We start from the raw sequence: 57089 nt of genomic DNA, 5'->3' as shown, positions 1-57089 counted from the left end.
CTCATTGGCCTGAGTAGGGTGCTGGCTGATCCAATTGGCGAGGGTGGCCAATTCCGCGTCGCTGATCTCGCTTTCGCTGAATGCCGGCATCTGCCGCACACCATAGCGAGCAAAGGCCTGGATCATCGCTGGCGGCAGTTGGCGGCCGCGCAGTTCCGGGCCGATGCCGGTGGTGTGGCAGTAGGTGCAGGTATCGGACCAGACCTCCTCCGCGCTGCGCTGGGCCTGGGCGGGCAGGGCTATGACCGCAAGAGTGAGTAGGCAGGGGAGCAGCAACGGTCTGGGCCGTGAAGCGGTCCGGCAGACACGGATAACTGCTGTTGCCGTAGAGGAAGCGCTCATGTCTTTGTTCCTCACAGGCGAATGCCGGACTTGCCGGGGGCGATGATGCCGTTGGGATCGAGCGCCCGCTTGATCGCACGGTTGACCTCTTGCTTTACCGGTCCATAGCTGTCTGCCAGTTTGTCCATGTAGCCGATACCGGTGCGGTACACGGCGTGACCGCGTTTGGCGAACTCGTCCATCAGCTTCTCGAAGCAGAGATGTGCGCTGCGGGTTTCCTCGGTGTCGGTACGGTTGTACTCCAGCGGCATCACATGGTGCAGGGCGCGTCCGCTGAGGGCCGGGGCGGACATGTAGTCGAAGCCGAACTCCTCGTAGATCGAGCGGGCCAGGCGCGTCTGCTCGACGAAGTCGCGGCCGCGCGCCGGACAGATCGGTGAAAACCACATCGAACCGCCACCGCCGCGCCAGTTGTACAGGCGGAAGGCGTCGAGCGAGAGTTCGTTGACCTGCATCGGGTCATGGATGTCGGGGATCACCCGCGCACCGGAACGCTCGAAGGCCTGGCTGACCAGTTTGTAGTCGGCGGCGATGCGCTCTTCGCTGCCGTACAGGGTGAAAATGATGTTCCAGTCGGCCAGGCCGATCTTTTTCGCCTCGGCACGAATAATGTCCTGCGGTACGGCGCCGGAACCCTGGTAGATTTCGTGGCGGCTTCTGGCCGAGGTCAGCGCGAGGGTCGCGTTGGCCATCACACCCACATTGGGAATGTGCCCGGCGATGCGCAACGGCGCCAGTGTGTCGATGGCGGTTTCCAACTGCTCCTCGTCGTACTGCACCAGCACCGTGCGGTGGCCGGCCGGTGCTGGCATCAGCCATAGGCCGAGCTTGGTCACCACGCCGAAGTTGGACTGGGTGAAGAGACCGTCCAGATACGGGCCGAAGCCGTACTTGAACACTTGCCAGGAGTTGGAGTTGACCAGCCCGCCAGTGCCGGTACGCAGCACCTCGCCGTTGGCCAGCACCACCTCCATGCCGCAGGCATTGTTGAAATGATCGCCGTAGGGCGTGTTGCCCTCGCCGCGCTCCAGGGTGTTGCCAACAGGGCCGGCGATCGGGCCGGGAGCGGGGAAGGACAGCCACAACGGGATATCGCGTTCCTTCAGGTAGTCCTGCAACTGTTTGTAGGTGACGCCCGGTTCGACCAGCGCCGTGCACAGCTGCGCATCGACCTCGAGGATGCGGTTCATGCGCTTGAGATCAAGCACCACCTGGCCACGCTCGCCGGGAGCCGCCGAGCCATAACCGAAATTGCGCCCGGTGGAGATCGGCCACACCGGCACCTTGAAGCGATTGCAGATTTTCAGGATGCCCTGGACCTGCTCGACCGAGTTGGGCAGCACCACCGCAGAGGCGGCATGGTCGTTTTCGTCGTGGGGCAACATGATCTTGCGATAGGGCGCCAGGCGCTGCTGATCGCTGATCACCTGGCTGTCGCCGAGCAAGTGACGAAAGGCGTCGATGGCTTGGCCAAAGGTTTCCTGCGTCAGGCCGGCAGGTAGCACGGAATAGCTGGTCATGCGGGACTCCGCTTGTTGTTCTGGTGGAGCCTTGCACCTGTTGGGGCAAGCGTTGGCGGAATCATAGGAGGATGGACGTATAGAGATAAGCCAGGTAAAAGCTATTTCAAGTATTCAGAATCTCTATATATGCCGACACCTTCTCTCGATCAGTTACGGGTTCTTGCCGAAGTGGTGGACTGCGGATCGTTCTCGGCGGCAGCTCGACGACTTGGGCGGACGCAGCCGGTTATCAGCTACAGCATTGCCAACCTCGAAGCCCTGCTCGGACTGACGCTCTTCGAACGCGGCAAGCGGCGGCCGATTCTCACCGATAGTGGGGCGGCGGTTTTGGCCTACGCGCGGCGTATGTGTCTGCTGAGTGATGAGTTGCAGGCGGGGGTGGATAACCTCGTCAAAGGCCTGGAAGGGGAGATTGCTCTGGCGGTTGACGTGCTCTACCCGGCAGAGCGACTGGCGGAACTGCTGGGACGCTTCGCCGCTGAATTTCCCGGTGTCGCTCTGCGCATTGAAAGCGTGCCGCTGGGAAGGGTGCTGCAACTGGTCGAGTTGAGTACCTGTGTGCTGGGCATCAGTGGCTTGTTCCACGATTGGCCGGACGATATCGAGCCGCGAGATTTCGGCTATCTGCAGATGGTGCCAGTGGCGTCGCCGGATCATCCGTTGGCAGCCTATGCCAAGGCGCCGCCAATGGCGGTGCTGCGCGAGCACTTGCAACTGATCCTGGATGATGCCAGCGGGCTGACTCACGGACGCTCGCTGGCAGTCAGCGGCGTGCGGACGTGGAGGGTCACCGATTTCGATACCAAGCTGGCGCTGCTGCGCGCCGGTATTGGCTGGGGTCACATGCCGCTGCACCGTGTCGATGATGACCTGCGACAGGATCGCCTGGTGCGCCTGGCGGTGCCGATCCGTCAACACGGTGAGCAGTCATTCACCCTGATCCACCGCGTCGACACGCCGCCAGGGCGTGCCGGAAGCTGGCTTGCCCGCCTGTTGGTCGAACACGGCTAAGCGGTAGCGCCGGCGTCGGCTCGCCGCCAACTATCTTCGTTCTATCTTTCGATAGGAGAACCCTGGCAGAGATTGCGGGAATGTGAGGTCGTGCTTTTACTCGGCTGTTTCGTCGAGCAAAAGCATCGCCAGACCCAGCGTGGGGATTGTCCAGAAACTACAAGGAAAACAGGACATGAATGCGTATCTGCCGGCGCCTGCCGCCATCCAGCCTGATAGTCGCGGGAGGGCTTTCTCGCGCCCCGTGTGTTGTTCATCACCCGGAAATCTCCAGCCTTTCGTGATGCTTGTTAGCAGCCGCGCGAGCCAGGCGTTCGAAATGTCCAGTTCGATCTAGTCAATCGCTCCTTTTCGTTTCAGTGCATCCACGAGCCCCTTTTGCGACTCGTGCGGGATTTTCATGCGCCTGGAAAACAACCTCATCGCCTTCGCTATCCGAGGGGTAGAAACACAAATGACAAAACAACAACAAAGATTCTGCCGAACCAGCCTTGCAACGACTATCACTGCGCTGGCCGCGAGCGGCTTTGGACTGGCCCAGGCCGCAGAACTGGTCAACAACGAAAACTTCCAGATACGTTGGGACAATACCGTCAAGTATCAGATAGGCCAACGCACCGAGGCGCCCTCGAACTTCAACAGCAGCAATATCAATGTCAACGATGGTACCCAGGCATTCAACAAGCATGACCTGATCACCAATCGTTTCGACATCCTGTCCGAATTCGACTTCAACTTGAAGGATGCGGCTAACAGCGGCTTTCGCATCAGTGCGGCCGCTTGGTACGACAACGCCTACAATCGTGACCACCGTAGCATTCCTGCGGCCAGCTACAACATGACGTCGGTCGACAACGACCAATTTACCGCGCAGGCCAAGGATCAGGCAGGACGCTACATCGAGCTGCTCGACGCCTTCATCCACAGTGGTATCGACTTGAATGGTCATTACCTGTCATGGCGTCTCGGCCAGCACACGTTGATGTGGGGTGAAAGCCTATTCCTGGCCACCAATGGTATCGCTCATGGTCAGGCACCGAACGATGCCTATAAAGCCTTATCGGTACCGAGCACCTTGGCCAAAGAGGTATTCCTGCCGGTCAATCAACTGTCCATGGCGCTATCGCTGACCGACAAGCTGTCGTTCGAGGGTTATTACCAGTTCGAATACCAACAGACCCGCGTCGCCGCGCCGGGCACCTACTGGAGTGTTGGCGACATGGTGTTCAAGGGCGGTGAGAACCTCCTGCTTGCTCCTGGTTTCGGTGTGCCCCGTGGGCGCGATATCGAGCCACGCGAACACAGCGGGCAATGGGGCGTGGCTCTGAAATACCGCGACTTTGATAGTGACTGGGACTATGGTGCCTACTTCCTGCGCTATCACGCCAAGACCCCTCAGGTCTTTCTGCACATGGCCTCGGTTGCCCCGGGCGTTGCCGTACCTGACGAGTACCTTTTCGTCTACCCGGAAGACATCAAACTGTTCGGTCTCAGCGCTTCTACCAAGGTCGGCGATGCCAACGTCGCCGGCGAGATTTCCTTCCGTGACAATGTACCGCTGGTTAGCGAGAGCAGTGGGCTCGTACTCATCGACGACCAGCGTGTAGATGGCCGCCATAATCCGGGCTATGCGGTGGGGCAGACTATCCATGCGCAGATTTCGACTATCTGGGTTCTGCCGCGCATGTCGCTGTGGGATACCTCGCAACTGACTGCCGAGTTGGGGGTCAACCACCTCCATAAAGTGACTAAGAACGACGAACGCCGCGACAAGGACAACACCGTACGCACCGCTGGCGGTTTGCGCGCAATCTTCGAGCCCACCTGGTACCAGGCGCTCCCTTCCGTCGATCTCAGCAGCCCGATCACCCTGGGTTACAACTTCACTGGCAGGTCGCCGGTCGACTCCGGCTTTAACAACACTGGCGCGGCGCACGGCGGCGATGTGACCGCCGCTCTCAACTTCAAGTATGCCGGCAACCTACGTGGCGGCCTCAGCTACACCAAGTACCTCGGCTCTGACGACAACAATGCGTATCACGACCGTGACTTCGTGCTGTTGAACGTTGCCTACTCGTTCTGATTGGAGACTCCCATGAAACCTAACAACAAGATCTCCTTGCTCGCACTGTGGGCAGCTTCGATCCTTCCCCTCCAAGCGATGGCGGCGGTCAACGCGACCGAAGCCGAGCGGTTGGGCAATGACCTGACACCTTTCGGTGCGATAAAGGCGGGCAATGCCGATGGCTCGATCCCGGCCTGGACCGGTGGTTTGACCAAGGCCGTTGCGGGGGACAACCCGAAGCTGCCGCCTAAGCTGTTTACCGACGAGAAACCGCTGTTCAGCATCACCGCCTCCAACGTCGACCAATACACCGACAAGCTGTTTCTCGGTGCCCAGCACATGGTGAAAAACTATCCGGGGTACCGGATCGACGTGTACCCCAGCCACCGCACCGCGGCGGCACCCCAGTACATCTATGACCGTACCAAGCAGAACGCGACCCGAACCACACTGACCAACCAGATCATGGACATGAACACCTATGTTGGTGGTGTGCCTTTCCCTATCCCGCAGAATGGCGAGGAGGCGGTCTTCAACGTGCAATGGAACTGGCGCGCCACGGACAGCACCGTGAACGCCAACACCTGGTTCGTTTCCTCTAGCGGTAAGCGAGCGCTGACTGCAGGCAACATTCTGCAGGTGACCACGCCTTTCCATTACCCTAGCGACCGTCCGGACCCATGGGGCGGCAAGCTCTGGGGACCGACCCTGGTGACTGCCACCGCGCCAGCTTACTCAGCGGGCGAGAAGCAACTGGTGCATGCCAATCCCGACCAGGGGCTGATCACACCGGTCAATGCCTGGGCTTATCTGACTGGGCAGCGGCGGCTGCGCAAGGCGCCGAATGTGCAGTACGACGTGCCGAACAACTTCAGCTCGGGGCTAACCAACTTCGACGATAGCTGGGGCTTCAACGGTGCCATCGATCGCTACACCTGGAAGCTCGTGGGTAAGCAGGAGTTCTACGTTCCCTACAACGGCAACAACATGGTGTATGCCAAAGCGGCTGACCTAGTCGGCGAGAAGTTTGCCAATCCGGACCTGATGCGCTGGGAGCTGCATCGCACTTGGGTGGTGGAGGCCAATCTGAAGCCGGGTGCACGGCATGTGGTGCCCAAGCGTCGCATCTACATCGACGAGGACAGCTGGACGATTGTCGGCAGTGACCTCTGGGACGCCAAAGGCCAGCTGTGGAAGACCTTCCAGCTGCCGCCGCTAACCTTCCCGGAGGCGCCGGTGAGCCTGACAGTCCCGATGATCGTCTACAACCTGCAAGCGGGCGATTACACCTTTATGAATGCCCTGAACGATAACGGTGAAGTGAATTTCAACCCGCTTCCCGCGGCGATGTTCACCCCCCAGTCGCTTGAACGTTCGGGTGTTCGCTAAGCCCACTCAGTACAGGTAATCCACATGAAACGCCTCGATCTGCAGTGGTTTGTGGTCGGCGCGGTCATCACCGGGGCCGCGTTCGCGGTTCCCGGCATGGCTGCAGACTCTTCCTCTGTACAAACTGCCACACTCCTCGCAGCTCCCTTGGAGCGCCCGGCCCCGAGCGTCGTTCAGCCGCAGCGCTCCATGTTGTTCGCCATCACTAGGGCAGGCAAGCGCCTGGTCGCCGTTGGCGAGCATGGTGTCATCGCGCTCTCCGACGATGACGGGCAGCACTGGCGCAATGCCAGGGTACCGGTGGACGTCAATCTCACCGCCGTAGCCTTCGCCAATGAGCGGCAGGGCTGGGCCATCGGCCATATGGGCGTGATCTTGCACAGTGCCGATGCGGGCGAGAGCTGGCAGAAGCAACTGGATGGCATAAGTGCTGCCGAAATCTTGCTGGCTCAGGCGCGGCAACAGGCGACGACCCTCGACGAAAGCGCCCGTGAGGACCTGCTGCTCCGCGCTGAGGGCTTGATGGCCGACGGTCCGGACAAGCCGTTATTGGACCTGCTGGTCGAAGATCCGAATACAGTGTCTGTGGTCGGCGCCTTCAATCTGGCCCTGCGCAGTACGGATGGCGGTGCGACCTGGCAAGGGTTCTCCCAGACACTCGACAACCCGAACGGCATGCATGTCTATGCCTTGGAAAAAATCGACGGCAGCTTGCTGGCGGTTGGCGAGCAGGGGCTTGTGCTCAAGTCGGCAGGCGCGGAGGCGACCCTGGTGACGCAGCAATCGCCCTATGAGGGTAGTTTTTTCGGTTTGTTAGCGATGGGTCGGCAGCAGGTGCTCGCCTATGGCCTGCGCGGCAATGCCTTCGTTTCCGACGATGCGGGTGCCAGTTGGCACAAGACACAGGTGCCTGGGAGCAACAACGCGACCTTTAACGCAGCCCTGCGCCGTAGTAACGGCGACGTGCTGCTGCTCGACCAGTCCGGCCGGATTCATGTCAGCCGTGACCGAGGCCGGAATTTCCGCACCCTGGCATTCGAGTGGGGCGCCCCATTGACCGGCGCCGTTGAAACCGCCAGCGGCAGCATCCTGCTGTCCAGCCTGGCCGGTGTCGTCCAGGTTCCCACGGCTGCCTTGGCCGATAACGCTTCCGAGGAGTAAGACCCCCCATGCATTCTGTTCACGAAGAAGCGCCTGTCATTGCCGACCTCAAGGACTTCGATCAGCGCTCCGGCTCCACTCTGGAGCGACTGCTGTTCAACCATCGGCTGTGGATATTGCTGTTCTGCCTGTTTCTGACGGCGTTCTTCGTCGCTCAATTTAATGGCCTGAAGCTCAACGCTAATTTTCTGCGGATGATTCCCAACGACCATCCCTACATCCAGAACTACACAGCCCGCCAAGACGACCTGGCCGGACAGGGTAACGTCGTGCGTATCGTCGTCGAGAATCGAAAGGGCAGCATTCTCGACGCCGAGTACATGGCAACGCTGCAGAAGATCAGCGATGAGGTCTACCTGCTTGCCGGGGTCAACCGGCCTTACATGAAGTCGCTGTGGACACCGACCATGCGCTGGCGGGGTATTACCGAAGTGGGCATTGAGGCCGGTCAGGTAATCGACTCCAACTACGACGGCTCACCCGCGGCCCTCGCCCGTTTGCGTTTGAATATCGAGCGTTCCGGCGAAATCGGTAGCATTGTGGCGCCTGACTTTAAGTCGAGCATGCTGTTGGTGCCACTGCTCGACATCGATACCGAGACTGGCAAACCACTCGACTATGGCGAGTTCAGCCGCAAACTCGAGCACATTCGTGGCAAGTACCAGAGCGACTCGACAGGTATCTATATAGTCGGCTTCGCCAAGGTAGTTGGCGACCTGATCGACGGCCTCGGCCAGGTGCTGGTGTTCTTTGCCGTCGCTATCCTGATCGCCGGGGTGCTGGTCTACAACTACACCCGCTGCGTGCGCAGCACCCTGGTCGTGCTGCTCTGTTCCATGGTGGCGGTGAGCTGGCTACTGGGGATGTTGCCGCTACTCGGCTACGACTTGGATCCCTATACCATCCTGGTGCCCTTCCTGGTGTTCGCCATCGGCATGAGCCACGGCGCGCAGAAAATGAACGGCATCATGCAGGACATTGGTCGCGGCACTCACAGGCTGATTGCCGCGCGCTATACCTTCCGCCGCCTGTTCATGGCCGGGCTGGTGGCGCTGGCGTGCGATGCGGTTGGTTTCGCCGTCCTGCTGCTGATTAACATCGAGGTGATCCGCCAGTTGGCAACGACCGCCAGCATTGGCGTGGCCTTCCTGATTTTCACCAATCTGATCCTGCTGCCCATCGTGCTCAGCTATGTCGGGGTAGGGCACAAGGCCGCAGTGCGCAGCCTGCGTAACGAGCAGGCCGACATGAGCAGTGGCATCCGCCATCCGCTGTGGCGTTTTCTCGACCAGTTCACCAAGCGCAAGGTCGCCGCTCCCACCATCATTGCAGCGCTGGCTTTGGGCATCTTCGGTTTCATGGTCAGCCTGGACCTGAAGATCGGCGACCTCGATCCGGGGGCACCGGAGCTGCGCACCGACTCACGCTACAACCAGGACAATGCCTACATCACCTCGCATTTCGGCAATGCCAGCGATGTGTTCATCGTCATGGTCACTTCGCCGGAAGGGCAGTGCATGAACTACGACCTGCTGGAGAAGATCGATCGTCTCGAATGGCAACTGCGTCAGCAACCCGGCGTGGCGGCGACCGACTCGTTCGCCTCGTTCATCAAGATCATGACCGGTCAGCTCACCGAGGGGAATCCCAAGTGGATCGGCCTGCTGCCCAACCAGGCGGTGATCAACAACCTGGTCAAGTACGCGCCGCTGACGCTGGTCAGCCAGGTGTGCGACATGTCCATGCTGAGGGTGTTCCTGACCGACCACAAGGCGCAGACCCTGGGTGGCGTAGTCAAGGTGGTTGAGGACTTTGCCGCGCAAAACAATAGCGCCGAGCAGCAATTCCAGATGGCTGCCGGTACGGCGGGCATCGAGGCGGCCACCAACATCGTGGTCAAGAAAGCCAATCGCGAGATGCTGTTCTGGGTCTATGGCGCCGTGGTCCTGCTGTGCTTCATGGTGTTCCGTTCCTGGCGCGCGGTGACTTGCGCCATTCTGCCGCTGGTGCTGACCTCGATCCTCGCCGAGGCGCTGATGGTCTGGCTAGACATTGGTGTCAAAGTCGCGACCCTGCCAGTGATCGCCCTCGGCGTTGGCATCGGTATCGATTATGCGCTCTACGTGCTAAGTATTCTGTTGGTGCACCTGCGCAATGGCGAGTCGTTATCGCTGGCCTTCTACCGTTCGCTGCTGTTCACCGGGCGCGTGGTTTTGCTGACCGGCGCGACCCTGGCCATAGGCGTGGCCACCTGGGTATTTTCGCCGATCAAATTCCAGGCCGACATGGGGATTCTGCTGGCTTTCATGTTCCTCTGGAACATGCTCGGCGCGCTGATTCTGTTGCCGAGTCTGGCGGCTTTCCTGCTCAAGCCGAAGCCGGCCCCGGCCGACGGTACCGCGCCGAGCACAACAAACGTTCAGGCATCCAGAATCCAACCCATGCAAACCGAACACGTGCACTGAGCTGTCGCTCTCGCGGCCCTGTGCGCAAACGCCGGGACCAAGTCAGAAGGAAGATCCGATGCCCCGCAACCCGATGGTGCGCAAGCTGTCATTCACCGGTTCGACCGAAATCGGCCGCCAGCTGATGGCCGAATGCGCCACAACGTATTCACCGATGAGGACAGCATGAGCCAACAGGAACTGCGGGCCATAGTCGCGCAGATGGAACAGATGCCGCCGCTGGGCAGCTTACCCATCGCTCAACAACGGGAAATAACAGAGCAGATGCTCGCCGCCAGCTCGATCGCGCCGGTTACCGGCTTCGACGAGGCGATGATCGGCGGCGTGCCGGGGCTCTGGACCATACCGGAAAAGCACGAGGGGAATCGGGTCATGCTGTATTTGCATGGCGGCGCCTACGTGGTGGGCAGCGCCTGGGGCTACCGCTCAATGGCCAGCCAGTTGGCGGCGGTCACCCGTGCGAAAGTGTTCATCGTCGATTACCGGCTGGCGCCGGAACATCCGTTTCCAGCCGCCGTCGACGATGCCTTGATTGTCTATCGTGGCCTGCTCGACAGTGGTGTCACTGCGGAGCGCATCGTCGTGGCAGGCGACAGTGCCGGTGGCGGGCTGAGCATGGCTCTGCTGCTGGCGGCCCGCGAAGCCGGCCTGCCACAGCCAGCGGCCGCGGCATTGATGTCGCCCTGGGTAGACATGACACAAAGCGGTGCATCCTGGAGTACCAAGAAGCTGGTGGACCCATTACTGGGGCGTCTCGACGAAGGGGTGTCCATGGCGCAGGCGTATTTGAACGGCGCTGACCCGCGTCACCCGCTGGCCTCGCCGTTGCTGGCCGACCTGCACGACCTGGCCCCGGTGCTGATCCAGGTGGGCAGCAGCGAGTGCCTGCTGGACGACTCCACTGCCTTGGCTGCGCGTCTGGCTGCTGCAGATGTGAAGATGGTATTGGATGTCTGGCCGCTGATGATCCATGTTTTTCAGGGGATGAGCGATCACCTGACCGAGGGGCGCGAAGCGATCACCGCGATCGCTGATTTCCTCGATTCGTACTGGCCCGCAGGCATGCCTATCTCAAGATAGGTCGATTCTGTTGCCACGCTGCGTATGTTGCAAAGCTGGTCTCTTTCTGGAGTGATCAAGCGTTGAAAATAAAAACAATTATCGTTGTTCTCGTCATGACCGCTATCTGGGTATTGTCATTGCTGGGAAGCGATGCTTCCCGGTCCATCGCCAATACACCGGCGGTTTGTGAACAAGCTGGATCAGATTGTTTCATGCCTCCACGCTTCGAGGGCTGGCCGCCATCTCACTAAATGTCGCAGCCTGTGAAATGACCATGACCGCTATGGGCCAGCGCCTGCGTTGGCCCATCCGGACCATTGCGATCGCCAGCAGCATCGTCTCGGGTGCTTCAAGGAGGGCCGCAGAATGGTGATGGGTACCAATACAAGAAGAGAAACAACAATGACCATGCTTGCAATCGCTAGGCTCACCATGTTCGGCGCTGGGCTTTCCTGTGGCCTCGCGTTTGCCACCGAGGGCGGCCAGTTCGCCGGCCCGGTGGGGGGGGCCGACATTCGCTCCGCTTACCTGCCGCCTTTCGAGGGCTGGTATGCCGCGACCTTCATCGGCATGTCGCGCGGCGAAAAATACGCCGGCAGTGATGGCCAGAGCTCACCGTCGGCGCCCAAAGGCCGTATCTCGCTGAACTATGCCGGGGCGGCGTTGATGTACCGTTATCCTGGCACCTATTGGGGCGGCAGCCTGGCCAGCACCGTGTCGCTGTACCAGTCCTGGAACGTCTACATGCGTATCGGCGAGACTACCGACCATGCCGAATCGCAGATGGGCGACATGTATACCGACCTGCTGGCGTGGAGTCGCCACCTGGGTACTTTCGGGGCGAAGCCCGGCGCGGAAGGTTCGACCCCCTATCCCTTGCCTTATGGGCTAACCGTGATGCCGGCACTCTCGCTGGTGGCGCCGATCGGCTCCTACGATGTCGATCGCTTCGCTAACGTCGGACGCAATACCTGGGTCTATGCGCCGAACATCAGTCTCACTTACCTGACCGGTCCCGACCTGTCCTTCGGCGACGGAACCGAGCTGAGCGCGCGCTTGTACTACCAGGTCAGTCGCGAGAACAGCGATAGCGGATACCGCAACGGTGACGTGGCGGTGATGGACTGGGCCGTTTCCCAGCGCTGGGATCACTGGCAGCTGGGCCTGACCGGGACCATCGCCAAGCAGTACAGCGACGACCAGCTGCATGGCAAAGACGTGCCGGGCGACAACCGCATGTTCGTCTCCAGCATAGGTCCGGTAGTCAACTACGAGATTCCGGGAACCCGTGCGTTCGTCAAGTTCAAGGCGGTATATCCAATCCACGAAGTGAATCGAATGAGCTATCGCTTCGCTCTGCTTCAGTTGGGCTTCAAGCTATGAGGGGCATGACATGTCGAGACTGAGCGATCTATCCATCGGCAGCAAGCTCCGGCTGGGCTTCGGACTGTTGACTGCACTGGCCCTAGGCGTGGCGGCGGTGGGCTTCTACAGTATCTTCACCTTGTTCGAACGGGGCGACTTCATCACCGGCGTCGCCGAAATAAATGCCCGTCAGTTGCAGGCTCAGGTGGCACAGAAGGACTATCTTCTGAGCGGTTCGGCCGAGGCGGCGAGTCGGATCGACGAAGCGCTGGGTAGGCTGAACGAAAGGCTTGAGCTGCTGCTGGCGTCTCACCCGGACCACCCTTCGGTGTCGCGTCTGCAGGACATACGCCGCGCTGCGGCCGAATATCGGCAGGCCTTCGACCGGCTTGTCGCGGGCGACGGCGCGGCCCCGACGCTCGCCGTGGAGCTCGATCGACATTCCTCGCGAGTGCTGGAGCTGGGCCAGGAGGCCTATGATGCCCAAGGGCAGACAATGGTTGCGGTCAGCGAGCGGATCCTGCAATTGCTCGGCGGCAGCACGTTGTTGCTGCTGCTCGTGGCCTCCAGCGCCGCGCTGGTACTGCGAGCGCAGATCGTCGAGCCCATGCGCAATGCAGTGGAAGTGGTACAACGTATCGCCGGCGGCGATCTTTCGGTGCGCATCGACAGCCGCCGTGGCGACGAAGCCGGTCAGTTGCTTGGCTCGATGCAGCAGATGACCCAAGGCCTGCGTGGTCTTATCGAAGGGGTCGGCAGCGGAGTCGGGCGGCTGGTGTCGGTCGCGGACGGCTTCGCCGCGCTTGCCACTGGCAGCCGCGAGGCGGCTCGAATGCAGAGCCAGGAGACTGAGCAGACCGCCTCGGCGATGATCGAGATGGTAGCCAGCGTGCAAGAAGTGGCCGGCAACACCCAGCAGGCCCGCGAGGCCGCGGGGCAGGCGCAGCGTCAGGCACAGGCGGGGAGTGAAGTCGTCGCCGAGACCGTCCAGCAGATCGATCGGTTGGCCGATGAGATGGAGCGCTCCAGCGAAACTATCGTCCGGCTGGCGAACGAGAGTGCACGAATCGGGAGCGTGCTCGATGTCATTCGTTCGGTCGCTGAGCAGACCAATCTGCTGGCGCTCAACGCGGCCATTGAGGCGGCGCGGGCGGGCGAGCAGGGCCGGGGCTTCGCGGTGGTGGCCGACGAGGTTCGCGCACTGGCGCGGCGGACGCAGGAATCCACCGCCGAGATCGATACGCTGATTCAAACGTTACAGGGCATCGCCAATCAAGCGGTCGCGCAGAGCGGCGCCAGCCTGGTGCTGACTCGCCAGACCGTCGAGCTGGCCGGTCGTGCAACCCTGGCGCTGGACGAGATCACCGGCGCGGTCGCACTGATCGAGCAGATGAACGTTCAAATCGCCACCGCCGCCATCGAGCAGCATACCGTTGCCGAGCAAGTCGGCCTAAGCGTGACACGCGTGCGCGATCTGGCCGAGTCGAACAGTGCCATGGCCGCGGATGGCACCCACTATGGAGATGATCTGGTTCACCTCAGTCGCGATCTGCAAAAGCGGCTTGGTCATTTCCGCCTGGATTGATGAGCTGGGGCAAAGGTACTTGACCGCGGATGATCCACCAGTTGGAGCAGGCTTGCGAAGCCATCGCCGGTATCGCTCGCTTCTTCGCCCAGCATTGAGGCGAGTAGCTGACGGGCCGTAGCTGGCCGCTTTCTAAAGATAGGTTTCTTGTGCTCTTGAGCGTGTGGAAATTGCACTTCAAATCCCTGCGTGAGCACAGTGATGAAAATAAAAAAAACGCTCTTCATGATGGCAACCTTCGGACTGTTCGCCTTGGCTGCTGATATGATGGTCAATCAGCCTACGAGGGTCACGTACCATGTTTATTCACCCGGCTGTCAGGCACAGGGTTGTGGTAGTCCGGTGAGCTTCAAAGGTTGGCCTCAGCTCTGAATGAATATGGCTTTAGAGGTCTCGCTCAGGTAGTGCACTTCGTAAGCGGACGCTGGCTGCAGGTGGACTCCAATCGGGGTGGGCAGTGCCGTCAATGCCTGGGCAAACGAATGCAGTCACCGCCTGCTGGATTAATCCGGCAACCGACGACACGGGAGGGGCCTGGTTGATGAGCAAGTGCGGCGGCGGCTCGATCCCCAAGTGACAGTACGGGGCGAGATCCTCCATCAGTTGCATCGTGCCGTGTCGCAGCTAGCGCGCGGCCAATCTGGTGCGCCTGACACGTTCTCATATCGAAGTCCATAGGGACTTTCATCGAAAGAACATTCTGTCCAACCTCGTATAAATCCTTGCTGATATATATGTTCACCCTGTTCTTGGCCGAACTCCGTGCCGCTAGAGCCCTGATGTCACCAGTGGTGTTTTTCAGTCAACCAAGGTTCTGAGCGCTACAAGATACCAGGGTTGTCGCTGGCGGAATCATGGATGCTAACAGCATGGTCAGCATCCATGATCTGTTAGTTACTTTTCGATCGTTATTTTACCTTTCATCATCGCGTAATGGCCGGGGAACGAGCAAAAGTATAGGTATTCTTCTTCGCTGTTGAGTTTGGTTACGTCAATCGTGGTTTGGGCTTTCTCGCCACCTCCGATCATCGGCGTGTGTGCAATTACTCGAGCATCGTCAGGTTTCAAATATCCATTGCTGGGCCCTGCCGCTAGCGCCTCTGTAGCAACAGACTCTAAATCGGATTGTCTGACGATCACCAAGTTATGTCCCATCGCTACTTTTGGAAGATTTCCGGTGTGTTGTAACGTTACTTGAAAATTCTTGCACTGTTTTGGAATGGTAAAGTTTTTTTGATCGTATTGCATTTGGTCATTGCTGGAAATTACAATTTGGCAATCGTCGGCAAACGCAAATGATGAAAGCCACATACTGAAAAATAACGCTTTGCGCATGGAGGGATCTCTTTTTGTGATGGGTGTAGAGTACCGTAGCTGGGGGTTATCAGGAGCGCACCTTTCTAAAGATAGTTGAGAATGTTCTGCGCGTTGAGTTGTATGAATAAGAGCAAGGTGGCCTGGCAGGCATTTGAATCGTTTCGCAGTATCCCATTAAACACGGGTCATGACATGTGCCAGTTCATGACGAAGGCTGGCACTCGCCCTCGGGTCGGGGGATGATTTTTCGGTTGTATTTAGCGCTGTTAAGTGTTGGTTGGTTTCTGTTACGGCGTTGTTGGGCGTAGTCTTCGATTTTTTGGTTTGGCTTGTGGCATTTCATGTTCGGATTTATGTGCATGGTACATTTCTGGGCGAACTCGGCGCCTGGAGGGTCGTGCTTTCGGCACAATCGCAGCTCGTTCCAACGCGGGTAGTCCAGTGACTGCGACAGACTCCTCGGTGTCGAGATCGAGTTTAGGTTCACCTGTTCGTATCGGCGAAATCCGGCCCAGCGAATGGAGGCTTCTATCGGATGATAGAATGCCTTCGAGGTCGATGCATTCTTGTGCATGCTTTACCGCCTACTAGGAGAACTACATGACTCGCTTTTCGGGCCATACCCGATTGATTGGTTGTTCTTGCTCAAAGTGAGGTTTAGACGTCCCGTATCGTCGTCTCTACTCTTGGCCTTATCTGCAAGCTCCATCACTCACCAAGCGGTGGAATAATGGGAGCGAAGGCTCGTTGGTCGCGTTCACACTATGAGCGTCAAGGATTGTGGCTACCTCAGCACCCAGCAGTTCGACGAAGCGCCGCCCGCTGACGGCCGCTGGCGCTCAGCTGGTAGACCTGCTCGCGCTGGCTCTTGCTGATGATTTTCAGGCTGTAGACGTTTTCGATCCAGCCCGTGGCGTTTTCGCGGTACAGCATGCGGTCGCGGCTGACGTCCAGGCCGGCCAGCAAGCGCATGCAGAACGCCGCCGTCAGCAGCGCGAGCATCAACAGCAGCATGACGGCGTAGGCCAGCAGCAGTTCGCGGATCGGCGTGAAGTAGCCGACGAAGCTCAGGCCGGTGGTCAGCAACAGCCACAGGCCATGCTTGGCCGACTTGCACAGCAGCTTGCCCGGGCTGCGCGGCGCCTGGTCGAGCTTGATGCACTGGTTGCGGTCGCCTTCGGTGATTTTTCGCACCATATGAACATCCAGGTCCAGACGCTTTGCGGGCTCGGGGTGATCATGCCGAGTTTGGCTCACTCCTTCGCCTTGTCGTCCCGGTCGCCCAGCGACAGGCTGTAGACATAAGCCGCCAGCAGGTGAACCCGGTCGTTGCCCTGCAGCAGTTGCTGGGCCGGCATCTGGCCCTGGCGCCCATAGCGGATAGTCTGTTGCAGCTGGGTGAAACGTGAGCCGTAAATGAAGCCCTGCGGCTGGGTCAGGTCGGGCCCGCCCATGATCGGCACGCCCTTGCCTTGCGGACCGTGGCAGGCCATGCAGGTGGTGGCGAAGATCTTCGCGCCGTTGGCCGGGTCGGCCTGAGTGCCTTCGGGCAGCGTGCGACCGTTGAGCTGGGTAACGATGTAGGCACTGACATCCGCCACGCCCTGTTCCTGGATCACCGGCAACCAGCCCGGCATCATCGCCTGGCGGCCGCCCAGAATACTTGCCTTGATGCTTTGCGGATCACCGCCCCAGCGCCAGATGCTGTCGGTCAGGTTGGGAAAGCCGAAGGCGCCCTTGGCGTCCGAGCCGTGGCAGGTCGAGCAGTTGGAGGCAAATAGCCGGGCACCGGTTTTAAGCGCCTGCGGGTCTTTGGCCAGTTCCTCGATGGGCGTGGCGGCGTAGCGGGCGAACAGCGGGCCGTATTGCGCCTGGGCGCCGGCTATTTCCTTCTCCCACTCGTGCGCGCCGGTCCAGCCCTGCTTGCCGTTGGCGAATTCGACCGGCTTGCCGTCTTTCTGCTCCAGGTATTCGTAGCCTGGCAGCAGGCCGACCCAGTTGCCCAGGCCGGGGTACAGCACGAGGTAGATCAGGGCGAACACGATGGTGGCGATGAACAGCCCGAACCACCACTGGGGCAGCGGGTTGTCGTATTCCTCGATGCCGTCGAAGGAATGCCCGACGGTTTGCTCGGTGGTTTCGCTGCGCTGGCCCTTGCGGGTCGAAAACAGTAGCCAGGCCAGGGCCACCAGGGTGCCCAGGGTCAGTACGCTGACGTAAAAGCTCCAGAAGCCGCTCATGGTTGGTTCCTGCGCGAGTTTTTTTCTTGTTGTTGGCGTTCCACGCGGGCGATCGCCTCGGGGTCGTCGGCGAACGGCAGCAAAGTGGCTTCATCGAAGTCCGGCTTGCGCCGACTGTTGAATACCCACAGCGCCAGTCCGATGAAGGCCACCATCACCACGACGGTGCCCAGGCCACGAATCGTCTGGATATCCATCAGCTCACCGTTTGCTCTTGATCAGGGTGCCGAGGCCCTGCAGGTAGGCGACCAGCGCGTCCATCTCGGTCTTGCCCTTGACCGCCGCCGCAGCACCGGCGATGTCCTGGTCGGTATAGGGCACGCCGAGGTTGTGCAGCACTTGCATCTTTTTCGCGGTCTGCTCGCCGTCCAGGGGGGTATGCTCGAGGAACGGGTAGCCTGGCATCACCGACTCGGGCACCACACTGCGCGGGTTGATCAGGTGCATGCGGTGCCAGTCGTTGGAATACAGCCCGCCGACCCGAGCGAGGTCTGGCCCGGTGCGTTTCGAACCCCACAGGAAAGGATGGTCCCACACGCTTTCACCGGCCACCGAATAATGCCCGTAGCGTTCGGTTTCCGCGCGAAACGGGCGGATCATCTGCGAATGGCAACCCACGCAGCCGTTGGCGATATATACATCGCGGCCTTCAAGCTCCAGTGCGCTGCGCGGTTTCATGCCTTCGATGGGCTTGGTGGTGACGTCCTGGAAAAACAGCGGGACGATTTGCGTCAGGCCACCCACGCTGACTGCCAGCACCATGAACAACGCCAGCAGGCCGATATTCTTTTCAAGGATTTCATGTTTCATCATTGCGCCCCCACCACAGCGATACGTGCCGCGGCGTGCGCCCCTTGCCGGTCAGCGGCGCGGATGGTGCGCCACACGTTCCAGGCCATCAACGGCATGCCGCTGGCGAAGATCGCCCCGCCGATCATCCGCACTACATAACCCGGATGGCTGGCCTGCAGCGCTTCGACGAATGAATAGGTGAGGGTGCCGTCCTCGTTGATCGCGCGCCACATCAGCCCCTGGGTAATGCCGTTGATCCACATCGCGACGATGTACAGCACAGTGCCGCTGGTGGCCAGCCAGAAGTGCGCGTTGATCAGCGCCACGCTGTGCATCTGCGGCCGGCCGTACAGGCGCGGGATCATGTGGTAGGTGGCGCCGATGGTGATCATCGCCACCCAGCCGAGCGCGCCGGCATGTACGTGGCCGATGGTCCAGTCGGTGTAGTGCGACAGTGAGTTGACGGTCTTGATCGCCATCATCGGGCCTTCGAAGGTGGACATGCCGTAGAACGCCAGGGACACCACCAGAAAGCGCAGGATCGGGTCGGTGCGCAGCTTATGCCAGGCGCCCGAGAGGGTCATCATGCCGTTGATCATGCCGCCCCAGCTCGGCGCCAGCAGGATGATCGACATCACCATGCCCAGGCTTTGCGCCCAGTCGGGCAGGGCGGTGTAGTGCAGGTGATGAGGACCGGCCCAGATGTACAGGGTGATCAGCGCCCAGAAGTGCACGATGGACAGCCGATACGAATAGATCGGCCGTTCGGCCTGCTTGGGCACGAAGTAGTACATCATGCCGAGGAAACCGGTGGTCAGGAAAAAGCCCACGGCGTTGTGCCCGTACCACCATTGGATCATCGCGTCGGTGGCGCCGGAGTAGGCCGAGTAGCTCTTGAAAAGGCTGACCGGCAGCGAGATATGGTTGACCACGTGCAACATCAGGGTGACCACGATGAAGGCGCCGTAGAACCAGTTGCCGACGTAGATGTGTTTGGTGTTGCGCTTGACGATGGTGCCGAAAAACACCACCGCGTAGGCGACCCACACCGCCGCCAGCAGAATTGCGATGGGCCATTCCAGCTCGGCGTATTCCTTGGTGGTGGTGTAGCCTAGCGGCAGGCTGACGATGGCGCCGATGATCATCGCCTGCCAGCCCCAGAAGGTGAACGCCGCCAGGCCGTCGGACACCAGCCGTACCTGGCAGGTGCGCTGCACCACGTAGTAGGACGTGCCGAACAGCGCGCAGCCGCCGAAGGCGAATATCACCAGGTTGGTATGCAGCGGGCGCAGGCGGCCGAACGAAGTCCACGGCAGGTCGAAATTCAATTCGGGCCATACCAACTGTGAGGCGATGAACACGCCCAGGCCCATGCCGACGATGCCCCATACCACGGTCATGATGGCGAACTGGCGGACCACGGTGTAGTTGTAGACGTTCGGTGACAGGGCTCTTTGCATATAGACTCTTGGTGATGGTCGACGAGACCAGCAGCATCCATAGAGAAGAGCAGCTATCGCACCTTTCCAAAGATAGAATTTTTCCATAACGTTCAGCTTTGCAATTCACTTATATTCGGGACGAATGCGCATCCCGCTTAGGTAAGCTGACCGTGGTGCTGATATGGCTGAGGCTCGAGTCCTGGTCCAAAGCCGCGTCGTTTTGGCGCTTCATGTGAATGACACCGGAGCAACTGCGTATCTTAAAAGGCCACCGCGCTCTTGATGGCCGAGGAGCACGAGCGTTCGCGTTAATTGATCAACTGCGCGCTCAAGAGCCCCGTTGATCTGTTGTGCTCGGTATTTGAAGTCACCCGATCTCGCTACTACGCGCACTGCCGTAAACGTCGATTTCCGGATGCCGAGCTGCGCAGCAATAGGGTCGAGCCGATTCTGAGGAGTGGGACTTTTTTCGCTTACAACCTCAGTTGTCGGGAGGCCAGCCAGGCTGCCCTGGCCCTTGGCCGCGCGCCATCGGATATACGGTTCAAGCCCACCTGTCATTACATCGCGGTGCAATTGATCGTCATGGAAGCAGCTCAACTGGTGTCGGCATGGGACGCGGGCTTGCTGAACTGAGAAGAGGTGTAGGAGGGATGTTTCTGATCACCGCCCAAGGCTGGGAAGACCTAGGGCGGTGAAGATTTCAAGAACCCGGCATCCGGTGGAACGTAAGCCTGCTCCGCTTAAGTGAAAAGCAGTACGCTCAGTGGCGGGCTTGATTACGAAAAGGGCTTAGCTTGCGGCGGCCTTTTCCAGCGCCTTGGCCTTTGCCGCATCAACATACTTTTTCAATTTTTCAGCGCGGCCCTGGGTTAGGCCTTTGTCGGCGCCGAATGCTGATTTCACAGCGTCGTCTGCCGCTATCAGCTTTTTCACCTTGCTCACGCTTTCATCAATGTTGCTGATTTTTTTGCTAAGAATATCAACTAGCTCATCACTGGCGCGCTGAAGCCTCTCAAGGGCCCATTCATTGGCTATGGAAGACTTTGCGTCGTCAAGTTCTTTCTTGGCGTCCTCGTATGCCGTGGTCTGCCCTGTTGCATCAGGAGTCGGGTGGCGGCTTGATCAGAGCGTACGATAATCTTGCATTGCTCGATGAATGCTATGGCAATGTCACGGTCAGAAATCTTGTGTTTCCATGGAAGGGACTCAAGAGCAGAGATTTGCTTATCTGGGCTCTCAACCACCTTTATGCTGTGCTTGAAGTACTCCGCAAAGATAATGCCATCTTCGCTGCGGGCGCTCATCTGACACTCTGCCTGGGCAGCTGAAATCTGGACAGCTTGAGCCGCTGCTTGCGTTTCCTTGATGCTCTCGAATTTATTCCAGCCCAATCACCCACTGCCAGCGATAACCAAAGCGACCATGCTCGCTACTACTACTTTCATCCCTCAAACCCCTGATGTCGATCAAGGCTGCATTTTATCATTCAGACCATTCGCATCACGCAGGTAGCAAAAAGCCCACACATAGAGGGGGATATGGTGGGCCTTTGCGTCAAGCTATTGACCGATCCTTCGGCGCGGCGATTCTAACGCAATAGGTGGTGTCAAGATAGTGGCATTTAAACTGCGCTGACGATTGGCTCGCTGAGCCGACCCGCATGGCGGGTTAGAAGGCCGGGCGACGAAATGGACCTGCGACATGCGCCCAACCTGCCGGAAGTTGAAACACCCGGAAATCAAGCCCGTCGCGAACTTCAGAGCTCGCAATACTCCCGCCAGGCAATCTGGACGGCTCCCCCCTCGACCTCATCGACGCGGATACCGGCCGTTTCCGTCAGTTCATCCAGGATGCGGCGCCAGTCGGCAGGGTCTTCATTGGGAAGCCTGGACACTGTGATCGTCTGGATTCTCTGGACGCGAGGGTCGGCGATGAGGCGCTGCACGCGGTGGCCGATCTGCTCATAGGTGCGTGGGTTGGTCTGGGTGAAGTCGGGCTGGTGAAGCATTTTGTGAACCTCCATTTCTACTGCTGTATATGTATACAGTAGTGAAGGTGTAGGAAATTGGCAATGTGTCTTGTGAGCAAGGGTGGAAGGTAAGTGGGACGGAGATAGTGGGTAAAAGCGTTTCGTTGTCACATGCGGACGCTGCTGAGTCGTAGAGGCCAGATAGGCCTTTTTGCCACTTATGATCAGTTGAGGACCATTGGCGTAGAGACTGGCCAATTCGGGCAAGCCCGCTCCCACAGAGTATGCGCCGCGCTTGCGGGCTTCGTGCTTTACGCGGCAGCGCAGCCCGGCGGGCTGGGTGATCTGCTAGAGGGTCTTGCACGCTGGCCAGTTCCGCTAGGAACCTTAAGGAAGCTGCGGTTCGTCGTCTCGACTTGCTCGTGTATGGACAAGACCGAATAACGTGTCGCTTGCGGACTGGCCTCGAAGGTCTGCGCTTGTGCGATCGTAGACATCGGGACGTCGGTAGCTGCTCGATCGAGCCGCCCCGATACGCCGCATCACAGCTTCATCAACGCCCGAACCACCACGCCTATGATCCGGCAGTCCCCAGCGCACATCTGCGTCGGATACGCAGGATTCAAGGGTTTCAGGAAACGACGACCGCCGTCTTCGACCAGCTTCTTGAACGTCGCTTCGTTACTGTCCGCCAGCTTCGCGATCACCAGCTTCCCATGCTGTGCGTCAGCTTCGGTATCGACCAGGATCAGTGTCCCCTCGGCGATGCTCTGGCCTACGGGGGAGGTCATGGAATCGCCTTTGACCTCCAACCAGAAGGCGGGCCCCTTGGCGTCATATTCGGACATTTCGTACCGGTCGGAAAACCCGGGCGGGAAGGGCTCGACAGCTTCCGCCCAGGCGCCCGCAGCCACCCAGCTGATGACGGGGTAGCGGAAGGTCATGTCGGGTTGCGCGGTGTTCGTCACGTTGGCATTAGCGGCCGGTAGCGAGCCGCCAGGCAACATTGGTCCTATCGCGTCCGAGAGCCAGATCGCGCTCACGCCGCAGACATGGGCGATCTTGGGCAGGTGAGCGCTCTGCAGGTTTTTCCCTGTTTCCAGCTGCGAGATGACCGGTTGCTCCACGCCCACCTGGTGGGCCAGGGCCTTCTGTGTCAGCTGCGCATGCTGGCGAGCGACTTTTATGCGTTCGGCGAGTGTCTTCATGGGGGTCATTTTATAAGTTTACTTATCTTCTTGCCAATAAGCATACTTCTTCCTAGCATATAAGCATGCTTATCGACAGGGATCTGTGGCGAACGTGGATTCGCGCTCATACGGACATAAGCCCTGCATTCCGATGAAACATACGGACCCCCAAGACATACACAAGCCGACAGGCAAGGTCGGCTGACTCGTTGAAACGATGGAGACCTGACCATGCTGCATGCCCCCAACACAGATCACCGCGGCGCCATGCACACCACGGCAAAACGACCGCCATGCGCCTCTGGCGCGCATGATGTTGCGCCAGGAGACCGTGATTTCCTCCGAACGCTGGCTCGCTCACGCCACTTCGACCAAGGGAATCGTGTAATGGCACGTTCCCGGAAAGGCACGCGCGCGCTGATCGGCGACGCGCGGGATCGATCGCAGCTGAGTGCAAGGCTGAGTCGCATCGCAGCGCCGGCCCCGATCACGGCCCGGGCGTTGCCGCCGGGCACTGTCGATGTCGTTAACGTGCTGTTCAAAGAGCTGCAGGCCATCTTTCCTGCCTGGAAGCAGGCTTGGCCCGATGAGCAGGCGCTGGCCGGCGCCAAGCGCAGCTGGGTCAAGGCGTTCGTCGCCGCCGGGATCGACACGCTTGAGCAGATCCGCCATGGCCTATTGAACTGCCGCCAGTTCGGCGGGAACTTCGCTCCCAGCGTGGGCAGGTTCATCACTTGGTGCCAGCCGACGCCTGAGTCGCTGGGCTTACCGTCGTACGACAAGGCATTTGGCGAAGTACTGGAAAATGCTCATCCAAGCCGGTTCGGTGGGCACACGTGGTCCCATTCCGCGGTGCGTCATGCTGCGCTGCAAGGCGAGATGCGCAACTTTGGCGAGCTGATGCCGGAGCAGGCGAGGGCGATCTTCGGCCGGGCCTACGCCATCACCCTGCGCTTGCTCATCGAGCGCCGGCCACTCGGAGACATCGCCATCGGCATCGGCCACGGCAGCCAGAAGACCGAGGCCGAACGGGCCGAGGCGTTCGCTGCTCGCCAGCAAGCGGCGCTGTTGGAAATCCAGGGCATACCTAGCGACGGCGTCGCGGCTCGCACGCAGCTCATGGCGCGATTCAAAGGCCATGGCGGGTCCGGGCTGTCACACGCTTTCGAGCGCCAACGTAGCCTGGCACGTGATGGGCAAGGGGAGGGTGGGTCATGCAATTGAACGGCGCGCGTCAAGCCTGGCACGATTGCCATCATGTCCCATCGGATCGGCAGGGCGTTTTTCTTGAACAAATGGGACTGCTGGGCACCAAGATCCAGATCACAGAGAAGCAGCGTGGCGCTGGCCGTGCCGCCCACCAGGCGCTGGCGGGCCGGGTTCAATCGGCGATCGACAAGCTGCGCGCCCCGCTAAGGGCGTTTGGCGACTTCATGTACTGCCCACGACTCGACGCCGATACCCAGGAGCTCGCCGAAGAAGTCATCTTCATCCTGGTGCAGCGACGTTCGCCACGGATGACGGCCGCCAAGCGCGAAAGGCTCGAGTACGTGGTCAAGGGCGCCATGGCGCGGTACCGCTACATGCATCAAGGTGGCCAGTCGGCAAACGCCGATCCGCTGACTTCGCCGGAAGGGTTTCGTGCCTGGCTGGATGCCCACTACGGGGTGCAGCTGGAGTCGACGAACTGGGAGCGCAACTGGGGTGGGGTCATTCGCCTGATCTTCGAGTGCTGCGAGGACGTCGACAACCTGGCACTGGCGCCGATCGCAGACGCGATAAAAGAAATGCGAAAGATTGCGTGAAGCCCTATTGCATTCCCGTGCGGCTGGTGGCAAGATTTCCCCACTGCTAGAGCTTCGCACTACAAGAGCTCAACTTAAAAGCCGGCCAACCAGCCGGCTTTTTTGTGCCCGTAAGAATCCTGAAGCCCCAACTCGTTCGGGGCTTCGTCATTCATACGCTCGAGAAAAGCGAGCGACTCCGGGGCAACAGGAGCGAAACTTCGCAACCCTCACGGCGCTCGCCTCTTATTAATGGACTCATCCATGGATCCGACCGATTTCGGCCCAGGCACGGCCACCTGGCTGGGTGGTACCGGCACCCTGTTGCTAGGCGGCTTTCTTTGGCTACGCAAGTTTCTTTCCAAGGATGCCGCCGACAGAGCCATGGACTCTGCAGACATCGGCGTGGTCCGGCGCTTGAACGAACTGCTGGACTCCGAGCGTGAGGCTCGCACGCTGGCCGAGGCACGCGCCGATCAATTCGCCAAGGAACGCAACGAACTCGCCGCCGCAGTGGGCCGGATGGAAGGCAAGATCGAGGCCCTTACCGGTCAGGTGGAGCGATTGACCGAAAAGGTGACCAGCCAGAGCGAAGAGATCGCTCGCCTTCGCCCCCGGATCGGAGACGCCAGATGATGGACAGATGCGCATTGGAATTCATTGCCCGCCGTTGGTGGCGCAGGATCGAAGTCTGGGCCATCGCGGCGCTGCTGCTCGCCAGTGGCGCGGCGCTGGGTTACCAGGCCGCTTGCTGGACCCTGGTCGACGCTCAGTCCCGCCAAGTCATCGAGGTTCGTCGAGCCTATGACGCCGCCATGCAAGAGCGAGACAAGCGTCTGGATGACCTCACCCGCCGGACCGGCACCGCCGTGGCGCAGGCCTCCCGAGCCGCCACGGCCGCTACCCAGGCCGCCGACAAGGCTGACGAGGCCCTGAACCGGACTTCTCCCTGACTCGACCATTTGCCCGACATCGATGGCAAGAGCACAGATCCGCACTCGATCGACCCCGAGCGGCCGAACTTGCGGCCGATATCGGCACGAACCCTTTCAACAACCCGCAGTACCCACGACCCGCGCATGCGGGTCTTTTCGTTTCTACCAAAGAGGAAAACACCATGGCTGCACGCTTCCCACTTCCGAATGGCGCTGTCCTGGAAATCGCCGGTGCCCTGGGCAACCCGGTCGCATTCAGCGCCCTGACCAACGCAGCGCCGCCGGTGGCCACGTCCGCCGGGCATACGCTCGAGAACGACGACATCCTGCTGGTCAATTCCGGCTGGTCGCTGGCCAACGACCGCGCGGTGCGTGTCACCAATGCCACGGCCGACACCTTCGCCTTGGGCGGCCTGGATACCTCCAGTCTCGACAAGTACACCGCTGGAGTGGGTGCCGGCGCGGTCGTGCCCGTGTCCAACTGGGCACAGATCTCCAGGGTGACCGCCTTCACGTCTTCCGGTGGCGAACAGCAGTACCTGACCGTCGGCTACCTCGAAGACGATGACGACCGCCAGTTCCCTACCAACCGCAACCCGATCACCTTGGCGATCACGGTCGAAGACCAACCAAGCGCCCCCTATGTCGGTCTGATCGAAGCCTACGGTGACGCCAAGACCCTGACCGTGGTCCGGCTCAAGTTGCCGGGCGGCGACCAGATCCTGTACCCGGGGTATGTGAGCATCACCAGCACCCCGACCATGGAGCGCAACAACCTGATGACCCGCACCATCAACATCGCGCTGTCGGGTCTTCCACTGCGTTACCTGGCCGCTGCCTAAGGAGTCCCCATGGCCAAGATCAAGATCGCGCAGAACCCGACATTCCCTGCCTTGGTGCAGCTGCCACGAGTCGGTGACGACCCGGTACCGGTCGAGTTCCGGTTCCGTTACCTGGACAGGTTGGCGCTGGCCGACCTGTTCGACCGCTGGAACAGCGCCCGTGACGACCTGGCCGAGCGGACCAGGGAGCCAAGCACGCGTTGGTCCGATATCACTGCCCAGGAAGTCGGTTTCCAGGTCGAGCAGCTCAAGGAGATCGTGGTCGGCTGGGACCTGGACGACACCTTCGACGATGAGGCGATGCACCGGCTCGTGCGGACCTGCGCCGGCGCCCCGAAGGCAGTCATCGACGCCTATCAGACGGCCTACACCTCGGCCCGCCTGGGAAACTGAGGGCGGCGGCCAGGTCGATCTACGAACGCGGTCCCTGCGCCGGTCAACTGACCAGCTTCGGCCTGACCTACGCCGACCTCCCCGAGGTCGAAGTGGAGGTCTGGCCTGATGCCTGGCCAGCCTTGCGCCTGTTCGAAGCCCTGGGCACCCAATGGCGCCTGGGGCAGGGCACGCCGACCGGCCTGGACTACACCGCCGTTCCTCTCGTGGCCTCGATGCTTGGCATCGGGCGCCACGACCTGAGCGACATCTTTCCCGACCTGCGCGTCATGGAGGTCGAGGCACTGGCCGTCATGGCCGAATCCATGGAGTAGATAATGACCACCATTGCCGAACTCGGGATCCGGATCGATTCCAGCGATGCCGTCAAGGCGGCAGCCGATCTCAAAAATCTCATCGCTGCGGCCAGGCGCGGTGAGGAGGCGGCGCGCCAGACCGGCGTCGCCTGGGATTGCGCCCTGGGCAACACGCAGGGCAACACCCTGCAGATGATTCAACAGTTTCAGGAGCTCGGCGCCAGGCAAAGCGAGCTGGCGCAGCAGATGGCGACCGTCGGGCACGCGATCACGCTCGCGTCCGGCGCGTTCGAAAACGCAGCGTCAAACCTGGCAGCCTTCAAGACCGGCGCGGATCAGGCAGGGACCAGCCTGCTCGGAATGGCCCAAGGCGCCAACACCGCCGCCGATCTCGTCAAGCATGCCATGGGCGCCGCCGACGCCTTTGGCGTAACTTCAACGTCATTGTCGCTGGGGCTCGGTACGGCCGCCGTCGCGGCGAGCGCCGCGCTAGGTACCCTTGCCTACGGGTACAGCCAGGGCAGCAAGGAGGCTGACGCATACAACCAGGCGCTTGTCCTGACCGGAAACTACGCCGGTACGTCCGTGAACGCGCTGGGCGAGATGGCTGCGCGTGTCAGCGCCGTCAACGGTACCGTAGGCACCGCTGCCGAAGTCCTCGCCAAACTGGCGGGCACGGGCAAGATCACCGAAGTCAGTTTCGAAAACATCGCGAACGCCGCCGTGGCGATGGAGGGCGCCACGGGCAGGTCCGTCGACGCCACGATCGCCGAGTTCGTCAGAATCGCCGATGACCCGGTGAATGCGGCGAAATCGTTGAACGACCAGTATCACTTCCTGACCGCGTCGGTCTACTCGCAGATCGTGGCGCTCAAGGAGCAGGGCAACGAAATCGGCGCGACCCAGCTGCTGACCGATGCCTATGCCGCATCCGTGCAGAGCCGTGCCGGGCAAATCACCGCTAACCTGGGCATCGTCGAAAAAGGGTGGAACGGTATCAAGAGCGCCGCCTCCGGCGCTCTCGACGCCATCTCGAATATCGGGCGGCAGACCACCCTGGCTGAGCAGATTGCCGAGCTGGAGGCGAAGCTGACCGATCCGCTTTCCTATTCGACCCTACCCATTTGGGGCGCAGACAATCCCAATCTGCGGAAGCTTGCTACTACTCGCGAGCAGGACGAAGAGCGGCTTCGTACCTTGAAGATGAATCAGAAGGAGCAGGAAGGAACAGACAGGCACACCGCGCAAACCAAGCGTCAGGAACAGGCTGCCATCAATGGTGCCCAGCTGATAGCGAGGGAGGCTTCTCTTGCCCTTGACGAAGGCGAGAGGCTGAGCGCGCGCCTGGAGGCCGTTCGCCAGGCACGTGTCGACAACGTTGCCAAGCATAGCTTCAGCCGTGAAATGGAAGAGCAGTATGCTCGGGCCGAAAAATCGCTGGAAAACCAGATCGCCAGGATGAACAAGGTAAAGCGCGGTAGCGGGTCGAGTGTCCCCTCCAGGATCTCCATCGATCAGGGTAATGCTCCGGGCAGGATCGCTGTCGGAGACACCAACCGTCAGAACGTCCCGCGCAGCCACGAGCCTCCTGCCCAGAAGTCACAGCAGGAACTGGACGCCGAAGCCGAAGCGTATACCGAGCAATTCAAGCGTCAGCGCGAGGCGCTCGCGGCATCGGGTACTCGTGCGGCGCAGGCCTTGGGCATGGGCGACCGCCAGAGCGGTCAGCAGGGTCTTCTCGACAGCGCGTCCGATCGCTTCAGGGACGAGCGCGCAAGGCTCCAGGGTCGCCGGAATTCGAACGCTGAAAAATACACTCCAGAAGAGTACGAACGCGATCTGAGCATTCTCAAGCAGGCCGAAGACAGTTATCGAGACACGCTTCTCGATAACTATAAAGAGGTCTCCGAAGCCCAAGGTGACTGGCGCAACGGCGCCTCATCGGCCTTCCAGAATTATCTGGAGCAGGCCCGGGACGTGGCTGGCCAGACCCAATCCCTGTTCACCAGTGCCTTCGGCTCGATGGAGGACGCGATCTTCAACTTCGCCATGACGGGCAAGTTTTCGTTCGCCGACTTCACCAAGTCGATCCTGACCGACATGGCCCGGATCGCGACGCGGCAGGCCGCCTCCGGTCTTCTGTCGGGCATCGCGAACATCGCAAGCACCGCGTTCGGCGCATGGTTCGGCGGTGGCGGCACCGGCGCGATCGGCACTGGCGGTACGACGGGGGCCGGCGGGTTCGATTTCGGTTTGGGCCAGGCTTCGGCTGGCATGACGTACACGCCGACCTATTCCAGCGGCGGTTATACCGGCGACGGGGGCAAGTACGACCCGGCCGGCATCGTGCATGCGGGTGAATTCGTGCTTCGCCGGGAAGTGGTCAGCCAGCCGGGCATGCGCCACTACCTGGAGAACCTCAATGCGCGCGGCTACGCCGACGGTGGGCTGGTAACGCCGCTTTCGGTGCCTTCGCAGATCTCGGCGGGCACGGGCGCCGCCATTCACGTCAGCACGACCGTCAACGTCGGTGCCCAGGCGCCTGTCGGGCAAGGCATGGCGCTGGACCAGCAGTCGTTGCAGCAGAACATGGAGAAGCAGATGAAAGCGGCAGCGGACAGAGCCGTGGCCGATTCGTGGCGACCGGGCGGCGTAAGCCACCGAAATACCCTGGGGAGGCGCTGATGGCGATCGAGAACTTTCACTGGCCCACCGAGCGTGGCGCAACGGCCGACATCCAGTACCGCACACGAGAAGCGAAGTTTGGCGGCGGTTACCGGCAGGTGGTGGGCGACGGCCCCAACAACAAGGAAGACAGTTACCCCATCACGCTGACCGCGACCAAGGCCATGACTCGGGAAATCATGGCCTTCCTCGATCGCCATGGCGGAGCGAGGGCATTCCTCTGGACAACACCACTGGGCGATTTCGGCCTGTTCACGTGCAGCGATCCCAAACCTACACCCATCGGAGGAGGGCGGTTCAAGTTGACCGCCACCTTCGAGCGGGCATTCCACCCGTAAGGAGCCACCATGTCACTGATCAAGGATATCCAGATACTGGAACCTGGCAGCGAGGTGCTGTTGTTCGAGCTGGACGGCTCGGACTTCGGTGCCGATGTCCTGCGCTTTCACGGGCACGCCATCCCGCACTCACCCGAGGAACTGGCCGCCGCCAGCGCCGCCGCCGACCAGCTACCCGCCAGATCGATCTGGTGGCAGGGCAACGAGTACAGCGCCTGGCCGATGCGGATCGGCGGCATCGAGGCCAACTCTGACGGTACCGCGGTGCGACCCACGCTTACGGTCGGTAACGTCGGCGGCAGGATCACGGCGCTGTGCCTGGCCTTCGACAACCTGCTGGAGTTCAAGCTGACGATGCGTCACACCTTGGCGCGCTACCTGGATGCAACCAACTTCCCAGACGGAAACCCCGAGGCCGATCCCAGTGAGGAGGCAATCGAGGTCTGGTACATCGACCAGAAGGTGTCGGAGAGCGGCACCACGGTCGCCTGGGAACTGGCCAGCCCTGGCGATGTGGGCGGCGAAACCATCGGCCGACAGATGACCCAGTTGTGTCACTGGGCGATGACCGCCGGCTACCGCGGACCAAACTGCGGCTACACCGGACCGGCCCACGACCTGGACGGCAACCCGACGGACGACCCGGCAAAGGACCAATGCAACGGTTGCCTGGACTCGGGCTGCGTCGTCCGGTTCGGTCAGGGCAACCAGGTACCCTTCGGCGGCTTCCCGGCCGTTTCCCTGATCGCACGGAGCTGATCATGCGCAAACACCTCCTTGCCGCCATGCAAGCGCACGCCGCGGCGGACTACCCGCGCGAGTGCTGCGGCCTGCTGCTGGCGGCAGGTCGCAAACAGACGTATTTTCCCTGCGCCAACACGGCGACCGACCCTGCCGAAGAATTCCGGATCTCCCCCGAGCACTATGCGGCGGCGGAGGACCAGGGCGAGGTGATCGGCATCGTGCACTCGCACCCTGACGCCACCAGCAAGCCATCGCCGCGGGACCTGGCCATGTGTGAAGCCACCGGGTTGCCCTGGCATATTCTCTCCTGGCCCGAGGGCGATCTGCGCAGCATCACGCCGACCGGTCACACCCCATTGCTGGGACGGCCATTCGTGCACGGTGCCTGGGACTGCTGGCAGGTCTGCGCGGACTGGTACCGGCGGGAATGGGGCCTGGAGTTCCCGGCTTACGCCAGGGACGAAGGCTGGTGGGAGAAGGCCGATGGCCCGAGCCTGTACGAGCAGGCCTACGAGGCCGCCGGCTTCCACCCCGTCGACCAGCCCCGGCGCGGCGACCTGATCGTCATGGCCGTAGGGCGTACGGCGCACCCGAACCATGCCGGCATCTACCTTGGATCCGACGTGCGGTTACCGGAGGAACGGGTCGAGGTCTTTGGCCCGGGTCCGTTCCTGCTCCACCACCTGCTCGGCAGGCCCTCGGAGATCATCGTGTTTGGTGGCCCGTGGCTTGACCGAACACGGCTCGTGCTGCGGCATCGGCATGCGCGATGAAGCGGCTTGGCCGATCGATGGCGTTCCTATTCATGCTAGATCCAGACAGGCGCATCCGCATGGACGCCTGACATCATGTCCAGGAGGTTCAAATGAAAAGAGACTGGGACCTGGTCCGCAAGATCCTGACCGACGTCGAGGCGTTGCCGGATCTCGACTCCACGCTTCGGCCCGAGGATGTGCAAGGCTTTCGGCAGGACGAAGTCTCGTACCACCTCTACATGCTGCAACAGGCGGGCTTCCTCGAGTCGACTGTCACTGACTACATGGGGGAGGGTGTCTATTGCATCGCTCGACAACTGACATGGGAGGGGCAGGAGCTGTTGTCCAAGCTTCGTGAGGAAGGTGGTTGAAGCGAAGGAAGTGAGGGGTCTGATCCTGGCCTGTGGCCTGGCGCTTTGGATGACGGCGGGATGCTCGGCGATGACATCGTTAGAGCCGGTCGTTTGAATGGGCGTGCGGTCGATCCAGTTGCGCCCACGCTTGCTGGAGTTCCGGCTGAGCCTAGAGTCGAATTTTTTCGGAAAGGCGAGAGTTTCGAAATGATCGGACGCGCTGTGGTGCTGCCTCATCAAGAATGCCAAGTGGTACATTTCGGGTTTCAAGGGAGAGATCATATGAGGATTCTGATTGGAGCAGTGGGGCTGGCAATGCTGGCGGGGTGCTCTACAACGCCCGTCCCGCTGGGCCAGGCGCAGCAAGTGCCAAGAGATCGTGTTTTTATCCATCAGTCTGCACCTGCCGAGGCATTTGGTACAATCGTTGTGGCTCGCGATACCGGTACGCTGGGCGGGGGATGCTTTCTCGCTGTATACGTGGATGGAGAGCTCGCGGCTCGAATTGATACGGGCGAAGTAGTCAAGTTCAAGATGCCTACTGGCGATCACCTAGTAGGGATGGGAATTGATAAGCAGGGGAGCGGATTGTGCAGCATGACGAACATGCTAAAAGAGCAGTCCGTGATGCTCGGAGGCGGACAAACAAAGCTATTCCGAATAGGCGGCGACTCCCAAGCGGGGCTGGACATTAGGCCTAGCTCCTTTTAATTCGATCAGCACACGCCGCCTTCGGGCGGCTTTTTTATGTCCGGAGCAAACATGGGAGCTACATCGGTGCACTACGAGCCTATGTTCGCGATTTTCCGGAACAGCAAGAACGTCGGGCAGGAAGAGTTTGATCGAGGGGGAACCAAGGAGATACGCATTGTCCCTGTGATCGGGGAAGCAAGCGGGGTGGAGTGTTCCAGACGGTCATAGGGGCAGTCTTGATAGCAGCAGCTCTGAGTGGGCAGCTATTTCGTGCCAGGCAACCCAGTTTCTCCATATGTAGTGGTCAACTGATCCCGGACACTGTATTAAGTTTTTCCTCGGCGACCGCAGGCGATAGACCTCCATTGAACTGATGCGGTCGCCGCCAGTTGTACTGCTCCATCAGGAACCGACCGATATCCTGTTTCGCCAACGCAGCGCTCATATAGCCCACCGTCGGTATCCATTCTGTTTTCAGACTGCGAAACAGCCGCTCCATCGGCGCGTTGTCATGGCGGTTGCCGCGCCGGCTCATGCTCTGTTTAAAGCGGTATCGCCATAGCCTCTGGCGGAAACTTCGGCTGCCTTATTGGCTGCCCTGATCGCTGTGGAACAGCACATTTTGAGGTCGGCCACGTTGCTCATAGGCAATGTCCAGCGCCTTGATCACCAGGTCGGCGTCGGGCTTGGCTGAGAACGCCCAACCCACTACCCGGCGCGCATAAAGGTCGATTATAGCCGCCAGATAGTGCCACCGACCCTGAGCCCAAACGTACGTGATATCACCGCACCAAACCTCATTTGGGGACGCAACGGTGAACTCCCGATCAAGCACGTTCGGGATATCGGGCCAGCATGGACAAGCTCCTTACGCGATGTGGCCTGCAGCATCATGTGGCGGCACATGCCCAAGTCGTCGCGCACGGTCTATCGCGGTAGCAATCAAATCGAAGCCGAATCCCGCCTGGGCGGGTTTTTGGTGCTCTATTTCGTTTACACTCAGATCTTCTTTACAAAGATAGGGGGGAGGATGGACTACAAGAATCTTTCACTTGAAGAAGGGAGTTCGCTGTCGATCAAGGCGCTGGGGTCTCAGAATCCAGCCGAGGTTAAGCGTTTGATTGACTCTTGCCTTATTGAAACCAACGAGACAGCCGGTCTCCAATACCTCAACACTACCTGCATGCTTAACAGAGTGGCAGGTGTGTTTGAGCTGGAAATGAGAGGTCTCGCGCTGAACATGTCGAGAAAAATTTCAGATGAAAACGCTGACTTTCTAGGCAAGAGCCTTGATCAAATAGAGGCAGCGAAGGCGGCCTGGGAAGGATGTTGTGGTCAGCATGGGCTGACACTCGCTGAGCTGATCGCAACAGTTGGGGAGTATCCGCCGATCCGAAACATGCTTTCCACTGGTTTGTCGGCTCGACCAGAGCTTGTTGATCGCTGGACAGAACTGTTTCGTGTTGCGGCGACTGAAGGTTTCGGGGAGCATAGACATTGATGTCCTTTTCTCGCATCGTTTTGGTAGGTTTAATCGGCTGTATGTCTGGATGCTCTACTGCTGGGCTCGAAAGCGACCCGCCTGCCATGGTTGTCGAATCATCGAAAAATCCAAGACAGTTCATTCAGTGTCTCGGCCCCAGATGGCAAGCAATAAATCCTTCAACAAACGTAATGGAGGATGGGAGTGGCTACAGAGCTTCCGTATCAAATGCCTTTACGGGAGCTGTTGCTCTAGCAAAAGTTCAGCCATCAGAGCAAGGGTCAAAGGTTTCTGTTTATTTACCTCTGGATTGGTCAGGAACCAGTGGATGGAAAAAAGTGGCCACCGACTGTATCTGAGTAACCGTCCAAAAAAGCCGCCGTCAGGCGGCTTTCTGCTTTCTGGAGAATGAAGAAATGCTCACAGCAGCTCACTACAGCTATCGCACGGAAATAAAACTTGTCGGACGAATGTGGCGTAGTCTGGAAAAGTTTCACTATCGTGTTTTGGATACTGGAAGCACCAAAGAAGTATTCAAAGCGCTGGAGGTCACGGTGGATGGATTCAAAGAAGAGGTCATCCGACTAGCCAGCCTTGGAATGCGATTTGCCATTTTTAGGAACGGTAAGAATGTTGGCGAGAAGGAATTCGCACTAGGTGGCACCAAAGAATTGAAAATTATCCCAGTGATTTCTGGAAGCAAGAGAGCCGGCTTGCTCCAGACTATCGTTGGGGCAGTCATGATTGTCGCCGGGGTAGTCATAAGCGGCATGTCTTTTGGCGCCGCCGCTCCGATTGGTTCAGCGCTGATAGCTGGCGGTATAGGTGCGGTGGCAGGTGGCGTCATTCAGATGCTTAGCCCCCAGGTTGGCGGCTTAGCTCAGAGCGCCGCACCTGAGAATCTGCCAAGTTATGCGTTTGGCTCAGCCAAGAACACCACCGCCAGCGGCAACCCCGTCCCGATCTGCATCGGCAAGCGCCGCTGGGGCGGAGCGATCATTTCCGCCTCGATCGAGGCGCAAGACAAGGCCTAGGGGCCAATTCAGCGAAACCAGCCGTCTCCGGGCGGTTTTTTTTTGCTTGGAGGAAAGTATGGGCGCAGCACCTCACCTGGAAATCACTGGCGCCAAGGGCGGCGAGAGCAAGCCGAAAACTCCCGTCGAAGCACCGGACAGCCTGCAATCGACCAACATCGCCAAGCTTCTGTTGGCAGTGGGCGAAGGTGAATTCGACGGTACGCCAACCGATCGCGACATCTACCTGGACAACACGCCGATCATGGATGACAGCGGCAATGTCAACTTCCCGGGCGTGAAATGGGAATGGCGCTCTGGCACCGTCGAGCAGGAGTACATCCAGGGAATTCCCGCCGTGGAGAACGAATCCTCCGTCGGGGTCGAACTGCGCAGCGACAATCCGTTCACGCGCGCCCTGAGCGATACCCAGCTCTCCGCCGTGCGCGTTCGCATGTCGTGGCCGCGCCTGGTCCAGCAGGACCGCAACGGCAACACCAACGGCTACCGCATCGAGTACGCCATCGATATCGCCACCGACGGCGGCGCCTATGTCGAAGCGCATCGCGGCGCCGTGGACGGCAAGACTAACAATGGCTACCAGCGCTCCGTGCGTGTCAACCTGCCGAAAGCCGCCTCCGGCTGGATGATGCGTGTCCGCCGTATCACGCCGAATGCCAACAAGGGCACCATCGCCGACACGATGACCATCGCCGGCTACACCGAGATCATCGACCAGAAACTGCGCTACCCGAACACCGCGCTGCTGTACATCGAGCTCGATGCCCAGCAATTCCAGAGCATCCCTGCGGTGACTGTCGACTGCAAGGCCAAACGCTGGCCTGTGCCGAGCAACTATGACCCGGTCAGCCGCACCTATACCGGCGTCTGGGACGGCACCTTCAAGCAGGCCTGGACCAACAATCCTGCGTTCGTGACCTATGGCGTGTGCGTCGAGGACCGCTTCGGCCTGGGCAAGCGCATCAAGTCGTGGATGGTCGACAAGTGGGAGATGTACCGCATTGCCCAGTTCTGCGACCAGTCCGTGCCGAATGGCGTAGGTGGGATGGAGCCGCGCTTCCTGTGCGACATGAACCTGCAGGGCCGTGCCGAGGCCTGGACGCTGCTGCGCGATCTGTCGGCGATTTACCGGGGCATGGTGTATTGGGCTCATGGTTCGCTGTTCATGCAAGCGGACATGCCGCGCGCCCAGGACATCGACTACGTCTTCACCCGCGCGAACGTCATCGATGGCGAGTTCGTGTATGGCGGGGCCGAGCGCAACACCCACTACAGCCGCGCCCTGGTCAGCTACGACAACCCGGCCAACAACTACGACACCGACGTGATCCCGGTCACCGACCTAGCACTGCAGCGCCGGTACCGCGATCGCCCGATCGAGATCTCGGCCATCGGCTGTACCCGTGCGTCCGAGGCCCAGCGCCGCGGCAAGTGGGCGCTGCTCAGCAATAGCCAGGACCGCACGGTGACCTTCAAGACCGGCATGGAAGGGCGTATTCCGCTGCCGGGTTACGTCATCCCCGTCGCTGACGAGCTGGTGGCCGGCCGTCCGAACGGTGGGCGAATCTCGGCGGCAGCCGGTCGAGTGGTCACTTTGGACCGCGACACGCCGATCAAAGCCGGCGACCGCCTGATCCTGAACCTGCCCAACGGCACTGCCCAGGCCCGCACCGTGGAATCGGTGAGCGGCCGTGCCGTGACCGTGACCACGGCCTACGGCGTTCAGCCGGAGCCTGAATTGCAGTGGGCGATCGATTACGAAGACCTGGCGGTTCAGCTGTTCCGGGTATTGAAAACTTCGCGCACCGCCGAGGGCGATTACGAGATCACCGCGCTCGAGTTCAACCCAAGCAAGTTCGCGGCGATCGATACCGGCGCCAAGCTCGACGAGCGTCCGATCAGTGTCATCCCTGTAACCACCGTGCAGCCGCCGACGAGCGTGACCCTGTCGTCGACACACATGATCGACCAAGGGATCGCGATCAATACAATGACCATCGCCTGGCCAGCCGTCGAAGGGGCCGTGGCCTATGACGTGGAGTGGCGCAGGGACAACGGCAACTGGATCCGTCAGCAGCGCACCGGAGCGACTTCCATCGAAGTGACCGGCATCTACGCTGGTGGCTACCTTGCACGTGTACGTGCCGTGAGCGCCTTCGATATCTCGTCGACCTGGAAGAGCTCGATCCTCACCCAGCTGACCGGCAAGGAAGGGCTGCCGCCCGCGATCACCAGCCTGACCACCGAAAGCCTGCTGTTCGGCATCGGCCTGAAGTGGACTTTTCCACCAGGTGCGGAAGACACCCAGCGCACGGAGATCTGGTACGGCGAGGGAGCTGCCCTGGAGAGCGCCGCCAAGCTGACGGACCTGGCCTACCCGCAATCCGAACACGTCATGCAGGGGCTGCGCGCGGGACAGCGGTTTTTCTTCTGGGCACGCCTGGTCGACCGATCCGGCAACATCGGCGCGTGGTTCCCCGCGGACGGCACGCTTGTTCCTGGCATGGCCAGCGCTGACGCCGGTCCCATCCTCGAGCAGATCAAGGACCAGATCACCGAGAGCGAGCTGGGCAAGGAGCTCACCAGCAAGATCGAGAAGATCGAGCTCATCGATGGCAGCGGCCCGGGCTCGGTCAACGAGCGGGTCGGCCTGACCAAGACCGAGCTGGCCAAGCAGATCAGCGACGTGAACAACTCGCTGACCACCACCAAGAACGCCCTGCAGCTCCAGATCAGTGGAGTGAGCCAGGACGTCAGCGACGCCAAGTCCGAGCTGCAGCAGCAGATCACTGCCGTGTCGACGCTGGCGGGCTCCTTGCCGTACCGCAAGGACAAGACCTACGGCATCAATCAGAGCGCCCTCGGCGCCGACGGCAAGCTGTACCAGGCCCTAAAAGTGGTACCGCTCAACACGCCACCGCCGAACACCACCTACTGGACCGACGTCGGCCAAGCCATCGTCACGGCCAGCGGTACCGCCGCGCGCGTGTCGAAGGTCGAAACCGACGTCAGCACCCTGGACGGGAAGACCACGGCACAGGCCACGCAGATCAATGGTCTGCAAGCCAGTCTGACCACCACCAATGGGAATGTGGCCAAGAAAGCCGACGCCTCGGTGGTCGACAGCCTGACCGTCCGCATCTCGGTCGCCGAGGGCAAGCTGACGTCCGAGGGCAAGCGCATCGACGGCCTACAGACCAGCCTGGATGGCAAGGCCAGCTCGACCGCGCTGCAGCAGCTCAGCAGCAAGGTGACCGCGACCGAGCAGAAGGATATCGCCCAGGACCAGCAGATCAACTCGCAGAGCCAGGCGCTGACCTCGCTGACCGATGCCGTGAGCAAGAAGGCCGAAGCGTCGACCGTCCAGGTCTTGAGTAATGAGGTCAAGCAACAGGGGCAGGACCTGACGGCGCAAGGGCAATCGCTGACCCGGATCGATGCGGCTTTGCCGAACGCCGGCAGTGAGAACATCCTGTTCAACCCGTCGTTCGACAAGGTCAATCCTGGCGACGCGACACTTGCGGATGGGTGGGGCGTTACTCCCTCCTCTGGTGTCACCGCGACTCGCTCGCTAGTGACATCAACGCTGGATCCGGCAGGCAAGGCACAGCGCGTGGAGGCGTCCGGACTGGCAGGTGCCAGCAGCTACGTGGATCTTGCCCCCTTCATTGCGCGGCGCGCTCCTGGCTCCCAAGGGCAGGTCTATACCTTGTCTTCCTATGTCAGGGGCGGCACGGGCCTTTGGTACCAAATGTTTGTTCAGGCGCGCAATGCCGCCGGGATAACGCTGTATACAGGAGCGACAGCGGGAGGCGCTATTGTCTTGTCGGCGGACTGGCAGCGGGTCAGCTTCACTACCGTTGAACTGCCCGCTGACGCGGTCACTGTAGGGGTGATCTTCCGTCTGCGCACGCCTGGTTCGGCTGCCTCTGGTGGTTTCATGGAAGTGGACCGCGCCCAGCTGGAACTCGGGTCTACCGTTACTGGCTGGCGCGACAATGGGCAGGCGAACATCGAGGCCGCCGCTGCCAACACACAGGCAACCACGGTGCTGACCGGCCGTGTCGAGAAGACCGAGCAGGGACTGGCAGCGAACAGTACCCAGGTCACCCAGCTCGGTAGCCGTCTGGATACCACAAACCAGAACGTCTCCAACGCCCAGAGCGCGGCTCAGGCTGCATCTGATCTTGCTGGGAGCAAAGGCAAGGTCTTGGTCCAGTCCACCGCTCCGGCCGCGGTCGACCGCTTGTTACAGAACTTGTGGATCGATACCACGGGCAACGCTAACACACCGAAACGATGGAGGGGGTCCGCCTGGGTCGCGGTTACCGACAAGGTGGCCACCGATGCAGCGGCAGCAGCTGCAAGTGCCCTGGCGGAGGTTGCCAAGAAAGCGGACGCATCTGCCCTGCAAACCCTGGGTACTACCGTCAGCCAACTGGGGAAGGACACCACTGCTCAAGGGCAGTCGATTACCGATATCCATGCGTCGCTGTCGACGGCTGGTGGAGAGAACCTGCTCTACAACCCTTCGTTTGAAAGAGGACTATCATTCGATTCCTCTCTTGCCGACGGCTGGCTGGTTAGCACTCAAGCGACGGTAGCGACCTCGATCGTCGACTCGACCCTGGACGCAAAAGGCAAGGCCCAAAGGCTGGATATGACCAACCTGACTGCCGGAACAGGGGAGCGCTTCGCTCATATGGGGCCGCGAACTTATGCGCTTATGCCCAAAATTATCCCTGGGCAGGTCCTCGCTGCTTCGGCTTACGTTCGAGGTACCGCCGGACTCCTTGTGCAGCTGTACACTCAGGCGCGTAGCGCAGCCAATCAAAACCTTGCGAGCTACGGGCCCTTTAACCTGGTCCTGGACGGAACGTGGCAACGGGTGACGCTCGTTTCCGCAACCTTCCCCCAAAACGCAGCGTCCGCCAACATGATCCTTGGCGCTCGCTCTGCACCCGGTAGTACATTGACAGCTGGCTTTGTGGAATGGGATCGAGCGCAGCTGGAGATCGGGAGTGTCGTTACAGGATGGCGGGACAACAACACCCTGACAGATGTCGATATCGCTGCAAATGCTACCGCCACTACAGCCCTGACTGGTCGCGTCTCCCAAACCGAACAGGGTTTGAGCAGTGCATCAAACCAAGTCACCGAGCTGAGCAACAGCATCGGAGACGTCGGCGGCGAAAACCTGTTTTACAACCCAACCTTCAATAAGCACCCGAAACTCGAAGGGCCGGCGGAGGGCTGGGAGCTCGAAGGGCCGGCGACTGTAGCGGAGGAGCGACTCGTCACCTCCTGGATCAACTCCGCAGAAAAAGCCCATCGAGTATCACTAACAAGGGCCACTTCCGGCACCGTGTACAAGTCGATTAGAACCATCGGCGATAAACGGATCTCTGTGGCGGCAGGGCAGACCGTGACTGCGTCCGCATATGCGCGCCGTGGTGGCGACCCTATGAGCATGCGGATATTAATTCAGTGGTTCAACAGCGCTGGCGCAGTCCTTAGCGCGCCGAATTCACTGGCCAGCCCGTTGACTACTACCGGTGACCGGCTGCAATTCTCAGCTGTGGTACCAACTGGTGCAGTCAAGGCGCATGTCTACTTTCGGGTCTATGGGCCGTCGTCGACTGCATCTAACGGCGTCATCGAACTGGCCAGGCCGCAAGCAGAGTATGGAAGCCGAGCTACCGGCTGGCGCGACAACGGCCAAGTGGCGGCGGCCCAGCATACCGAAACTTCTGCAGCAGTGGATTCGTTGTCCTCGGCCGTCTCGCAGCATGGCAATACGCTGTCGAGCGTCAGCGGGCGGACCACCAGCCTTGAGAACGGCCTAACCACCACAAATGGCAATGTGGCCACGGCTCAGAGCGCTGCTCAGGCGGCTTCAGATCTGGCAGGAAGCAAGGGCAAGGTCTTCTATCAGTCAATCGCTCCAGCTATTGCTGATCGCCTGACGCAGAATCTATGGATCGATACGACCGGGGGTGCCAACACGCCGAAGCGGTGGAGCGGCTCGGCCTGGGTTGCTGTGACAGACAAGGTGGCCACCGATGCATCCGCAGCCGCCCAGTCGGCATTGACGCAGGTGGCCACCAAGGCATCGGCTTCGTCCGTCGATGCCCTGACGCAGCGGATAACCACGCAGGAGGGTGTCACCACCAGCCAGGCTGAGAGCCTTGTCTCGCTCAAAGCTGCGATCGAGGGTGTAGCGCCCTTTACCGGGTCTCCCGCATCCTGGGAATTCATCGGCAGCCTGAACGGGTTCGTCGTAAACGTGCAAGGCGGAAGCCCTACACTGACGGCAAACCCCGCATTCGCCCGAATCAACGGCGCCGGCATGCTGCGCAGGAGCGGATTCAGCGTCGATGGCACCATTTACCCGCTGGTACGGATCCGGATGCGTCGAAGCTTTACTGGCCGAGCCACCGGATCATTCTATTGGGGAAACCAGGAGGGCGGACTTGCAGAGGCTCGAAGAGTCAATTTCACGATCGACACGAGCACGATAGATTGGCAGACGATCGAGGTTGACCTCTCCGGGCATTCGGGATGGGACGGGAAGACTATCAAGGATTTCCGCATCGATATGACGAACTCGGGCGACGCGTCCGCCGTCATCGATGTGGCGTATGTCTCGATTGGCAACAAGACCCCGGCAGGATCGGCCAGCGCACTCAGTTCGACCCAAGTCTTAGTCGAGCAGCAGGGCGTGACGCTCACCGCTGAAAGCAAGCGCATCGATACCCTTGGCACCTCCGTGGGCAACACCAGCGCAGCGGTGCAAAACGAAGTAAAAGCCAGGTCTGATGCCGATTCGGCACTCAGTACTCGGATCGATACGGCCCAGGCTGCAGCGGGCAGTGCCAGCACCGCGGTGCAGAACGAGGCCACGGCTCGCGCCAATGCTGACGCTGCGCTCGGTCGCCAAGTGGCGACGGTGCAGGCTAATCTGGGCAATACCAACGCCTCGGTTCAGCAGATCGCTACAGCACAGGTCAACTTGAACGGCAGGGTCAATGCGCAGTACACCATGCGCGTCCATGCCAACGACCACTTGGGCGTCCATCACTGGGCGGGGTTTGGCATCGGCATTGACAACAGTTCCGGTACTATTCAATCCACCTTTGCGGTGTATTCAGACCAGTTCGCGATCCTCAACTCGAATGGCGGTGGCCTGTCTTCGCCGTTTGCTGTCGTCGGCAACCAGACATTCATTTCGGATGCCTACATTCGAAGCGCCAGTATCACTGCCGCTAAAATCGCTGATGCCAGTATTAGCCGAGCCAAGATCGAAAATGGTGCCATCAGTGCCGCCAAGATTGGTATTGCTGAAATTGACACCCTCCGCATCCGTGGCAATGCGGTGACTGTCCCTGTATCTGCAAATAACCCTAATACGGCAGTGGGTGCAGGAGAAAACCAGTGGAAGGAGCTGATCGCAGTGACCGTGCAAATGGATGAGGGGGGTTATATCTTGGCTCAGTTCGGATGCTATCAAGGGTTTGGCAGTGGCATACGCAAATATCACTTTCAGATGATGATCAACGGACTGTTGCTGGCCCAAGGCGGTGGGGACTGGGCAGATGGATTCCCCAATCTGCTTGGATCCATTGGTGTGGCTGCTGGTACTTTCGTTATCAGCGTGAGGTGGTGGGGAGAAAACCCTGGCGTAAGAGTACAAAACATGACGCTGTATGCATTGGGGGCCAAAAGATGAGCATGGTGTGTTTGGCTGCATATGACAGTAAAGGCGCCATTGCCTCTACTTCATGCGGCCCGGAGGAAACAGCACTGGCGACCTTGAGACTGAACTCTGGTTTGCCTTACATTGAAACCCAGAGTGCTGCCTTCCATGATGCGCATTATGTGCTAAATGGAAAGCTTGAAAATCGACCTGAAGGTCCTGCTTATCTTGATGGTCTCACCTTGAAAGGGGTGAAGACAGGTTCCAGGGTAACTATAGAGGGCGTCGAATATACGGCGGATGGCTCAGACCTTGAGTTGGAGTTCACACTGCCAGGAATCTATGCAGTGGCGGTAGAACTTTGGCCCTACAAGAAACAGGAGTTTATAGTTGAAGATAAAACATAACAGCGATCACGCTAAAGCTAGAGCTGCTCAATACCCCCCTATTGAAGAGCAGCTGGATATGCTCTGGCACGCAATGAACAATGGGGTTCTTCCCAAGGCAGGGCCTTTTTATACCACACTGCAAAAGGTCAAGCAGTTACACCCGAAAGTAACTTGATACCCAGGTCTCCTTGAATTCGCTACAAATCCTACGCCCGCCGCATGCGGGCTTTTTCATGTCCCGGAGGACACGCAATGCCTTATGTAGTCATCAACACCACCAACCCATACGACCCTGAAAACCAGACGCGTTACGCTACCCAGACGGAAGCCGACGCCCGCGCACGGCAGATCCTGAACCAGTTCCCGACAGCCCAGGTCTCCACCGCCCAGGTGCTCAAGGACTACAGCGCCAAAGTATCCATCACCGCGAAAGATCCCGCCGAGCCGATGGCTGAACCGGAAACCGAGGCCCCTGCCGCCTGATCCACCGGCCTGTTGTACTTCCAGGCCCGCATCCCGCGGGCTTTTTTTCGCCTGGAGAAAACCTATGGCTCGACTCACCGTGCCTCAAGCAGGCAGCGCGCGCGCACTTCTGTTCCTTGACCTGATCGCCTACTCGGAAGGCACTTCGGCCATCGAGGCCAGCGATGATGGGTACAACGTCCTGTACGGCGGCGGCCTGTTCACCGGGTACCGTGACCATCCCCGCTTGCGCCTGACATTCCCCATCAACGGCAAGCCGGTCACCAGCACGGCAGCCGGCCGGTACCAGTTGCTTGAGCGTTACTGGAATGCCTACCGCCATAGCCTGCGCCTTGAAGGCGGCTTCACCCCAGAGAACCAGGACCAGGTGGCGCTGCAACAGATCCGCGAGCGCCGCGCCCTGGAGGACATCAATGCCGGACGCATCAAGGAGGCTATCCGGAAGTGCTCGAACATCTGGGCCAGCTTCCCCGGCAACACCTACGGACAGAATCCGCACAAGGTCGAGAAGCTGCTGGCGCGCTACCAGTGGATGGGCGGGGTAATGGCGTGAACGGCTGGCCACGCCTCGGCCTGGCGGCACTGGTGCTGGCGTCCTGCTGGGGCGCCTACCAGCATGGGCGATCCGTCGAGCGCGCCGAGTGCGCGACGGCATCGGCACAGCGCGACAGCGAAGACAGGCTGGCCGAGGTGTTGGGCGAGCGTGATGCCCGGCAGGAAGAACAACGACGCGCTCAGGCGCAGGAGGAGGCGAGAGCCCATGCACGACAGGAACACCAGGTGGCTGATGCTGGCTCTGCTGGCGCCGATGCTGCTGGCCAGCGGCTGCACAACGACGCCGCCAAACTCGCCGCCACCGTCGGTTGCCCCGCCATGGATACCACCGCTATCGCCCGAGGCCAGGCAGCCACCCGCGCCGCCATGGTGCTCTCCGACCTGCTCGCACGGGCTGATGAACGAGCGGGAGAACTGGCGCAAGCATATGACCGAGCCCGGATAGCTGGAAAACAGTGCGAACACGAGCATGGCTCGCTAACCCCCCGTTAAGTGGCAGCGCTGCAAAAGCCGGACTTCCCTTGAGGTCGAGGGGGCAAGCCTATTCGCAGACCCATGAGCGCTCAAGAGCTGCCTTTGAACAAGCCGCTCCGCGCTGGGCTTCATCTACAGGTTCAGCGAACGTGGCAAGCTCTTGTGCCAATGTAATCAAGTCGTGAGGACTTGAGCGAGCTAGCGCTGGGTTTCCATCCGCACTGGGGACCCATCAGCCTGCACTCGATTATCGACGCATTCTGCCCGGCGGTCCGATATAACCCTTTTGGCGCGCAGGCGGCGCACACTCGATGCAGCTCAGGACTTCTGAGCATTGTGAGGTGTGTATGGTTACTGGCAAAAGCTTTACCGATATCGACGCGCCAAGCGACAAGCCAAGTGAAGAGTCAGAATGGCTGGCTGGAAAGGACGAGGATGAAAACAGCGGCGGGGGAGTGCAACGCTCCAGGCCAGAAGACCGCGACGACTACATCGACAGCCAGGTACGCAAAGAAGACGATAAGCGTCCCGGCCCTCCCGATCCTTCCAGGGCCTCCAAGGCCGAGCGATACAGCTACCTTTCCGGCCGTTCATTGAAGCCGTGATTCGGCGGCGCTAGCAGGCCGCCGCTAGGCCTTGAGCCTCGAAATGACGCCCAGCCCCGCGCTGGGCTTTTGCACGTGCTGTCGCGTATTCGGATTTCCCGTAAACTGCTCGGCTTTTCCGCCATTCAAGGACTGAAGCCGTGGTAGCCAATCACACCGTCACCTGCCCCCACTGCATGAATGAAGTGCCATGGGGCGCCCATGTATGCCGAGGCTGCCAGGCCGAAATCCAATACGGCACGCCACGGGGTGTCACAGCCTTCTTCATGATCGTATGCCTGATGGCAGGCTGGTATGCCGCAAAGGTAGTTCGCCTTTACATCACGGATCATTCGGCAGTGCTCTGGGCCGTGTTCGCGATTGTCTTTGTCGCGTTTGCCTCGGCCGCCAAGAAGTTCTGCAGCCGCCGATATGCGGGCAAGACGATGTTCAGGCGTTTCTACCGTAAATAGGCGATGCATTGACACAAAAGGCGCAGGCGTCGAGGACGACCGCTGCGCAAGCCGTGTATGGCTTAAATCCATTGCATCGATAGTTGCCTCTCTCTATGCCGTCCTGCCGAGGTTCGGGCGCCACCTTGTCGCGAAAAACTTCGAACCACTGGCGTAGGCTTCGGCCGAGCTCTATCGTATTCCATGAAGGGAAGTACTCTCTATGTACCTTCTGGACTGAAACCCAGCGTTCGCGATGACGCGTGCAGATCAGGCAATCGGGCGCATAGGGGGCATGACAGGAGCGTTGCCGGCGACAGAGACATCGCTCTGGCCACGCAGGGCCGCGAACAACCTTGTTGAAAGCGAACCACGTCAACAACCATCGATGGAGCGCGGGCCAATGAGCGTATGGTCGTCCACTCTTGAAGCGTTCCGCAATCAGGTAGCCGCGATTGCTCCGGTGCCAAGCGGCGGCGCCACCGCCTGCGTGTGCGCGAGCCTTGGCTTGGCGCTGCTGCTCATGGCGCTGCGCAATGCCAATGAAAAAGAGCCGTTGGCGGAGCGCGAAAAAACCATCATCGAAATCGAAGGGCTAGCCCCTGTGCTCGCCGAACAGGCGGATAACGATGTTCGAACCTTCGAGGCCTACGTGAATGAGGTTTCCGGTGATTCGAATGGCCACAGTTCGAAGACGATCATGGATGTGACCTTGGCCGCTATCACAGGGGCACGATCGTGCTGTACCGGCCTAGAGATGGCCGAGCGCGGTCTGAGCCAGGTCTTGCCCTACATGCGAAGCGATGTCGTCGCAGCGGCGTTGATCATGCATGCCAGTCTTTGCGCGCTACTGATCAATGCGAAACAGGATGCCGAGCAACTCGATTCGCCCCAGGACCAAGCCGAGCTCGGCCAGGTCATCGCACAGTTGCAAACGCAAGCTGACCAACTTCTGAAGAGAATTGGTCGCTAGCGTTTTACGGGGAATACCGACTGGATGCCCTATCACTCGAGTCTACGGACGCTCACTTACCACCGTTCACCGAAGCGTGAATCACCCCTAGCACCTGACGCAGTTGGCCCACCTCGACCTGGCCAGGCGCGGAAGGCTCGCCGATCATCCCAAAGGTCAGATCGCTACCGAAGACCTCTCCCGAAAGACGCGAGATGGCACCCAGCCCGCCCATGGACATGTTCAGCTGTGGCTTCTGCGAGTAATCGGCGCGCACCTGCGCCGAGGCATCGAGCAACCTGATCACATCCGCCGGGCTCTTGGGCATGACGGCGATCTTCAGCACATCGGCTCCCATGGCGTCCTGCTTGCGCAGGCGCGCGACGATTTCCTCCGTAGAAGGAGTGCCCTTGAAATCATGGCTGGACATGACGACCTTGACGCCGGCCTGGTGGGCTTCGGTCACGACTTCTTGGACCATGCGTGGATCGCGGAACATTTCCACGTCCAGCAAATCGATGAATTTCTCCTTGATCAACGCTTTGTAGAGCGTGCCGTAATCATCATCGGCGATCGCTTTGACCCCGCCTTCGGCCTGGGTCCTGAACGTCAGGATCAGCGGCTTGCCGTGTACGGCCTCGACGACCTGCTTCCCGAGCGCGGCGATCTTGCCCGGGTCGGTGGCGAAATCAAGGTAGTCGATGCGGAACTCGATCAGGTCGACATCCGGATTGGCACCGATGGCGCGTGCCTGGGCGAGGACTTGTTCGGCGGTCGCCCCAGTGGTCGGTACGATGGTCTTGGGAGCACCCTGACCAATGACGGTGTTGCGTAGGGTAATCGGCTGCGCGTGGCGCATGTTCACCTCGATCGCGGCTGCGCTTGTGGGATTCGCGGCCATGGCGGCAGGAATGCTGGCGAGCGTCACAGGACTGGCAAGCAGAGCGGAAATGGCAAGCTTCAGGAGACGGTTGTTCATAGGATGGAGCTCATGTCCTAGCAATTGGAGGGGCAGAAAGGGCACTGCGCCGATCAAGTCAATGGTTCGGTGCGCGATCTTGGCCTGCACATCAGGCATTCGCATGTCATCTATATTCTTTGCCGAATGTGCCATCGCGGCGTCGTAATGTATCCCGAGGCAAAGCGGCAGCCAAGGCCGGATCCATGGACACCTCAATGTCGTCCGAGTGCTCAAGCGCCGTAGTCGTCCTGCGAATACCCACCATATGCTTATTCAATAAAGGTATTTCAACCCTGACTGCTTATTCGATATCTTCAAGTCATTACTTGTTATGACAAGTTGATCGAAAAGGATCCTCATGGCTCAGTTGCTTCCATTCTCACCCGTTCCGCTCTATGGCCAGCTCAAGGAGCTGTTGCGGTCTCGAATCCTCGACGGCACCTACCCCCCGCAAAGCCGCATGCCCTCGGAGAACGAGCTCGGTCAGGCCCATGGGGTCAGTCGTATTACCGTGCGCCAGGCCCTGGGAGACCTGCAGAAGGAAGGGCTGATTTTCAAGATTCACGGCAAAGGCACCTTCGTCGCCAAGCCCAAGGCTTTCCAGAACGTCAGCACGCTTCAGGGGCTGGCGGAATCGATGGGGCAGATGGGCCATGAAGTGCTCAACAAGTTGATCGGCCTGCGCCATCTCCCGGCCTGCGCGCGCGTTGCCGAGCGCCTGCAGGTCACCGAGGGCAGCCTTGTCACAGAAATCCGTCGAGTGCGCCTGATCAATCGTGAGCCCGTGTCCCTGGAGATCACCTGGCTGCCGCAGGGCCTGGGCGAGAAACTGGAAAGGGCCGACCTGGTCACCCGAGACATCTTCCTGATCCTGGAAAACGACTGCGGAATCGCGCTGGGTCACGCCGACCTGGCCATCGACGCAGTGCTGGCCGACAGCGGCCTGAGCGATGCGCTCGGCGTGGAAGAGGGCGCGCCGATCATGCGGATCGAACGACTGACACATACCGCAGAAGGTAAGCCGCTGGATTTCGAACACCTCTACTACCGCGGCGACGCCTTCCAGTATCGCCTGCGGATCGACCGACACAAGGGCGCCCACTCATGAGCATCGATACCCTGGAACAGGAATACGACATCGTCATCATCGGCGGCGGCACCGCCGGCCCCATGGCCGCGATCAAGGCCAAGGAGCGCAACAAGGCATTGCGCGTGCTGCTGGTGGACAAGGCCAACGTCAAGCGCAGTGGCGCGATCAGCATGGGCATGGATGGCCTGAACAACGCCATCGTGCCCGGGCACGCCACGCCCGAGCAGTACACCAAGGAAATCACCGTGGCCAATGACGGCATCGTCAACCAGGCCGCGGTGTACGCCTATGCCACCCACAGTTTCGAGACCATCGAGCAGCTCGATCGCTGGGGCGTGAAGTTCGAGAAGGACGAGACTGGCGACTACGCGGTGAAGAAGGTGCATCACATGGGCGCCTATGTCCTGCCGATGCCCGAAGGGCATGACATCAAGAAGGTGCTGTATCGCCAGCTCAAGCGTGCTCGGGTCGATATCACCAACCGTCTGGTCGCCACTCGCCTGCTGACCGATGGCGAAGGCGCGGTCAATGGCGTGATGGGTTTCGACTGCCGCACTGCCGCCTTCCATGTGATCAAGGCCAAGGCGGTGATTCTCTGCTGCGGTGCGGCGGGGCGTCTCGGCCTGCCAGCCTCCGGCTACCTGATGGGCACCTACGAGAACCCCACCAACGCCGGTGATGGTTATGCCATGGCCTACCATGCGGGCGCCGAACTGGCGAACCTCGAGTGCTTCCAGATCAATCCGCTGATCAAGGATTACAACGGTCCTGCCTGCGCCTATGTCACCGGCCCGCTGGGCGGCTACACCGCCAACAACAAGGGCGAGCGCTTCATCGAGTGCGATTACTGGAGCGGCCAGATGATGTGGGAATTCCACCAGGAGCTGGAAGGCGGCAATGGCCCGGTATTCCTCAAGCTCGATCACCTGGCCGAGGAAACCATCCAGGACATCGAGGAGATCCTGCACAGCAACGAGCGGCCGAGCCGTGGTCAGTTTCACGCGGGACGTGGCACCGACTATCGGCAGGACATGGTCGAGATGCATATCTCCGAGATCGGCTTCTGCAGTGGCCATAGCGCTTCCGGCGTATGGGTCAACGAGAAGGCGGAGACTTCGGTCAAGGGCCTGTATTCGGCGGGCGACATGGCCGCGGTGCCGCACAACTACATGCTCGGCGCATTCACCTACGGCTGGTTCGCCGGCAGCAACGCGGCCGACTTCGTCGCCGAGCGTGAGTACGGCGCGCTCGATCAAGCGCAGATCGACGCGGAACGAGCACGGGTGTACGCGCCGCTGGAGCGTGAGCATGGCCTGCCGCCTGCCCAGGTGGAATACAAGTTGCGCCGCTTCGTCAACGACTACCTGCAGCCGCCGAAGGTCACCAAGAAGATGGAGATCGGCCTGCAGCGCTTCGCGGCCATCGAAGCGGACCTGGCGCAGATCAAGGCCGACAATGCACACGAGCTGATGCGCGCCATGGAAGTCAGCGTGATTCGTGATTGTGCCGAAATGGCGGCGCGGGCTTCGTTGTTCCGCAAGGAAAGCCGCTGGGGGCTGTACCACCACCGAGTCGATCACCCGGAGCGCAACGATGCCGAATGGTTCGTCCATTGCCATCTGAAAAAGGACGAACACGGCGCGATGACCAGTTTCAAGAAAGCGGTCGAGCCCTACCTGATTCCTCTGGATGACGAAGAACAGCAGGCCTACAACCGGCTGCGAGTGAAAACCGAAGCCGCGTGATGCCACGCCACAACGAGAGCCGCAGGCTCCAAGGACACCGTGATATGGCCTTCCAACCCCAGGAAATCCTGTTCCGCAGCAACGCGCCCGTGACCATCGATGAAGACAAGTGCATTGCCCACAAAGGCTGCACGGTGTGCGTCGATGTGTGCCCGATGGACTTGCTGGCGATCAACCCGGCAACGCAAAAAGCCTACATGGCCTTCGACGAATGCTGGTACTGCATGCCCTGCGAGAAAGACTGCCCGACCGATGCGGTCAGGGTCGAGATTCCCTATCTGTTGCGCTGACATGCGGTAAACCGAACACCACCGACCGATGCTGCTGCGATCTTTCCAAGCAGGACGACAGCCGCACACGCGACCCGCCAACCGGCCGACCACCGGACGCCTGATACGACACCCCTCGTTTCCCACCACTCGATCCAGTGGCGGAGACGACCCCAATATTCAATGATTCGAGGGGAAACCATGCTCTTGCGCCATACACTTGCTGGCCTCGCGCTAGCCATCGCCGCCGTCTCGGCACATGCGCAAACCATCCGCATCGCCATCGGTACCCAAGACACCACCATCAACTGTGCCACGGGCGGCCTGCTGATTCGTGAACTCGGCCTGCTCGACAAATATCTTCCGCACGACGGCCAGTACAAGGATGCCCAGTACGAAGTGGTGTGGAAGAACTTCACCAGCGGCGCGCCCCTGACCAACGAAATGGTCGCGGGCAAGCTCGACTTCGGCGCCATGGCGGACTTCCCGGGGTCTTTCAATGGCGTCGCCTTCCGCGATGCAGGCAAGCAAAGCCTGTTCATCAGCGTGCTGTCGGGCAGCATCCAGGGCAGTGGTAACGGCATCGTGGTGCCCGCGTCGTCCAGCGTTCAATCGTTGCAAGAGCTGAAAGGCAAGACCATTTCCGTACCCTTCGCTTCCACGGCCCACGGCATGCTGCTTCGTGCCGTCGCCGCCCAGGGTTGGGATCCGCAGAAGGATGTGCGCATCATCGCCCAAGCGCCGGAAATCGCAGGTTCCGCGCTGCGCAGCAACCGGATCGAGGCACACGCCGACTTCGTTCCCTTCGCCGAGCTGTTCCCCAATCGCGGGTTTGCCCGCAAGATCTACGACGGTGCCCAAGCCAACGCGCCGACCTTCCACGGTGCACTGGTAGACGCCGCCTACGCCCGGCAATACCCCGAGATCGTGACCGCCTATCTGCGAGCGAGCCTGGAAGCGGACCGCCTGATCGCTGCCGAGCCGGAAAAATACAGCGAGCTGATCGAGAAGGTCACCGGCATCGAAGCCGAAGTGAACTACCTCTTCCATGGCCCGCTGGGCCTGCAGACCCGTGACTTGACCTGGAAGCCCGAGTACCGCCAGGCCGTAGCCACGTCCATCGACACCCTCAAGTTGTTGAAGAAGACCGATCAAGGGCTCGACACCGAGCAGTTCATCGATGATCGGTTCATCCGTGCAGCCTTCAAGGCCGACGGTCGCGACTATGCGCAGGCCTTGGCCAACTACGCCCAGTTGCCGCTCCAGGCCACTGATGCGGTGACAGGCAAACCGATCACCGACTTCAAGCGCCTGGCGCAGATCTGGGTGCGAGGCGAAGACAAGGTGCGTCATTACGCGTCGCCGGAAGAAGCGCTCAAGGCACTGGCGCGATTGGAAACGGAAGGCAAGGACATCCGCGCCATCTACGCCCAGGCGACCGACAGCGGCATCAAGTTGCTGGCCAACCAGGCCTGGTTCGTGCGCAACGGCAAGGGCGAGCTGAGGCCTTTCCTGCTCAAGGGCCAGGCGCAAACCTACGCCAAGACGCATGGCGGTGAGGCCTTGGATTTCGGCACCGCCAGTCAGTCCGCCGTGGCTTCGCGCTGATACATCCGCTGCGCCATGGAAGTCCGGGCGCAGCGCCTCATTGGAGTCCCATGATGACCTCTCTGCACCGTTGGCCCCTGCGTCTGGCCTCGCTCGCGCTCTGCCTGCTGTTCTGGCAGGTGGCGACCCGCCTGCGCCTGGATCTGGGCCTGCTCACCTTCACCTATGTACCGACTCCCAGGTCGGTGCTGGATGCCGCTTGGGCCCTGGCGGCATCCAGCATCCTTTGGGACCACGTCACCAGCAGCCTGGGCCGGGTCTTCACCGGCTACCTGATCGCCTCCATATGTGGGATTGCCCTGGGCATCGTCATCGGTCGCTCGCGCTGGGCCCAGGACAGCCTGCTGCCCCCGCTGGAAGTCCTGCGACCGATCCCGGCCGTGGCCTGGATCCCCTTGGCGATCCTGATGTTTCCCTCTTCGGAGCTGTCGATGATCTTCATCACCTTCACCGGCGCGCTGTTCCCGGTGCTGCTCAATACCGTGCACGGCGTGGAAGGAGTGGACGCGCGCCTGATCGCCTCGGCACGCAGCCTGGGTGCGGGACGTCTGGCGATCCTGCGCGAAGTGATCCTGCCCGGCGCGGCGCCGAGCATCGTCACGGGCCTGTCCATCGGCATGGGCACCTCGTGGTTCTGCCTGGTCACCGCGGAAATGATCTCGGGTCAGTTTGGCATCGGTTACTACACCTGGGAGTCCTATACCCTTCAGAACTACCCGGACATCATCGTCGGCATGCTGCTGATCGGTGTGCTCGGCATGGGCAGCAGCCTGTTGGTCAAACGCCTCGGCAACCTGCTCACCCCCTGGTATCGCACAGGAGGGCGTCGCGGATGAGCACCCATGCAACCAACCAGCCACTTGGTCGGGTCGAGGTCGAACGCCTTACCATCCGTCTGGGCGAAGGTCAGCAGGCCTTCGAGGCCGTGCAGTCCCTGGATTTCTCCGTCGCGGCCGGCGAGTTCGTCTGCATCCTGGGGCCATCCGGCTGTGGCAAGTCGACCTTGCTCGGCGCGCTGGCCGGTCACCTGACGGCCACTTCCGGTTCGCTGCGTGTCGATGGGCAGGCCGTGGACGGTCCGTCTCCGCAACGCGGCATGGTGTTCCAGCACCACACCCTGTTGCCATGGCGCAGCGTGCTGGACAACGTGGCCTTCGGCTTGAAGATGCAGCGCATCGGCAAGGCCGAGCGGCGCCACCAGGCCCAGGAGTTTCTTCGCCTGGTGGGACTGCAGGATTTCGCCAGCCGCTGGCCTGACCAGCTTTCCGGCGGCATGCAGCAGCGCAGCGAAATCGCCAGGGTGCTGATCAACCGACCGCGCCTGCTGCTCATGGATGAGCCATTCGGCGCCCTGGACGCGCAGACACGCAGCAAGATGCAGGAATTGCTACTGGATATCTGGGGCCGGTTCCGTACCACCGTGGTGTTTGTGACCCACGATATCGATGAGGCACTGTTCCTCGCCGACCGCATTCTGGTGATGAGTCCACGGCCAGGACGCTTCATCGAAGACCTGCGCCTGGATTTCCATCGTCCCCGGCAGGCGAGCCTGCTCACCAGCCCCGAATTCGTGCAGCTCAAGCGTCACTGTCTCGAACTCCTGCGACATGAAGAGGGCCGCGAGTTGCCGCGCCTGACGCCGCTGGGGTTACCCACCGATTTCCCGCCATTGCGAGTTGCCCTATGACCGACCTGACGACCGATAACCCCGATATCCTTGATCTTCTACCCCGGTTGAATGATGACGACGCGGGGGTACGCCGTATCGCCCTGATCGAACTGGCCGACCTGGAAGAGCCGCAGGCCTTGCCCTGGCTGACCCGCGCCCTGGGCCATGATCCGTCTGCCGATGTGCGGGCGGAGGCGGCGCGCTTGCTGGAGGCCTGGGAAGAGCCCGTCGTGGTGAACGGCTTGTGCACCGCGCTGACCGACGCCGACGCCAGGGTGCGAGGTGCCGCGGCGCAGAGCCTTGGCGAGTTGAAAACAGCCGACGCGGGCCGCGTGGTCCTGCCTTGGGCTCGGCATGCCGATCCCTTCGTACGCGCCAGTGCCTTGCGCGCCTTGCGCGAGCTGCGTCTGGTCGACAGCGTGCCGACCGCCTTGGCCGCTCTAGGGGACAGCGATGCCTTCGTGCGGCGTGAAGCCGTAGGCATCCTCGGCTGGCTGAAACAGACGGATGCCTTGCAGCAACTGGCCCGACTGGCCAGCGAGGATGCCGACACCGAAGTACGCCGCGCCGCCACCGGCGCCCTTGGCCTGGCCAGCGATGCCAGTATCCTGCCGGCCTTGCACGCAGCGTTGCGCGATCGTGAGTGGCAGGTACGCGAAGAAGCGGCGACCACCTTGGGCAAGGTTGGCCTGCATGAGGCCGGTCCGGCACTGCTGGAGGCCCTGAACGACAGCTATTGGCAAGTGCGCCTGCGCGCGGTGCGCGCTTTGGGCCGGATTCGCTTCGTCCCCGCACTCGATTCACTGGCGGAGCTGTTGGGGCACGCTATCAGCAACCTGCGCAAGGAGTCGGCGCTGGCGCTGGGAGAGCTGGGCGACCCACAGGCCTTGGATGCCCTGCGCGGCGTCGAGCACGACGCCGACCCGGAAGTACGCAAGGCGGTGCGGATTGCCTTGGCGCAGTTGCAGGCGAAGGCTGTATGACCGCCGCGCCCTTTTCGATCGACACTTCCAAGGCCACCGCCCTGATGACGCTGCGGTGGCTCGATGGCCAGATCACGCAGCTGAGCCATGCCCGGCTGCGTGCCGCCTGTCCGTGCTCGGCGTGTCGAGCGGCCCGGCTAGGCAATACGATTACGGTGGTAGAGCAGGGGGTGACGGTGGTAGCGATCGAAGCGCAGGGGTACGGCGTGCAACTGGTGTTCAGCGATGGACACGATCGTGGGGTTTACCCTTGGGTGTATCTTCGTGAGCTGGACAATTGAATGTCATCGCGCGAGTTGAGCCAGCTCGGATCCGGCCAGACGCAAATCTTCTCGGTCTGAATGCAGGTCTCGTGCACCAGGAGATTCGTGCTCACCGTTCGTCCATCGCACTGCACTCACATGACCCGCGGACGCTCTTACTTGCAAGCGCGGAAAGGCCGCGCGCCAGATTCGGAGGTCGTGATGGATATTGACGAGAGGGCTCCTGGCAATATTTCTCAGGTGGGTATTGGCGGCGAGACTGACAACGAAACGGCGCATGGTCCGAAAAAGGGCGAAGCCGAGGTTCCATTGCCGCCGGACGATGAAGCACCTGTGGAGGAAGAAATGTCGGATGTGGACGCCAACAATTCGGTGTCCAGCGAGCATCCGGATCCACGCTGAGACGCTGAGAAAACCGACTCGATCATCGCATTGGGTTTTGTTTTCTCTATGACCCGAACAAGCCGGCAGGGACGCCGGCTTGTGTCGCTTCCTAGATTCGGATTTTCCCTATTCCCTGTAGTCCTTTCCCAAACATACTCTCGCGGCTTGTAAGCCATTGCAGCGTCGCCAATCCCCATCTGGTCTCGCCCAGTCGTTCGCCAACGACCGGTTTTGACAGGCCGTGGCTGATGGATGGATTACACGTGCACTGCTTTACGGCGGCTGGACGTGGGGCACTTCGTGTGCGCCGAGTTCCTTCATCCTCGGTGTGTCAACCCGCGTACAGCTGCCACCTATTGGTTTGACAGCAGGTGATTGGCGGCTCCATTTGATGGAGGCTACATCATGTTGAAAATCGTCCCGGCCCCATCGTTTCCATCCTGCTCGTTCACCCCTCCGAACACCTCATCTGCGCTCTAGCCATCATTGGCCAGACAGTTTTCACCGATCCACAGCCTCAAGGTCCGTTCTCAAGTCACGCAACGTTGCACGAAATCGGTCCTGCTCGTCTTGTGGTCGAGATGGCATTGAGATGCACCGCTTCCGTGCCAAACCCATAATGGAACAAGACGTTTGCTAAGCATGCGCGCGGAGCGGTTCACATGAATCGACTCTGGCTATTACGCGAGCGCTCGGAGGTTAGGTATGGAGCAAATCGTACTAGCAGCTGCACGAATCACTTCAAAACTATTGGCGTAGGTACTTTTGGGGAAGGTGTAGGAGGGCACTTGGAAGAACGACTTTTCAAAGTCCTCCCTGGCCACGACGTCGATTACGCCCTTGAACAGGCCAGCATCTTGATGGATGGTGTTTACAAGGTCAGTTTGCAAGCTGGGATAATGCAGGACACTAGTCTGGTGTGGCCCCGCACTATCTGAGTGGCATGGCCAAGGCGCTTGTCGAAGATGTGACGCATGGAATGCTGACAGGACCGGTACGCGATTCGCAGCGAGCGATAACGGTAAGCAGCGGCTTGTCAGTGAGAGGCCGCTGCTGCCCCCGTAGACCGATCTGAATCAGGCAGGCGCATCGCTCACCACTGGCATGCCATGTACCCGCAACGGTAACAGATTCCGCTCCGGGGCCATCACTTCACGGAACAGCGCCCGGTTCTTCCAGTCCTCGCGATCTCCGATCACATACAACCGCCGTTTCGCCCGGGTAGCGGCGACGTTGAGCAGGTTCGGCTCGCACACGGCCCAATCCCGCGCACCAG

General features: G+C 60.5%; 53 protein-coding genes and 6 pseudogenes (2 of these 59 running past the window's edge). 42 read left to right on the top strand and 17 right to left on the bottom strand.

Annotated features, from left to right (window positions below; all coding sequences use genetic code 11):
* Positions 1-342: the 5' portion of a c-type cytochrome gene (locus G7009_RS01080; RefSeq protein WP_181128122.1), read on the bottom strand. 24 nt of this gene lie to the left of the window's left edge; 342 of the gene's 366 nt are visible here — the first part of the coding sequence; the start codon lies at positions 340-342; its stop codon lies beyond the left edge, outside the window.
* A gap of 11 nt (positions 343-353) precedes the next feature.
* A complete protein-coding gene (locus tag G7009_RS01075; RefSeq protein ID WP_181128121.1) occupies positions 354-1862 on the bottom strand; it encodes an FAD-binding oxidoreductase in 1509 nt (502 codons plus the stop codon).
* Positions 1863-1991: 129 nt separating this feature from the next.
* Between G7009_RS01075 and G7009_RS01070 the strand changes: the two genes are divergently transcribed.
* From G7009_RS01070 to G7009_RS01035, 9 genes and pseudogenes are all read left to right on the top strand, one after another.
* Positions 1992-2876, top strand: coding sequence for a LysR family transcriptional regulator (locus G7009_RS01070; protein ID WP_181128120.1), 885 nt, complete (start codon positions 1992-1994; stop codon positions 2874-2876).
* Positions 2877-3330: 454 nt separating this feature from the next.
* The gene (locus G7009_RS01065) at positions 3331-4959 is read left to right on the top strand and encodes a DUF1302 domain-containing protein (protein WP_181128119.1); all 1629 of its coding nucleotides are present in this window, start codon (positions 3331-3333) and stop codon (positions 4957-4959) included.
* Between the two features lie 12 nt (positions 4960-4971).
* Entirely contained in the window at positions 4972-6330 is a 1359-nt protein-coding gene (locus tag G7009_RS01060; RefSeq protein ID WP_181128118.1) for a DUF1329 domain-containing protein, read from the top strand.
* A gap of 24 nt (positions 6331-6354) precedes the next feature.
* Positions 6355-7491, top strand: coding sequence for a WD40/YVTN/BNR-like repeat-containing protein (locus tag G7009_RS01055; RefSeq protein ID WP_181128117.1), 1137 nt, complete (start codon positions 6355-6357; stop codon positions 7489-7491).
* Positions 7492-7499: 8 nt separating this feature from the next.
* The gene (locus G7009_RS01050) at positions 7500-9956 is read left to right on the top strand and encodes an efflux RND transporter permease subunit (RefSeq protein WP_181128116.1); all 2457 of its coding nucleotides are present in this window, start codon (positions 7500-7502) and stop codon (positions 9954-9956) included.
* A 67-nt stretch (positions 9957-10023) separates the two neighbouring features.
* A pseudogene (locus G7009_RS28105) lies at positions 10024-10095 on the top strand (hypothetical protein); the annotation flags it as partial.
* A gap of 26 nt (positions 10096-10121) precedes the next feature.
* The gene (locus G7009_RS01045; RefSeq protein ID WP_181128115.1) at positions 10122-11036 is read left to right on the top strand and encodes an alpha/beta hydrolase; all 915 of its coding nucleotides are present in this window, start codon (positions 10122-10124) and stop codon (positions 11034-11036) included.
* Between the two features lie 384 nt (positions 11037-11420).
* Positions 11421-12401 carry a SphA family protein gene (locus G7009_RS01040; RefSeq protein WP_181128114.1) on the top strand — a complete coding sequence of 327 codons (981 nt, stop codon included), beginning with the start codon at positions 11421-11423 and terminating at the stop codon, positions 12399-12401.
* 10 nt (positions 12402-12411) lie between these two features.
* The gene (locus tag G7009_RS01035; RefSeq protein WP_181128113.1) at positions 12412-13968 is read left to right on the top strand and encodes a methyl-accepting chemotaxis protein; all 1557 of its coding nucleotides are present in this window, start codon (positions 12412-12414) and stop codon (positions 13966-13968) included.
* Here the strand turns inward: G7009_RS01035 and G7009_RS01030 are convergent.
* The 9 genes and pseudogenes from G7009_RS01030 to ccoN form a co-directional block, all read right to left on the bottom strand.
* Complete coding sequence (locus G7009_RS01030) at positions 13950-14195, bottom strand: hypothetical protein (RefSeq protein WP_181128112.1); 246 nt, start codon at positions 14193-14195, stop codon at positions 13950-13952. The two genes, G7009_RS01035 and G7009_RS01030, sit on opposite strands and share 19 nt — an antisense overlap.
* 262 nt (positions 14196-14457) lie before the next feature.
* Positions 14458-14592, bottom strand: a pseudogene (locus G7009_RS01025) (ParA family protein); the annotation flags it as partial.
* Between the two features lie 270 nt (positions 14593-14862).
* Positions 14863-15303 carry an azurin gene (gene azu, locus G7009_RS01020; protein ID WP_181128111.1) on the bottom strand — a complete coding sequence of 147 codons (441 nt, stop codon included), beginning with the start codon at positions 15301-15303 and terminating at the stop codon, positions 14863-14865.
* A gap of 771 nt (positions 15304-16074) precedes the next feature.
* Positions 16075-16218, bottom strand: a complete 144-nt coding sequence (locus G7009_RS28330) for a FixG Ig-like domain-containing protein (RefSeq protein ID WP_445676906.1) — start codon at positions 16216-16218, stop codon at positions 16075-16077.
* A 96-nt stretch (positions 16219-16314) separates the two neighbouring features.
* Positions 16315-16511: pseudogene (locus G7009_RS28325) on the bottom strand (cytochrome c oxidase accessory protein CcoG); the annotation flags it as partial.
* A gap of 27 nt (positions 16512-16538) precedes the next feature.
* Positions 16539-17525, bottom strand: coding sequence for a cytochrome-c oxidase, cbb3-type subunit III (gene ccoP, locus G7009_RS01010; protein WP_181128110.1), 987 nt, complete (start codon positions 17523-17525; stop codon positions 16539-16541).
* A complete protein-coding gene (locus tag G7009_RS01005) occupies positions 17522-17722 on the bottom strand; it encodes a cbb3-type cytochrome oxidase subunit 3 (protein ID WP_181128109.1) in 201 nt (66 codons plus the stop codon). Before G7009_RS01005 ends, ccoP begins: the two co-directional genes overlap by 4 nt.
* A gap of 4 nt (positions 17723-17726) precedes the next feature.
* Entirely contained in the window at positions 17727-18335 is a 609-nt protein-coding gene (gene ccoO, locus G7009_RS01000) for a cytochrome-c oxidase, cbb3-type subunit II (protein WP_181128374.1), read from the bottom strand.
* Positions 18335-19777, bottom strand: coding sequence for a cytochrome-c oxidase, cbb3-type subunit I (ccoN, locus tag G7009_RS00995; protein WP_181128108.1), 1443 nt, complete (start codon positions 19775-19777; stop codon positions 18335-18337). The genes ccoO and ccoN overlap by 1 nt, the downstream gene beginning before the upstream one ends.
* A gap of 405 nt (positions 19778-20182) precedes the next feature.
* On the opposite strand from ccoN, the pseudogene G7009_RS00990 reads away from it, so the two are divergent.
* A pseudogene (locus G7009_RS00990) lies at positions 20183-20510 on the top strand (IS4 family transposase); the annotation flags it as partial.
* Positions 20511-20551: 41 nt separating this feature from the next.
* Here G7009_RS00990 and G7009_RS00985 read toward each other — a convergent pair.
* The 3 genes from G7009_RS00985 to G7009_RS00975 all read right to left on the bottom strand — a co-directional run bounded on the left by G7009_RS00985 (position 20552) and on the right by G7009_RS00975 (position 22939).
* Positions 20552-20704 (bottom strand): hypothetical protein, encoded by a 153-nt coding sequence (locus tag G7009_RS00985; RefSeq protein WP_181128107.1) that lies wholly within the window; start codon positions 20702-20704, stop codon positions 20552-20554.
* Positions 20705-21518: 814 nt separating this feature from the next.
* Complete coding sequence (locus G7009_RS00980) at positions 21519-21770, bottom strand: DUF1654 domain-containing protein (protein WP_181128106.1); 252 nt, start codon at positions 21768-21770, stop codon at positions 21519-21521.
* A 503-nt stretch (positions 21771-22273) separates the two neighbouring features.
* Entirely contained in the window at positions 22274-22939 is a 666-nt protein-coding gene (locus G7009_RS00975) for a LexA family protein (RefSeq protein ID WP_181128105.1), read from the bottom strand.
* Between the two features lie 369 nt (positions 22940-23308).
* Between G7009_RS00975 and G7009_RS00970 the strand changes: the two genes are divergently transcribed.
* The 13 genes and pseudogenes from G7009_RS00970 to G7009_RS27575 form a co-directional block, all read left to right on the top strand.
* On the top strand, positions 23309-24145 hold the full coding sequence (locus G7009_RS00970) for a replication protein P (RefSeq protein ID WP_181128104.1): 837 nt from the start codon (positions 23309-23311) through the stop codon (positions 24143-24145).
* The gene (locus tag G7009_RS00965; RefSeq protein WP_181128103.1) at positions 24136-24726 is read left to right on the top strand and encodes a hypothetical protein; all 591 of its coding nucleotides are present in this window, start codon (positions 24136-24138) and stop codon (positions 24724-24726) included. Before G7009_RS00970 ends, G7009_RS00965 begins: the two co-directional genes overlap by 10 nt.
* 243 nt (positions 24727-24969) lie before the next feature.
* Positions 24970-25341, top strand: coding sequence for a chemotaxis protein (locus tag G7009_RS00960; RefSeq protein ID WP_181128102.1), 372 nt, complete (start codon positions 24970-24972; stop codon positions 25339-25341).
* Positions 25341-25658: a hypothetical protein gene (locus G7009_RS00955; protein WP_181128373.1), complete on the top strand. Its 318-nt coding sequence runs from the start codon at positions 25341-25343 to the stop codon at positions 25656-25658. Before G7009_RS00960 ends, G7009_RS00955 begins: the two co-directional genes overlap by 1 nt.
* A gap of 164 nt (positions 25659-25822) precedes the next feature.
* Complete coding sequence (locus G7009_RS00950; protein WP_181128101.1) at positions 25823-26482, top strand: phage tail protein; 660 nt, start codon at positions 25823-25825, stop codon at positions 26480-26482.
* Positions 26483-26491: 9 nt separating this feature from the next.
* A complete protein-coding gene (locus G7009_RS00945) occupies positions 26492-26875 on the top strand; it encodes a phage tail assembly chaperone (RefSeq protein ID WP_181128100.1) in 384 nt (127 codons plus the stop codon).
* A 17-nt stretch (positions 26876-26892) separates the two neighbouring features.
* Entirely contained in the window at positions 26893-27189 is a 297-nt protein-coding gene (locus tag G7009_RS00940; protein ID WP_375139524.1) for a DUF1799 domain-containing protein, read from the top strand.
* A 3-nt stretch (positions 27190-27192) separates the two neighbouring features.
* Complete coding sequence (locus tag G7009_RS00935) at positions 27193-29856, top strand: phage tail tape measure protein (protein WP_181128099.1); 2664 nt, start codon at positions 27193-27195, stop codon at positions 29854-29856.
* Complete coding sequence (locus G7009_RS00930) at positions 29856-30194, top strand: phage tail protein (RefSeq protein WP_181128098.1); 339 nt, start codon at positions 29856-29858, stop codon at positions 30192-30194. Before G7009_RS00935 ends, G7009_RS00930 begins: the two co-directional genes overlap by 1 nt.
* A gap of 9 nt (positions 30195-30203) precedes the next feature.
* A complete protein-coding gene (locus tag G7009_RS00925) occupies positions 30204-30953 on the top strand; it encodes a phage minor tail protein L (RefSeq protein WP_181128097.1) in 750 nt (249 codons plus the stop codon).
* A gap of 2 nt (positions 30954-30955) precedes the next feature.
* Positions 30956-31711 (top strand): C40 family peptidase, encoded by a 756-nt coding sequence (locus tag G7009_RS00920; RefSeq protein ID WP_181128096.1) that lies wholly within the window; start codon positions 30956-30958, stop codon positions 31709-31711.
* 92 nt (positions 31712-31803) lie between these two features.
* Entirely contained in the window at positions 31804-32064 is a 261-nt protein-coding gene (locus G7009_RS00915; protein ID WP_181128095.1) for a DUF2513 domain-containing protein, read from the top strand.
* A gap of 777 nt (positions 32065-32841) precedes the next feature.
* Positions 32842-32990: pseudogene (locus tag G7009_RS27575) on the top strand (tail assembly protein); the annotation flags it as partial.
* 53 nt (positions 32991-33043) lie between these two features.
* On the opposite strand, the pseudogene G7009_RS00910 reads toward G7009_RS27575, so the two are convergent.
* Positions 33044-33589: pseudogene (locus G7009_RS00910) on the bottom strand (IS3 family transposase); the annotation flags it as partial.
* Between the two features lie 54 nt (positions 33590-33643).
* Here G7009_RS00910 and G7009_RS00905 point away from each other — a divergent pair.
* The 10 genes from G7009_RS00905 (at position 33644) to G7009_RS00860 (ending at position 46862) form a co-directional block, all read left to right on the top strand.
* Entirely contained in the window at positions 33644-34240 is a 597-nt protein-coding gene (locus G7009_RS00905) for a hypothetical protein (RefSeq protein ID WP_181128094.1), read from the top strand.
* A 398-nt stretch (positions 34241-34638) separates the two neighbouring features.
* On the top strand, positions 34639-35256 hold the full coding sequence (locus G7009_RS00900; RefSeq protein ID WP_181128093.1) for a tail assembly protein: 618 nt from the start codon (positions 34639-34641) through the stop codon (positions 35254-35256).
* A gap of 58 nt (positions 35257-35314) precedes the next feature.
* The gene (gene gpJ, locus G7009_RS28320) at positions 35315-42985 is read left to right on the top strand and encodes a TipJ family phage tail tip protein (RefSeq protein WP_181128092.1); all 7671 of its coding nucleotides are present in this window, start codon (positions 35315-35317) and stop codon (positions 42983-42985) included.
* The gene (locus G7009_RS00890) at positions 42982-43359 is read left to right on the top strand and encodes a hypothetical protein (protein WP_181128091.1); all 378 of its coding nucleotides are present in this window, start codon (positions 42982-42984) and stop codon (positions 43357-43359) included. The genes gpJ and G7009_RS00890 overlap by 4 nt, the downstream gene beginning before the upstream one ends.
* The gene (locus G7009_RS00885; RefSeq protein ID WP_181128090.1) at positions 43343-43516 is read left to right on the top strand and encodes a hypothetical protein; all 174 of its coding nucleotides are present in this window, start codon (positions 43343-43345) and stop codon (positions 43514-43516) included. Before G7009_RS00890 ends, G7009_RS00885 begins: the two co-directional genes overlap by 17 nt.
* A 77-nt stretch (positions 43517-43593) precedes the next feature.
* Complete coding sequence (locus G7009_RS00880; protein WP_181128089.1) at positions 43594-43824, top strand: hypothetical protein; 231 nt, start codon at positions 43594-43596, stop codon at positions 43822-43824.
* A gap of 64 nt (positions 43825-43888) precedes the next feature.
* The gene (locus G7009_RS00875) at positions 43889-44377 is read left to right on the top strand and encodes a glycoside hydrolase family 24 protein (protein WP_181128088.1); all 489 of its coding nucleotides are present in this window, start codon (positions 43889-43891) and stop codon (positions 44375-44377) included.
* Positions 44374-44871 carry a DUF2514 domain-containing protein gene (locus tag G7009_RS00870; RefSeq protein WP_181128087.1) on the top strand — a complete coding sequence of 166 codons (498 nt, stop codon included), beginning with the start codon at positions 44374-44376 and terminating at the stop codon, positions 44869-44871. Before G7009_RS00875 ends, G7009_RS00870 begins: the two co-directional genes overlap by 4 nt.
* A gap of 329 nt (positions 44872-45200) precedes the next feature.
* On the top strand, positions 45201-45458 hold the full coding sequence (locus G7009_RS00865) for a hypothetical protein (RefSeq protein ID WP_181128086.1): 258 nt from the start codon (positions 45201-45203) through the stop codon (positions 45456-45458).
* Between the two features lie 726 nt (positions 45459-46184).
* On the top strand, positions 46185-46862 hold the full coding sequence (locus G7009_RS00860; RefSeq protein ID WP_181128085.1) for a cyclodeaminase/cyclohydrolase family protein: 678 nt from the start codon (positions 46185-46187) through the stop codon (positions 46860-46862).
* Positions 46863-46914: 52 nt separating this feature from the next.
* Here G7009_RS00860 and aroD read toward each other — a convergent pair whose 3' ends face one another.
* Complete coding sequence (aroD, locus tag G7009_RS00855; RefSeq protein ID WP_181128084.1) at positions 46915-47820, bottom strand: type I 3-dehydroquinate dehydratase; 906 nt, start codon at positions 47818-47820, stop codon at positions 46915-46917.
* Between the two features lie 340 nt (positions 47821-48160).
* On the opposite strand from aroD, the gene G7009_RS00850 reads away from it, so the two are divergent.
* From G7009_RS00850 to G7009_RS00810, 9 genes are all read left to right on the top strand, one after another.
* Complete coding sequence (locus tag G7009_RS00850; protein WP_181128083.1) at positions 48161-48910, top strand: GntR family transcriptional regulator; 750 nt, start codon at positions 48161-48163, stop codon at positions 48908-48910.
* Positions 48911-48912: 2 nt separating this feature from the next.
* The gene (locus G7009_RS00845; RefSeq protein ID WP_181128371.1) at positions 48913-50637 is read left to right on the top strand and encodes a fumarate reductase/succinate dehydrogenase flavoprotein subunit; all 1725 of its coding nucleotides are present in this window, start codon (positions 48913-48915) and stop codon (positions 50635-50637) included.
* A gap of 44 nt (positions 50638-50681) precedes the next feature.
* Positions 50682-50927, top strand: a complete 246-nt coding sequence (locus tag G7009_RS00840; RefSeq protein WP_042552539.1) for a 4Fe-4S dicluster domain-containing protein — start codon at positions 50682-50684, stop codon at positions 50925-50927.
* 180 nt (positions 50928-51107) lie between these two features.
* On the top strand, positions 51108-52514 hold the full coding sequence (locus tag G7009_RS00835; protein WP_181128082.1) for an ABC transporter substrate-binding protein: 1407 nt from the start codon (positions 51108-51110) through the stop codon (positions 52512-52514).
* A gap of 50 nt (positions 52515-52564) precedes the next feature.
* Positions 52565-53350 (top strand): ABC transporter permease, encoded by a 786-nt coding sequence (locus G7009_RS00830; RefSeq protein ID WP_181128081.1) that lies wholly within the window; start codon positions 52565-52567, stop codon positions 53348-53350.
* The gene (locus G7009_RS00825; RefSeq protein WP_181128080.1) at positions 53347-54201 is read left to right on the top strand and encodes an ABC transporter ATP-binding protein; all 855 of its coding nucleotides are present in this window, start codon (positions 53347-53349) and stop codon (positions 54199-54201) included. Before G7009_RS00830 ends, G7009_RS00825 begins: the two co-directional genes overlap by 4 nt.
* The gene (locus G7009_RS00820) at positions 54198-55166 is read left to right on the top strand and encodes a HEAT repeat domain-containing protein (protein WP_181128079.1); all 969 of its coding nucleotides are present in this window, start codon (positions 54198-54200) and stop codon (positions 55164-55166) included. The genes G7009_RS00825 and G7009_RS00820 overlap by 4 nt, the downstream gene beginning before the upstream one ends.
* On the top strand, positions 55163-55447 hold the full coding sequence (locus G7009_RS00815; RefSeq protein ID WP_181128078.1) for a gamma-butyrobetaine hydroxylase-like domain-containing protein: 285 nt from the start codon (positions 55163-55165) through the stop codon (positions 55445-55447). The genes G7009_RS00820 and G7009_RS00815 overlap by 4 nt, the downstream gene beginning before the upstream one ends.
* A gap of 183 nt (positions 55448-55630) precedes the next feature.
* On the top strand, positions 55631-55831 hold the full coding sequence (locus G7009_RS00810; RefSeq protein ID WP_181128077.1) for a hypothetical protein: 201 nt from the start codon (positions 55631-55633) through the stop codon (positions 55829-55831).
* 1058 nt (positions 55832-56889) lie between these two features.
* On the opposite strand, the gene G7009_RS00805 is transcribed toward G7009_RS00810, so the two are convergent.
* A protein-coding gene (locus tag G7009_RS00805; protein ID WP_181128076.1) for a DEAD/DEAH box helicase crosses the window boundary here: on the bottom strand, positions 56890-57089 show its end. The gene runs 3076 nt beyond the window's last position; 200 of the gene's 3276 nt are visible here — the last part of the coding sequence; the start codon falls outside the window, past its right edge; its stop codon occupies positions 56890-56892.

Source organism: Pseudomonas capeferrum, from assembly GCF_013523055.1.
GTDB classification, from domain to species: domain Bacteria; phylum Pseudomonadota; class Gammaproteobacteria; order Pseudomonadales; family Pseudomonadaceae; genus Aquipseudomonas; species Aquipseudomonas capeferrum_A.
The sequence above is the reverse complement of the archived record's forward strand: the minus strand, read 5'-3'. Positions and strand labels throughout refer to the sequence as shown.

Bases quoted from the DNA above. Each gene is read 5' to 3' on its own strand.
- G7009_RS00865 (WP_181128086.1), top strand. From the start codon at position 45,201: ATGGTTACTGGCAAAAGCTTTACCGATATCGACGCGCCAAGCGACAAG.
- G7009_RS00825 (WP_181128080.1), top strand. From the start codon at position 53,347: ATGAGCACCCATGCAACCAACCAGCCACTTGGTCGGGTCGAGGTCGAA.
- G7009_RS00955 (WP_181128373.1), top strand. From the start codon at position 25,341: ATGGACAGATGCGCATTGGAATTCATTGCCCGCCGTTGGTGGCGCAGG.
- ccoO (WP_181128374.1), bottom strand. From the start codon at position 18,335: ATGAAACATGAAATCCTTGAAAAGAATATCGGCCTGCTGGCGTTGTTC.
- G7009_RS00950 (WP_181128101.1), top strand. From the start codon at position 25,823: ATGGCTGCACGCTTCCCACTTCCGAATGGCGCTGTCCTGGAAATCGCC.
- G7009_RS00830 (WP_181128081.1), top strand. From the start codon at position 52,565: ATGATGACCTCTCTGCACCGTTGGCCCCTGCGTCTGGCCTCGCTCGCG.
- G7009_RS00860 (WP_181128085.1), top strand. From the start codon at position 46,185: ATGACAGGAGCGTTGCCGGCGACAGAGACATCGCTCTGGCCACGCAGG.
- G7009_RS00960 (WP_181128102.1), top strand. From the start codon at position 24,970: ATGGATCCGACCGATTTCGGCCCAGGCACGGCCACCTGGCTGGGTGGT.
- G7009_RS01035 (WP_181128113.1), top strand. From the start codon at position 12,412: ATGTCGAGACTGAGCGATCTATCCATCGGCAGCAAGCTCCGGCTGGGC.
- G7009_RS01055 (WP_181128117.1), top strand. From the start codon at position 6,355: ATGAAACGCCTCGATCTGCAGTGGTTTGTGGTCGGCGCGGTCATCACC.
- G7009_RS00980 (WP_181128106.1), bottom strand. From the start codon at position 21,770: ATGCTTCACCAGCCCGACTTCACCCAGACCAACCCACGCACCTATGAG.
- G7009_RS00880 (WP_181128089.1), top strand. From the start codon at position 43,594: ATGCCTTATGTAGTCATCAACACCACCAACCCATACGACCCTGAAAAC.
- G7009_RS00875 (WP_181128088.1), top strand. From the start codon at position 43,889: ATGGCTCGACTCACCGTGCCTCAAGCAGGCAGCGCGCGCGCACTTCTG.
- G7009_RS00850 (WP_181128083.1), top strand. From the start codon at position 48,161: ATGGCTCAGTTGCTTCCATTCTCACCCGTTCCGCTCTATGGCCAGCTC.
- G7009_RS00905 (WP_181128094.1), top strand. From the start codon at position 33,644: ATGCCCAAGTCGTCGCGCACGGTCTATCGCGGTAGCAATCAAATCGAA.
- G7009_RS00840 (WP_042552539.1), top strand. From the start codon at position 50,682: ATGGCCTTCCAACCCCAGGAAATCCTGTTCCGCAGCAACGCGCCCGTG.
- G7009_RS01060 (WP_181128118.1), top strand. From the start codon at position 4,972: ATGAAACCTAACAACAAGATCTCCTTGCTCGCACTGTGGGCAGCTTCG.
- G7009_RS00815 (WP_181128078.1), top strand. From the start codon at position 55,163: ATGACCGCCGCGCCCTTTTCGATCGACACTTCCAAGGCCACCGCCCTG.
- gpJ (WP_181128092.1), top strand. From the start codon at position 35,315: ATGGGCGCAGCACCTCACCTGGAAATCACTGGCGCCAAGGGCGGCGAG.
- ccoP (WP_181128110.1), bottom strand. From the start codon at position 17,525: ATGAGCGGCTTCTGGAGCTTTTACGTCAGCGTACTGACCCTGGGCACC.
- G7009_RS00810 (WP_181128077.1), top strand. From the start codon at position 55,631: ATGGATATTGACGAGAGGGCTCCTGGCAATATTTCTCAGGTGGGTATT.
- ccoN (WP_181128108.1), bottom strand. From the start codon at position 19,777: ATGCAAAGAGCCCTGTCACCGAACGTCTACAACTACACCGTGGTCCGC.
- G7009_RS01070 (WP_181128120.1), top strand. From the start codon at position 1,992: ATGCCGACACCTTCTCTCGATCAGTTACGGGTTCTTGCCGAAGTGGTG.
- G7009_RS00925 (WP_181128097.1), top strand. From the start codon at position 30,204: ATGTCACTGATCAAGGATATCCAGATACTGGAACCTGGCAGCGAGGTG.
- G7009_RS01040 (WP_181128114.1), top strand. From the start codon at position 11,421: ATGACCATGCTTGCAATCGCTAGGCTCACCATGTTCGGCGCTGGGCTT.
- G7009_RS01050 (WP_181128116.1), top strand. From the start codon at position 7,500: ATGCATTCTGTTCACGAAGAAGCGCCTGTCATTGCCGACCTCAAGGAC.
- G7009_RS00935 (WP_181128099.1), top strand. From the start codon at position 27,193: ATGACCACCATTGCCGAACTCGGGATCCGGATCGATTCCAGCGATGCC.
- G7009_RS01065 (WP_181128119.1), top strand. From the start codon at position 3,331: ATGACAAAACAACAACAAAGATTCTGCCGAACCAGCCTTGCAACGACT.
- G7009_RS00820 (WP_181128079.1), top strand. From the start codon at position 54,198: ATGACCGACCTGACGACCGATAACCCCGATATCCTTGATCTTCTACCC.
- G7009_RS00920 (WP_181128096.1), top strand. From the start codon at position 30,956: ATGCGCAAACACCTCCTTGCCGCCATGCAAGCGCACGCCGCGGCGGAC.
- G7009_RS00930 (WP_181128098.1), top strand. From the start codon at position 29,856: ATGGCGATCGAGAACTTTCACTGGCCCACCGAGCGTGGCGCAACGGCC.
- G7009_RS00915 (WP_181128095.1), top strand. From the start codon at position 31,804: ATGAAAAGAGACTGGGACCTGGTCCGCAAGATCCTGACCGACGTCGAG.
- G7009_RS01030 (WP_181128112.1), bottom strand. From the start codon at position 14,195: ATGAAGAGCGTTTTTTTTATTTTCATCACTGTGCTCACGCAGGGATTT.
- aroD (WP_181128084.1), bottom strand. From the start codon at position 47,820: ATGAACAACCGTCTCCTGAAGCTTGCCATTTCCGCTCTGCTTGCCAGT.
- G7009_RS00975 (WP_181128105.1), bottom strand. From the start codon at position 22,939: ATGAAGACACTCGCCGAACGCATAAAAGTCGCTCGCCAGCATGCGCAG.
- G7009_RS00970 (WP_181128104.1), top strand. From the start codon at position 23,309: ATGGCACGTTCCCGGAAAGGCACGCGCGCGCTGATCGGCGACGCGCGG.
- G7009_RS00835 (WP_181128082.1), top strand. From the start codon at position 51,108: ATGCTCTTGCGCCATACACTTGCTGGCCTCGCGCTAGCCATCGCCGCC.
- G7009_RS28330 (WP_445676906.1), bottom strand. From the start codon at position 16,218: ATGCTGTACCGCGAAAACGCCACGGGCTGGATCGAAAACGTCTACAGC.
- G7009_RS01045 (WP_181128115.1), top strand. From the start codon at position 10,122: ATGAGCCAACAGGAACTGCGGGCCATAGTCGCGCAGATGGAACAGATG.
- G7009_RS00965 (WP_181128103.1), top strand. From the start codon at position 24,136: ATGCAATTGAACGGCGCGCGTCAAGCCTGGCACGATTGCCATCATGTC.
- G7009_RS01075 (WP_181128121.1), bottom strand. From the start codon at position 1,862: ATGACCAGCTATTCCGTGCTACCTGCCGGCCTGACGCAGGAAACCTTT.
- G7009_RS00945 (WP_181128100.1), top strand. From the start codon at position 26,492: ATGGCCAAGATCAAGATCGCGCAGAACCCGACATTCCCTGCCTTGGTG.
- G7009_RS00900 (WP_181128093.1), top strand. From the start codon at position 34,639: ATGCTCACAGCAGCTCACTACAGCTATCGCACGGAAATAAAACTTGTC.
- azu (WP_181128111.1), bottom strand. From the start codon at position 15,303: ATGCGCAAAGCGTTATTTTTCAGTATGTGGCTTTCATCATTTGCGTTT.
- G7009_RS01005 (WP_181128109.1), bottom strand. From the start codon at position 17,722: ATGGATATCCAGACGATTCGTGGCCTGGGCACCGTCGTGGTGATGGTG.
- G7009_RS00890 (WP_181128091.1), top strand. From the start codon at position 42,982: ATGAGCATGGTGTGTTTGGCTGCATATGACAGTAAAGGCGCCATTGCC.